The following is a 57,671-nucleotide window of genomic DNA, read 5'->3' on the forward strand; positions in this document are numbered from 1 at the left end:
CCATTTCTCTTCGATCCCTTCTGGGGCTCGGAGTGAGGTGGACAAGGTATCACCGAGTTGAATAAAATAGACTTGGTGAAGCGAACCCGGGGAACTGAAACATCTCAGTACCCGGAGGAAAAGACATCAACCGAGATTCCCGTAGTAGTGGCGAGCGAACCGGGACCAGGCCAGTGCCTTGGATTTAACTAGCGGAACAGTTTGGAAAGACTGGCCATAGCGGGTGACAGCCCCGTACGCGAAAGTGATTTTCAAGGACTTGAGTAGGGCGGGACACGTGTAATCCTGTCTGAATATGGGGGGACCACCCTCCAAGCCTAAATACTCGTATACGACCGATAGCGAACACAGTACCGTGAGGGAAAGGTGAAAAGCACCCCGATTAGGGGAGTGAAACAGTACCTGAAACCGGATGCTTACAAGCAGTTGGAGCCCCATAGGGGGTGACAGCGTACCTCTTGCATAATGGGTCAGTGACTTAATGTATCATGCAAGCTTAAGCCGTTAGGTGTAGGCGTAGCGAAAGCGAGTCTGAATAGGGCGACAGAGTATGATGTATTAGACCCGAACCCCGGCGATCTAGGCATGGCCAGGTTGAAGGTGCGGTAACACGCACTGGAGGACCGAACCGGTGAATGTTGAAAAATTCTCGGATGAGCTGTGTTTAGGGGTGAAAGGCCAATCAAGCCGGGAAATAGCTGGTTCTCCGCGAAATCTATTGAGGTAGAGCGTCAGATGTATGCCGATGGGGGTAGAGCACTGGATGGGCTAGGGCTGCGCGAGCGGTACCAAACCTAACCAAACTCCGAATACCATCGAGTCTTGTCTGGCAGACAGACGGCGGGTGCTAAGGTCCGTCGTCAAAAGGGAAACAGCCCTAACCTACAGCTAAGGTCCCCAAGTCATCACTAAGTGGGAAAGCATGTGGGAATCCCAAAACAACCAGGAGGTTGGCTTAGAAGCAGCCATCCTTTAAAGAAAGCGTAACAGCTCACTGGTCTAAATAAGGGTTCCTGCGGCGAAGATGTAACGGGGCTAAAGTGATGCACCGAAGCTTAGGGTGTACAGTTTACTGTACGCGGTAGCGGAGCGTTCCGTAAGCGAGTGAAGCCGAAGGGTAACCGACGGTGGACGTATCGGAAGTGCGAATGCTGACATGAGTAGCGATAAAAAGGGTGAGATGCCCTTTCGCCGAAAGACCAAGGGTTCCTGCGCAACGCTAATCGGCGCAGGGTGAGCCGGCCCCTAAGACGAGCCCGAAGGGGGTAGTCGATGGGAACCACGTTAATATTCGTGGGCCTGAAGATGTGTGACGGATAGCGGAAGTTGTGTGTTCTTATTGGATTGAGCATGCAGCCAAGTTGTCCCAGGAAATAGCCTCTTCATATAGACCGTACCCGAAACCGACACAGGTGGTCAGGTAGAGTATACCAAGGCGCTTGAGAGAAGTATCCTGAAGGAACTCGGCAAATTGCCTCCGTACCTTCGGAAGAAGGAGGCCCTGGATCGAGGCAACTCTTTTCAGGGGGCACAGGCCAGGGGGTAGCGACTGTTTAGCAAAAACACAGGACTCTGCTAAGTCGGCTTCAAGACGACGTATAGGGTCTGACGCCTGCCCGGTGCTGGAAGGTTAAGAGGAGGAGTGCAAGCTCCGAATTGAAGCCCCAGTAAACGGCGGCCGTAACTATAACGGTCCTAAGGTAGCGAAATTCCTTGTCGGGTAAGTTCCGACCTGCACGAATGGCGTAACGACTTCCCCACTGTCTCCAGGATATGCTCAGCGAAATTGAATTCTCCGTGAAGATGCGGAGTACCCGCGGTTAGACGGAAAGACCCCGTGCACCTTTACTGCAGTTTCAGAGTGGCATTAGGAAAGAGTTGTGTAGCATAGGTGGGAGGCTTTGAAGCATTGGCGCCAGCCGATGTGGAGCCATAGGTGAAATACCACCCTGCTGTTTTCTGATGTCTAACCTCGCACCGTTATCCGGTGTAGGGACCCTCTGTGACGGGTAGTTTGACTGGGGCGGTCGCCTCCTAAAGAGTAACGGAGGCGCGCGATGGTAGGCTCAGGACGGTTGGAAACCGTCTGCGAGAGTGCAATGGCATAAGCCTGCCTGACTGCGAGACTGACGAGTCGAGCAGAGACGAAAGTCGGTCATAGTGATCCGGTGGTCCCTCGTGGAAGGGCCATCGCTCAACGGATAAAAGGTACGCCGGGGATAACAGGCTGATGATTCCCAAGAGCTCATATCGACGGAATCGTTTGGCACCTCGATGTCGGCTCATCACATCCTGGGGCTGGAGCAGGTCCCAAGGGTTTGGCTGTTCGCCAATTAAAGTGGTACGTGAGCTGGGTTCAGAACGTCGCGAGACAGTTTGGTCCCTATCTGCCGTGGGCGTCGATACTTGAAAGGAGTTGCCCCTAGTACGAGAGGACCGGGGTGAACGTACCTCTGGTGTACCTGTCATCCTGCCAAGGGTGCCGCAGGGTAGCTATGTACGGACGGGATAACCGCTGAAAGCATCTAAGCGGGAAGCCTCCCTTGAGATTAGGTATCTTCGAACCGTCGTAGACCACGACGTTGATAGGCCGGGTGTGGAAGTGCAGTAATGCATGGAGCTAACCGGTCCTAATAGTTCTGATCATGCTTGAGAATTTGCACCATCAACGACAGTCCTGCTGGGCTTCGTCGATCGGAAAGAATGCTCGAAGCCAGATAGACGCCTCGAATACCAGCCAGTCTTCGGATTGGCGCATCGATTATAGCCCACCCGCAAGCTTCATTGCTTCGTGGTCATAGCGCCTGTGACCCACCCGATCCCATCTCGAACTCGGCCGTGAAACCAGGCAGCGCCGATGGTACTAGTGCTCAAGCACTGGAAGAGTAGGTCGCCGCGAGGCATTGTAGCTTGCGGGGTGTGGTATAAACCCATTCACAAAGTCGAAGGGCTGACCCGCAAGGGCGGCCCTTTTGGCGTCTTTCGCGACGTCGTGCCGAGCGGAGCTATCATTTGCGATGCATGGCACTGGTTGCGGATGCAACCGCTGGCCTTGGGCCAGCCACATGGTGACGCGGGATGGAGCAGTCCGGTAGCTCGTCAGGCTCATAACCTGAAGGTCGTTGGTTCAAATCCAACTCCCGCAACCACCGAACCCCTGAAATCGCTAACGTTTCTCGCCTCGCTGTTCCCAGCGGGGCTTTTTGTGTTGAGTTCTGTAAGCACATAGTAAGCAGTTGTTGGACGGCTGCCCGTATGCAGCCGGCCAAGCTGAACTATGCACTGCCTTGTGACGTGACCCCAGTTTTCCCTAGCTTTGATTAGAGTCGGGCCGTTGTTTTGCGCATGGGAGCATCTTGCTTTTGAACGTTCGCGATGTCGCCCTCGAGTTACTAAGCGAGCGATACGCCGTAGTCATATGCTCTTCAGAAGGCTACCAGGGCAGTGACACTCATCTTCCGCTGCCGAATATCAAGTTGATGGAATTCCACCAATCGGTGCGGAGTATCCAGCAACCCGGGGCCTATGGCTGGACCCGCTCCGGCGGCGTCTGCCCGCTGGGGGGGGAGGATCTCATCTTCAGGATGAGCGGTGCTCCTGCAATACCTGATCGACCCGGAGGATCGGCGCGAGGTCGAACTGCACTTCGAAGATATCGCTGCGATCTTTCCCGAACTAGGAGATCGCGGTGTTTTCACGATATCGAGCGATCGCTTCCCGAAGCGCTTCGATTTCGGACTTGAGCTGGTCATTGCCGAAGCCGGCGTACGATCCTTCCTCTAATCGTGACGGGGTATGGACGGTCTCGGCCGTACGGAAAATTGCCCACCTTTGTGGTTTTCGCTTGATCTGACATCGCCGCTTCGAAAACATGCTGGCCGAGAAATCCGTTTGGCGCTGGCGGCCTTGGCAGACATATTCATCAGCTATTCGCGCAAGGACCGCCACACCGCATCTCGCCTTGCTGAATTGCTCGTACAGAGCAACTACACGGTCTGGTGGGATCAGAACTTGAAGCGGGGCTCTCGCTTTCGCGAAGTGATCGAAGCGGAACTTGACCAGGCTCGGGCGGTCATCGTCCTTTGGAGCCTCAGTTCGACGCATTCTCGCTGGGTACTCGACGAAGCCGATCATGCAGCCGATGACAACAAATTGTTGCCGGTCAGGCTAGATTCCAGCCAACCACCGATGGGTTTTCGGCAGCTCCATACTACCGAGATGGAAAGTCGCGCCCTCTCCTCCAAAGCGGCAGCCTTCGTTCAACTGCTCAAAGATCTAGAGGCGCTTGTCGCGACGACAACTGGGGAGCAGGCAGCCCCATCCCCCCCACCCGACATCGTCCGCATCGCCCTGTCGCCACTCTTCGTCATCCACGCCATAACCAGCGCCTGGGAGGTGGAGCGGCATCTCGGAATGGCGGGCGGGCTCGTCGCGACGACATCATACCCGTGGAACGATCAGATACTCGAACATCTCGAAGACGGGCAGCTCGATCTCGCGATCTACAATTTCAACCGCGCGAAGGGATATTCCGATCGTCGAGCGTCGCCTGGCTATTCGATAATAGGTCAGGCCGGACGCTCCATGGGAGGCCATAATTTTTCCATCCTCGCGAAGACCGACAGTACCTGGAGCGAAATTGGTCAGGATGGCTTCGCGAAGGCGATCGCCGGCGCAACCGTGGGCCTGCCGGTAAAGAGCGATATGGCTGAGGTATTCTACCGCGTCGTTGGCGGAAAGGAGGCGGTCACCGAGCATGGGATCAAGGTGGTCGACGTTCCCATCACCACGGGTATGGAGTTTTTCTCGCTGATCCCCGATGCGCTCCTGAATACCGGTCAGAACGTCAGGCAATGCGCGATCGCTGCCGGAGAGGTTCGGGAAATTTTGCCCAGATCGGCACTTGACGAAGCGATCAGAGCGGAACTGCTTTCGGCCTCGCGCAATTGCATCATCGCGAGCGATCGGCTCGTTTCATTGCTCGGCGGCCAAGAGGCAGCGAAGGCGTTTGCAAACGCCCTTTGGATAAGCTTCAACACCAATTGGGCGAATGCGGAACGTCATCAGATCCTGCTCGAAGAACTGGTTTCGGGCTCGTATAACTGGAGTTTTTCGGATAGTATCGTGCGTCAAGCTGTCGAAAAGATACTTTACGAAAGCTATAGGATTGGTTTCGACTAGTGGCTTTCATCGTGATCGGCGGATTGAATTTCGATATCGTTCTCAAGACGGATCGCTTCCCCGTGCCGCACGAGAAAATGAGCGCATTCGAACGTTACGAAGGCCCGGGCGGCTCGGCCCCAAATACCGCCTACTGGCTGGGCAAACTGGGCTGCGAAACGATCTTCCATGGCGAACTGGCCGACGATCACTTCGCCAGCCTGTCTATCGAGAGCTTGCGCAGTGCGTCGGTCGGGACTTCTCATCTCAAGGTGTCTGCGGGCACGGACAGCCGCCTGGCCGTCATCATTTCGACTGGCGAGAGCAAGATGATGATCTCCTCGGGTGGGCCCCGGCGTCCCGACCAAGCGATACGCGAGTGCCTGGGGTCGGCGGATGCGCCGGAGCCAGGAGATATCGTGCACATCACGTCGCGCCATTTCGCCGGAGCAGAAGACTATATCGCCGGAGCGCAGGCTCAAGGAGCGATTATAAGCGTCGAGTTGAATGGCGCCCATCCAGAGAGATTCGCCGCGCTGTGCGATTTCATGTTTTGCAACGAGGACGAACTGCAACGGGCGCTCGGGACCGATGATGTGATCGAATGCGTTCAGGGTCTGATGGATCGATCCGATGCCACACTGGTCGTGACCCGCGGCGCGAGCGGAGCCTGCGTCATCGGCGGGAAGCACGCACCGATCCACATCCCTACCGCAGCGGTTCGACCTATAGACCGGACGGGTGGCGGCGATGCCTTCAATGCCGGCTTCCTGAGCGCCCTCGCCCGGAATGCACAGGTGGAGGAGGCCGCTGCAAAAGGGTTGGAGCTTGCAGCGAAAGTCATCCTCCACAACGGCGCCCGGCCCGCTTTGAAAGGTTAATTTAGTGCAGCCAAAAGAACTCGGAATTGCGCTCGTCTTCAATGACGACGACAGCCGCAGGATGCTGCAACGTCAGCAGGTACTGGTGGATGAATTCGGCCTCCAGCCCGATTTTGGCCTCGCCGAAGATATCCCGCATCTCACGCTCATGCAGCTCAATAGTGTCAATTGGGACGTGATCGACGACTATTGGCAGAATATTGTTCGGATATTAGAGACCCAACATGTCCCGCCGCTTATATTCGATAGGGTCATCTACAAGCCGACGGGTTGGTACTTCTGGCTAGCGCAAAAGAACGATGCGCTGCAGGCACTCCACGAGGAAATCGTTGCCGCTTCCGGATCGCAGACTGCTCCGGGCGAACCCGATACAAAGACCGATCGCTTCACCCAGGCTGAGAAGGAGGCATATGAAACCTACGGATATCGCTATGCCGGATCGACATTTCTCCCGCACGTAACTCTGGGAAAGCTGGATGATGAAAATCCGGACGTTGTGCGGCGCGCGACCGAGTTGTTTTCCGAGATTGACGGCGAATACCGGCCCGCCGCTTGCACACTCTACGAGAAGGGTCCCTTCGGCTCACACCGGCATGCGCAACGATCGCATGCGCTCGACACGCGCTCTGCCGTCTTCGGCTCCGGTCAGTCGGACCATGGACCTCCCGGTCTTGCAAGCGGGCCGGATCCGGCGTGCGTAGAAAGGCCGGACGGCGATGGTCGCGCGCGGCGCGGGGGTTTCTTCTCGCGCCTGTTTGGCAGGAAGTAAGATTGGATAGCGGGATCCATCGATCGGAGGGCGTGAGATGAACCAGAAGCAGCCGACAAGCGCCGGGCGCTATCGGATCGACAGCCTGTAGGAGGATCCCTTCGCCTCCGGCAATGCGCTAGATGTGCGACTAGGCCGACAGGTCTTCATCAAGATCGGGGATGCCTCTGCCGCCGCCGCCCTGGCCGCCACCTGGCGGACCTTCGCCGCACACGCCATTCCCGGGATGCTCGCCATTCTCGATTTGGGAGAGCACGAGGGCCGGCCTTACGCCGTGTTCGAATGGCTCGACGGTATCGCGCTTGCGAACCTGCCCGCTGAATTCCAGCGCACTGGAAGAAGCCCGGCCTCCGCGATCGACACGATCGCTTCTCAGACGCTGGAGACGCTCGAAGCACTACGCCATCATGGACTGGTGCACGGCGACATCTCGCCTCTCAATATTATGGTCTCGTCTCTTGCGAGCCGGACATGGCTGATCGATAACGCACCCGACTTAGTCGGCGGTCCCGTTCACGCAACCATGCGCTGGCTCGCCGCCCACGGCAGCGATCGGCTGGCTTCGATGTACGCGCATCTTGGCAGCCTCCCTGCCGAGCTGGCCGAAACCACCGAGCAAGGCGGCCGCCTGCCGCCCGATGCGCTGCCGAAAGTGGTAGCGATCATCGTGATGGCGGCGCTGAGCGCGACGCTGATCGGGCCGGGAACATTGTCGGCGCTGGGCTTGCCTGAGGACTTCTCGCGCGAGCGCGCGAGCGAGTATCTCATCCGCTGGCGGCATTCGGGCGACAGCGCGGATCATCCAGTGGAGAGCTGACCTCCCCAAGGTCGAACGCAGCCTTATCCTGCCCCTCGCGCCGGGCCGAATGGTTGCCGGGGCCGGGCGCCGCGATCCCAGTCGGAACAGGCGTTTCCCTCGGAACCTGCCTGTTCGAGATCGACCTATTGGCGGATATCGGCCCAGGTGAGGTCATAGCGCGCAAGGTATTTTCGAAGGCGGTCGGCATCGTTCGTCGACCTACGGTGCTGGCGGGATACGCAAAACAGCTCTCTCCCCGCCGCCGACAGGTTGGGATTGCGGCGGCAGACCCGGATCACTTCGGCCAGTTGGGGCAGGTCGAAGGGGTCGAGCCGGCTCAGCCTCTCTTCTCCCAGAACAGCGAGCAAGCGCCCTTTATCGGAAGAACCCGCCTCGGTCGTCCAAGATCGCTGGAGGCGAGCGACCTCGAGGTCCACCGTTTCGCGGTTGATCCGGCCATCGGCGCTCAGCGTGGCCATGCGCGTGATGCTGGCAGAAAGATTCCGAAAATTGCCGCTCCATGCCGCAGCCGGGCTGGTTGCGAACGCGACATAGCGTTCTCGCGCCTCCTTGTTGAAGGTAACGCGTGTGTCTTCGGCGAAGGCGAACCGTTCCAACTCGAAGTCGATGTTCGGCTCGATATCCTCGCTGCGTTCGGCGAGGCCGGGCAGGTGGAAGGTCCACAGGTTGAGCCGCGCGAACAGGTCGTCGCGGAAGGTGCCCTTTGCTGCCGCGTCGATCAGATCGAGGTTGGTTCCTGCAATCAGCTGGAACTGACTTGCCACCTCCCTGTCCGATCCCATCGGCAGGAAGCGCTTTTCCTCGATCGCGCGCAGGATCATCGCCTGTTCGTCGAGCCCCAGTTCGCCAATCTCGTCGAGGAACAGCATGCCGCCGTCGGCGCTGCGCAGCAGGCCCGCGCGGTCGGCGACCGCCCCGGTGAAGGCGCCCTTCTGGTGGCCGAAGAGGGCGGACATCGCGTTGTCACCCTTCAGCGTCGCGCAGTTGACCTCCACGAAGGGGCCGGCCAGCCGGTGCCGGTCGGCCTTGAGCTCATAAATGCGGCGCGCCAGCAGGCTTTTGCCAGCGCCGGTCGGCCCCATCAGCAATAGCGGAGCCGACGACCGCGTGGCGACCTGCTCGATCTCGTCGATCATCGCATTGAAGGCGGCGTTGCGCGTCTCGATCCCGCCCTTGAGGAATGAGGTGCTCTCGCGGCTGCTGGCGGCAAAGCGCTGGGCGATGCTGTCGTAGCGCGACAGGTCGAGGTCGATCGCGTTCCAGCTGCCGGTCGGGTCGGGCTTGCTCCGGACAGGCTGGGTCTGGAGCAGCTTGCCCGGGATGAAGCGCGCTTCGGTCAGCAAGAACAGGCAGATCTGCGCGACGTGGGTGCCGGTGGTGATATGGACCAGATAGTCCTCGTTCTCCGGCTCGAATGCGAACCCTTGCGCAAAATCGAGCAGCTGGGTGTAGACCTCTTCGAAATCCCATGCGTCCTCGAAATTGATGACGTGGGGCACGACTTCGGTCTCGGGCGAGACATCGCGGATATCCTGCGTGACGTACTCGGCAAGGCGGCGATGGTAATCGCCGTGGAGCAGTACGAAGCGATCTACGCGCAGATCGGGCTGCATGCACAGGCCGACTGTGGGCCGCCACTTGTTCCAGCGCGATGGCCCGAACTTCGACGCGTCGAGGGTCGAGCCTAGAAATCCGATGACGGTCGTTGACTTCATGCCAGAAGCTATAAAATTTTATCGTACGCGATACAAGGAGATAAGAAAGGAGGACTTCCACGATCGACGACGTCAGCGCACGGAAATGCTAAAATCTATTTATATCAGATGTTTGAGCTTAATTTGCATTCGTCACGACGAAACTGGCACGCCTCATGCAAATCATCCGGCACCGGGTTGGTCGAACGCCCGGTGAGACGCGGTGAAATGGGCGGTCGGAATCGGCCGGCCGCCCAAAGCCCGTTAGATGGAGTTGGACGATGGCCAACAAGAACCTGTTTTCCTCGGCGCTGGCGAAGGTGCTCCCGCGCACCGATGCGGTCAACGAGGCTGGCGGCGACGCCTATGCCTACGGGCCGCAGGCCCTGCTCGCGCAAATTGCCGCGACGGGCACCCTGTCGGACGGCTTTTATGCCGACGCGCAAGACCAGCTTGCCAAGGCGCTTGATGCCGCGCAGGCGGTCGATCCCGAATGGGTCGCCAAGTGCGCCGTCTATGCCCGCACCTCGGGTTCGATGAAGGATATGCCCGCGCTGCTTACCGCCGTGCTTTCGACGGCTGATCCGGACCTGATGGTCCCGGTGTTCCGCCGCGTGATCGACAACGGGCGGATGCTGCGCAATTTCGTGCAGATCATGCGGTCGGGGCAGACGGGGCGGACCTCGCTCGGCTCGCGGCCCAAGCGGCTGGTGCGCGAATGGCTGGAGAATGCCTCCACCCGCCAGCTGATGCGGGCGGCGACGGGCAAGGACCCGAGCCTGGCGGACATCGTGAAGATGGTCCATCCGGCTCCGGCTTCTGCCGAGCGGCGCGCGTTCTATGGCTGGCTGATCGGCAAACCCTACGATGTCGCGGCGCTGCCGAAGGAGATCGCGCAGTTCGAAGCATGGAAGGCGGGCCGCCAGAATAATGTTTCTGGGCCGCTGCCGGATGTGCCCTTCGAATGGCTGACCTCGTTCGAGCTGACCGCGAAGCAGTGGGGCGTGCTGGCCGAACGCATGGGCTGGCAGGCGCTGCGGATGAACCTCAACACGCTGGCCCGCAAGGGCGCGTTCCAGGTGAAGGGTGTGACCGAGATGGTTGCGGCTCGCCTGTCGGACGAGGATGCGCTGTCGAAGGTTCGTCCTGCTCCCTACCAGCTGATGACGGCGCTGACGCAGGTCGGCGACGGCGTACCGCTGGCGGTGCAGGCTGCGCTGGAGCACGCTTTGGAGCGTTCGCTGGTCAATGTGCCCGCGCTGGAAGGCAATGTCGTGGTGTGTCCGGACGTGTCGGGCTCAATGGGCTCGCCGGCGACCGGATGGCGCAAGGGTGCGACCTCGGTCGTGCGCTGCATCGATGTTGCCGCGCTGGTCTCGGCCGCGATGCTGCGGAGCAATCCGCATACCCGTGTGATGCCGTTCGAAGTGGGCGTGGTGAACCTGACGCTTGACCCTATGGCCCGCGTTGCGGTGAACGCCGCGAAGCTGGCCGGGGTCGGCGGGGGTGGAACCAATGTCTCGGCTCCGCTTGCACGGCTCAACCGCGAGCGGGCGAAAGTGGACACTATCATGATCGTTTCGGACAACCAGTCCTGGATCGATGATCGACGGCATGGGGCAACGGCGACGATGAACGAGTGGGCGAAGCTGAAGCGTCGCAATCCGGGTGCAAAGCTGATCTGCATCGACATCCAGCCTTACGGCTCGACGCAGACCTGGGATGACCGGAAGGACATCATGAATGTCGGTGGCTTCACCGATGCAGTGTTCGACGCGATGGCGCGCTTCGCCGACAATGGGGCGCGCGACTGGGTCGAGATCGTCAACGAGGTGGAGTTGTAAGAACGGAGCAAAAGGTCGCGGCGGATGCCGGGAGGACTACATCGTGTCGCAGGTTCAAGTCCTGCCTGCCGGGCAACCGGCAGTAGCTCAGCTGGTTAGAGCAGAAGGCCCCTAGGGGTTCGTCTTTCCAAATCCTCGCCGCCGCGACCTCGCTATTGAAGATACTTTTTGGACAGGGTCGGGGCAAATGCCGGTGGGACTACATCCTGCAAAGATAGGCCCGACGAGTAAAGCGCCCGTACCCGGGCAACCGGGTGCAGGAGATGCGGGTTCGAACCCCGCCGCCGCAACGTAGCTTAAGGGCCGCATGTCTCGCCAAGACTCGTTGCCCCGACCCTGTCTGCAAGTGACAAAGCGGTAACGCGAACAAGAACTTATCGCTGGCGGATGCCGGTGGGACTACATCGGGAACCAGGCGGTTCGAACCCGCCCCCGGAGCGATCCGGAGAAGTCTCGCCAATCCTCGCCGCCAGCACTCGAATTTGAACGTCGGCGAATGCCGGTGGGACTACATACAGGGACCGGGGAGGCGGGGCACGGCCTGCGCACCCGGAGAATGTCTCGCCAACCTTCGTCGCCGACACATAGTGATAGAAAACCAGGGAGGTCGCGATGACCCAAACGACTTACGAGTTTCAACAGGTCGACGGCGGGGCACCGATCAAGATGTGGACTCGCGGCGTGCCGGTGGACGACAAGGCGCGCGACCAGCTTTCGCGCGCAGCGAAGATGCCGTTCATCTTCAAGCATGTGGCCGCGATGCCCGACGTCCATGTCGGGATCGGCGCGACCGTGGGCTCGGTAATCCCGACCAAGGGCGCGGTGATCCCGGCGGCGGTCGGCGTGGATATCGGCTGCGGCATGATGGCCGCGCGCACCTCGCTCGTGGCGAGCGACCTTCCGGATAACCTTGAAGGCATCCGCTCCGCGATCGAGAAGGCCGTGCCGCATGGCCGGTCATCGGGCCGCGGCGGGCGCGACAAGGGGGCCTGGGGCGATCCGCCGACCGAAACGATCGAGGCGTGGGCAACTCTCGTCCACCGGTTCGACCGGATCGTGGCGAAGTACCCGAAGCTGGAACGGGCGAACCATCTCGTCCACCTCGGCACGCTGGGCACGGGCAACCACTTCATCGAGCTGTGCCTCGATCAGGACCAGCGCGTGTGGGTGATGCTCCATTCGGGCAGCCGCGGGGTCGGCAATGCGATCGGCCGCTACTTCATCGAACTGGCGAAGCAGGACATGCGCAAGTGGCATATCAATCTGCCCGACGAGGATCTCGCCTATTTCCCGGAAGGGACCGATCATTTCGACGATTACGTCGAGGCGGTCGAGTGGGCGCAGGACTTCGCCAAGCTCAACCGGCGCGTGATGATGACGCATGTCATCGCCGCGCTGCGCGGGCAGATCGCCAAGCCCTTCAAGGCCGAACTCGAAGCGGTGAACTGCCATCACAACTACGTGACGCGTGAGAACCACTTCGGCGAGAACGTGCTGGTGACTCGCAAGGGCGCGGTGCGTGCGGCCAAGGGTACGATGGGCATCATCCCGGGCTCGATGGGCGCCAAGAGCTTCATCGTGCGCGGGCTGGGCAATGCCGACAGTTTCGACAGCTGTTCGCACGGCGCAGGCCGGATCATGTCGCGGACGCAGGCGAAGAAGGCGGTGACGCTCGACGAGCACATTGCCGACACCGCCGGGGTCGAATGCCGCAAGGACATCGGCGTGATCGACGAGACGCCCAAGGCCTACAAGCCGATCGACAAGGTCATGGCCGCGCAGGCCGATCTGGTCGAGATCGTGCATACGCTCAAGCAGGTGGTGTGTGTGAAGGGGTGATTGTGTCGCCCTTCGGCCCAGGCTGGCCTGCAAATCGCGTGGTGGCGCGCTTCCGATGCTCACGACCCGAAAGGTCGCTGCGCTTCGGGTCGCGCCACCCCACAATTTTCGACTCACCCTGAACCGAAGCTCGACACAATCGGCGCGCCGGGTCAGGTGAGAAACCGACAATAGGAAAGAACAATGATCACCATCGACGGCTCCGAAGGGGAAGGGGGCGGGCAGATCCTGCGCAATGCTTGCGCGCTGTCGCTCGTCACCGGCGAGCCTTTCGTCATCGAGAAAATCCGGGCCGGGCGCGACCAGCCTGGGCTGATGCGCCAGCACCTCACCGCGATCGAGGCTGCGTGCACTATTGGCGCAGCCGAGTGCGAGGGTCTGGAACTTGGATCGAACCGGATCGCCTTTACGCCGGGTCGCGTGACGCCGGGCGAGTATCGCTTTGCCGTGGGCACGGCGGGGTCGACCGCGCTGGTGCTCCAGACGGTGCTCATCCCGCTCGCGCTGGCGGACGCACCGTCGCGCCTCGTGATCGAGGGAGGCACGCATGCCAGCATGGCACCTCCGTTCGACTTTATCGAGAATTGCTTCCTTCCCGTTTTCGAACGGATGGGCCCGCGCGTCTCGGCGCGGATCAAGCGGCACGGCTTCTTCCCGCGCGGTGGCGGGCGGATCGAGATCGATATCGAGCCCGCGCCGCTGCGCCGGATCGAGTGTTTCGAGCGTGGCGAGCCGCAGGGGCGTGAGGGAACGGTGCTGTTCGCCTCGCTAAAGAGTGACATCGCCGAACGGATTCGCAAGGCTGCGCTCAAGGCCTTGCCAGATTGGGAGGAGGCGCAGATTGCGATCCGCGAACTGCCTGCGGACCAGGGGCCGGGCATCGCGCTGATGCTCGACGCGCAGTTCGAGAATGTGACCGAAGTCGTGTCCGGTTTTGGCAAGCTTGGCCTCTCGGCGGAGAAGATCGGTACGACGGCTGGCAAGCGGATGGCGGGCTACGAAGCGTCGCGCGCTTTTGCGGGCCCCTACCTTCAGGACCAGCTGCTGCTGCCGATGGCGCTGGCAGGCGGCGGGGCCTTCAGCAGCGTGAAGATCAGCGACCATACGCGCACGGCTGCCGAGATCATCGCCCGGTTCACCGGACGCGCAACGCAGTTCGAGGATGCAGGCGAGCAGGGAACCCTCGTTCGGATCGCCTGATAGAGGGCGCCGCCAGCCCTATTCCGGCTGGCGGCACGACCCGCCCCTATCTTCGTTCGGTGACCGGCAGCTCGATCACGAAGACTGCGCCTTGCTCGCTGGCTTCGAGATGCAGCGAACCGCCCGTCGCTTCGACCAGCGACCGGATGATCGGCAGGCCGAGGCCGCTGCCACCGGTGGCGCGCCGGGTGGTGAAGAAGGGTTCGAAGATACGCTCGCGATCGGCGGAAGGGATGCCGGGGCCATTGTCTTGGGCACGGATGGTCACTGTTCCGTCGCTGTCCTGCGCGGTGAAGGCGATGCGCGTGGCCCCTGCCTGTCGGCTATTCTCGATCAGCGCGCTCGCAATCGCGTCGAGCGAGGCTTCGGGAATGGCAAGGGCCGCCATGTTGTTCGCGATGCGCGTCGTCACGTCGAATTCGGGGCTGCGGGCAGCATCGGCAAGGCGGTTGAGCACGGCTGCCAGGTTGGCCCGCTCCCCCTCGTTGCCGGCACCCAAGTCCGCCCGCGCGAGATCGAGCAGGCGTGTGGAGAGCAGCGTCAGGCGGCTGACATCCGCATCGGCATTGGCGAGGAAGCGACCGCGTTCCTGCGCCGACATCGTGTCGCCATGGTCGGCGAGGATTTCCAGCGCGCCGCGAATGCCCGAAAGCGGCGTCTTGAATTCGTGGCTGACCGCATGCGCGAAATCGCGCAGGTAGCGCGAGCGCCGGTCGATCGCCGCCTCCATGCGAGCGAAATCCTCGTATAGGCCCTGAATCTCGATCGCTGCGGTGCGGGGCGGTTCGGGCACGCCGCCTCGTCCGCTCGCGAGCGTGCGGGTCGCGCGACCCAGCGCTTCGATCGGGCGCACGACGCCGCGTGAGAGGAGCCCGCTCAGTACGATCAGCAGCAAAAAGATGGCAGCAATGCCCAGCGCGATCTTGCCCCGGTCGGCATAGAGGCCCTTGAACAGGCTGCGCGCGGAACGCGACAGCAGCAACACGCCGACGATTTCGCCGTCGACGGTAATCGGGCGCGCATGATGCACCCGCACCGCCGCCGCGCGCGACAGCCATTCGAACCGATAGGTCGCGCGGTAGGAGCCATTGCGGCGCAACACGGTGGCCGGCCGCCCGGCGAGCGCGGATCGAATTTCGGGCAGGGTTGCCAGACTCTCGCCAGCCCCGGGCTGCGCGATCCGCCCCCTTCCGTCCAGTATCATGATCGACGAAAGCGTCACCTGCCGCGTTCGGGCGACAACAGGTGCGATATCCTGCGCCAGTCTCACCGCGCGCGGATCTGCGGCGTCGGCCACCCGACGAGGTATGGGCCGCTCGCTCAGGATAGCGCTGCTGCTCAGATCGATGGTCGGCGGTTCGGGCCGCCAGTCGGTCGCGTCCGGGACGGTAGGTCGCGCGCCGGGCCATTGAGCGGCGGAGGCGGCTGCGATCGCCGCCCCCTGCGCCACCAGCTCGGCCTCGGTCTGGCGGACCAGCGTGTTCTCGTAGACCCGCAGGAACATCGCCGCGATGCCGGGCAGGGCGGCGACCACGAACAGCGTGGCGAAGATGATCGTACGCAGACGCATGCGCGGCCAGCGGGCCTTGATCCATTCCTTCACTGCGCGAAGCATTTCGGACCGCGTCAGCCGTTCTGCTCGGTCGCGCGCGCGGGCAAGCAGGAGCCCAGCGCGTAACCCATGCCCGGCCGCGTCTCGATCAGCGTCTCGCCGCCCACTTTTGCGAATTTCGCCCTCAGGTTGCGGATGTGGCTGTCCACCGTGCGGTCGGTCACCGCGAAGTTGGGACCATGCAGCCGGTCGATTATGGCATCGCGACTGAACACCTTGCCCGGCCACGAAGCGAGCGTGCGCAAGGTGGTGAACTCGGTCACGGTCAGTTGGATGGCTGTGCCATCCCACGTCGCCCGCCAGCTTTCCAGATCGAGCGTCAGGCAATTATGCGCGATCTGCCCGCCGGAATGCTCGACATCGGGCGGCCTTGCGGAGACGCGCCTCAGGATCGCCTGCGTCCGCGCCACGACTTCGCGCGGGGAGAACGGCTTCACCACGTAGTCGTCCGCGCCGAGTTCGATCCCGAGCACCCGGTCAATCTCGTCATCGCGCGAGGAGAGGAACAGGATGGGCACCTCGCTGCTGGCCCTGATCCGCCGGCAGGCCTCCAACCCGTCCATCCGCGGCATGTTGATGTCGAGAATGACGAGATGGGGTTCGCGGGTTTCGATGCTCGCGAGGGCGGCTTCGCCATCGGCAGCCTCGATCGTGTCGAGCCCGGCTTTCCCGAGCGCGAACACTAGCAGCTGGCGGATATGTGGATCGTCGTCGACGACCAGGATCGTGCGGGGCATGGGGCACAGGATCACGGGTTTTCTCCCTGCGTCAATGGCGCGGGTGCGGCTGGTACGGATTCGGGCGGTGTCGATGGCTGCGTGGGCACCAGCTCGGGCGAACTCGGTGGCATTGTCGCGGGCGCAGGCTCGGCCAGCGCAGGCGATGGAGGAGGGGGCGGGCGCAATGCTCCATCGCAGTGCCTCCCATGAGGTGCTGGCAAAGGCTGGCGGGTGTCGCCGTCGAGCAGCGCCTCCGCCACTGCGAGCCGACGCTCACCGCGCCAGGTCCAGGCCTGCCAATTCGCCTGCCGACGTGCCAGATCGGCGTATTCCTCGGCGCTCAGGTAAACTGCCCGATCGCGCATGGCGGCGCTCACGGGCGCATCGCGCAATTCGATGAGCGGGATGAGAGCGGAGCTGCCCTGCCGCGAGAGGTAGCACAGGTCCAACTGCGCAGGACCGTGCAGATGGTCGACGTTCCACCGCGCCGCTACTGCGCCAAGATCGACGATGCTCGCCCCGGTGAGCACGAGTGCCGCAGCAATCGCATTGGCGTTGATGAGCCAGGCTGCGGATCGCCGGGTCATGAAGCGCCAGCAGATCAGCACGAGCCCGGTCGCGACCAGTCCCATCCACATGAGCGCGGCAATGCGCAGCACGGTCAGCGAGTAGGCGTCGATATAATCGAACAGCCGCAGTACGCTCGATGCGACGAGGAAAACGTTCTGCACGATCCATAAAAGCACCAGCCGCCGCACGGTTGGATTTCGCGCGGCTGCGGACCCGGGCTGCAGGGCGACGAGGACGAACAACCCCGCCATTAGCGCAGTGGCGATCAGCGTATAGGCGCCGCGATGGGCATAATCGGCCAGCGTGACGCCCTCGGGCAGAGCCGCGCCGCTCCACAAGAAGGCAATGTCGAGCGCATTCTCCAGCGCGAACACCGCGTTGAAGGCCACCAACGTGAGCAGCATCGTCGTGACCGAAAGATCGGGCAGCCGCGCATTCACCGCCTCGTGGTCGCTCGCGAACCGCATGGCCCGCGGGCGCAGGGTCGGCCACACCAGCACCAGCGTGAACGCGATCAGCACGGCATGCGGGAACAGCGTGCCAAGGCCCGGCAAGCGGATGGTGCCGAGCGCCGACCCAAGCACGGGGTTGGCGTGCGCGAAGAGCGCCAGGAATATCCCGCCGCCGATCAGCGGCAGCGCCAGCTGGAGCAGAATCGCCAGCGCGCTCCACCCACGGCGGCCCGGCAGCCTGCTGACACGCAGCAGGTCGTCAACCGGACCGACCGGGGCTCTCAGGCCGAGCGCGCCGAGCCGCAGGCCCCACCGACCGGCATGGTCGAAGCTGTGGCGGGGGAGAAGCGCCACTGTGCCGATGGCGACAAAGAACAGGGCGACGCCCAGCAGGCTGGGATCGTGGATCAGGGTCAGTGCGAACAGCAGCGCCGTAAAGATTGCGACGCACCCGCCCAGGCCTCGTCGAACCGCGGGGCGCACCAGCACGAGCGCCACCAGCCACGCCAGCGCGAACAGGCCGATCAGCGATCCGCCTTGATATCCGTAGAAAAGCACATCGGATAGCGCGAGCAGGCCGAGGCACGCGGCACCCTTGGCAAGAAAGGCAAACCGGGCCTTGGCGGGAATGGCATGTGTGGCGAGCATCGTTCTTCTCCGTCTGATCGACGGGATGATGGCGCGCGCCTGTGTCACCATGATCTGTCAGATGGTTTGGATGTCGACCGCAAATTGTGCAGATTCCGTGCAGAGGGAAATCCGCAGCTTTTCTCGACCCTGAGTGACGGGTTGGAGACCTGCAAGCCGATCCGCTCCCCCACACGCAAACAAGGCGGCTGGTGCGCGCAGCCGCTGGTCCCGATTTCTTTGATGGGACCAGTGGGGCTATTCCCGATCGCCGTTATCAATCCGCGTTGGACGGCTGGCCGATGGGTCTTTGAGTAAGCGCGGCCAAGCTATTCGAAGGCCTCGTCGAGAGTGGCCTGCGCATATTCCAGATGTGCGCGATATGTCGGATGGGCGGTCCCCTGGTGGAAATGCCTGCCGTTGGTGGAAAAGTGGTACTGCATCAGGATGCTGTCGTTGGGTATGCGGAACCACCGACCGTTCTCTACGCGGGCATAGGGATCGAAGTTTTCCGGGGTCTTTTCGGTAATCCATCGGCCATCGCGTGCCAGCGGCAACACGAGGTCCGGTCCATCGCCGATATCCGTAAGGCCATGTCCCCGGATCTTTCCAAGGTGACCGGTGATTTGCCGAAAGCCGCTATCCGCAACCGCGCGGTTGAGGCGATAGTGTACCCACATCGCCTGACACACTTCGCTATCGGTCTTCTCGGGCGTGTCGTCGCATTGGGTAAGCGGCAACTCGGGATAGAGCAGATCGGTATCGTCACCTTCGGGGAGGTAGTGGATTTCGAACCCCCATGGATCGTACCGCCACCCCCTGAAGAATTTGGGAATGATCCCCATCAGCGCATCGAACCCGTGCGTGCCTTCGTATTGTCCCGAAGGAGGCTGATCGTTGGCCGGGTTGTTGTCGCAAGGGTTCCCGCCGCTGCAAATCAGCGGGTTGGGATATTGCGCATGAAAGACCTTCGACTTCGCGATTCCGATCGCCGCCAGTGCTTCAGTCAGCTTGCTATAGGAGGACGGGAGGTCGGCCAGCTCCGTTTGAGCGGAATCCTTGCTTTCGCAAAGTCGCGCCAGCGGAATTCCGCTGCGGTCGTATGGACAAACGGCACCGGCGGACTTGCCGACAAGTCGCGGAAAAAGAAAGTCGATCAAATATCCGTTCGGCGGCAAGGCGAGCGTGGCAAGCACATCTGCAAAGGCCACGTCGTTGCCGCCCAGCGACAACAGGACCTTGTCGATCTCGCGCCGATCCGAACCTTCGGGCTGCGCATCCAGCAGCGTCCTCAGCTGAGCAAGCTGGCTTTCCGGCTCGCTTCCGCCGCCGGGCAGCTTCGGTGTCTCTTTGTCGATCACTTCGTCCGACACTGCGCCCGAGCAGCCCAGGTGGACGAGCGTTATGGCCTGCCTGTCATCGCGGGCGGCGAACGCTAGGCTCGAAAGGACGGGCCAGGAAAGCAGCGACCGGTGGCATGAACGATCCCACCAGATCGCCTCCTGCGCCAGATGTTCCGGCTTGATTGCGCTGCCCCAGCTGGCTCTCGACATGAATCGCTTGTTCAGCGGTGCATCGATGCGGCTGGGGACATCGGGGTTGCCTTCGCCGGATATGTAGCTGTCGCCAAGCGCAACAACCGCGAGATCCTTGAAGTCATATTGGACCTGCGCGTTCCAGCCAGTGTCCCGCGAGACGGTGACTAGGCCTCTTGCACCAGCGAAGCTTCGCCGTCCGTCGCCGGCCGGAACCGAAATCGCGGTCCAGTCATCGCAGCGCCCACTGACACTGGCGAGCGCGGTCGTATAGCTGCACTGCTCGTCACCCGCGGCGGCGACAGTCAGCTCGATCTGGTAGGACTGCGGGTAAAGATAGTCAGGGTCATACCTGCCCGGCCCATCCTTGTTCGACGGATTGGGCCCGAAGTTGGAGTTGCGCAGAATTTCCGAACGCCTGTATCCGGTTTCGCGATCGCTGAGCACCGCGAGATAATCGTCGTAGAACGTCTCCAGCGGGGCGTCGGGATTTGCCGCAAGCTTGTCCATCAGCGTATCGACCGCTGCAGCGGCCTCAGCGTCGGCGCCTGCAAACAGCCTGAAGCGATCCTTTACGCGCCATTCGACCTCGCTTGGCTGATCCACCTCTGACGCTTCCGCCAATTCTTGCGCCTGAGCGCTTTCCAGCGCTTCATCCGACTGTTGCGCCATTGCCGAAGCCGCTTGCAGTGGCCAGGCGACCATCAGGCAGGCGATTGCTGTATAAGACGATTTCATCATGTCGCTCCTTGGCATTCCGAGTCAGTCTGATCTTGGTCGGAGCGTCGCGTCGGGAGGGGCGCGACAAGGCCGTATTCCTCGACCGCCCGATTGCGGAACAGGATCCGTTCCTCGGGGCCCAGCAGAAAGTCGCGTGTCCGCCGCCACTCTGCGATGGTCTCCTCGCCATAGTCTTCCAGCACTTTTGGTGCCTTGAGATTGCCGAGCTTCGCCCAGTGCATCGAATAGTCGATGCCGGCGGCCTCCAGCGCCCGGCGGACGGACATTGCCCCTCGTTCGAGCGTGGTCGACAATTGGGAGAACGCGGCCACCATGTGCACGTCGCGCTCGCTCGTGGTGCGCAGATACTGGTTCTGCGCGAGCGCTATGGCCAGCGCCGATAGACCGTCGATTTCGATCACGGTGCAGTCGGCAAAGCGGGTGAAGCGGAGTGTACCTGCGGCATCGTGCACGAACCTGAGCGTGAAGACGAAGCTGGGCTCATGCTCCGAGCCGATCGGTTCGAGCGCCCTCATGGCGGCAGAGGTGTTGGCGCGATCAATCGCGAAAGAGGCGTTGTAGAGCCCCCCGGGAATCCCGCCGGTTATCTCGTCGCCGTGAATCTCGCCCCAGCTCCCGCTGTCAACGTAATCCCGATCGGGATCGACCTGGCCGGAGAACACCTTGAAACCGGCTTTCCAGAGATAGTGTCCAAAGGCGGAGGTGGTCTGTGATTCCCTGAAGAGCGCGCGCAGGATCATGTCGACCGCGGGATCGACCGGTCCTATCACCGGACTGGCTGGCGCGGCATCCGGCTGTGCGACAGAGAATGAGATTTGGGAGAGAGCGTCGCCGGGAACCGGCCGCACGCCTTTCACACCAGGTGCCAGGCTTGCGTCCCTGAGCGTGTAGACGAGATGCCCGGCCACCGGGCCGAAAATGTTGTGCGGATCCACCGTCAGTTCGTAGAACTGAGGCTCGCGGTCGGTGATGCCGAGATCCCTGGCTATCTCATCGAACTTACCCTGGTCGATTTTCTCGAACCAGCTCTGGGTAACGGCGTGTCGGAGCGCCAGCACATTGAACTGTTCGATCGGGCGCAGTTCGACGACCATCGCGTTCACGATGCCCATTGCGCCAAGATGGATCAGGGCATTATCGAAATGATCGTCATCGCTGATCAATGTGCAGCAAACCGATTTCTTCCGCGCCGGGATATCGGCGACGAGTTGCTCCATGTCGGCTTCTTCGAGCACCGGGGAGCAGGCCGGTTGCAGCCAGACATGGCTGTCGGGGCCGGTGACGATATGGAGTGCCCTGACCATGTTCTGGAGGCCGCCTTTGCGGAGCCGCGAGCCGTGTGTCCCGGTGCCGCAACTGCCGGCAAGGCTTTGGCCAAGATGGTTTCCCCCGGTTTCGAGCGAGAGATTGTTGGCCTCAGCAACGCTGACCAGTTCGCGCAGCCGCGTGCCGCCGCCCGCGATCATCAGATGATCCCGGTTTCCCTTGAAACGTTTGCTTACGGCGGGAGCCAGCGCGGTACTGTTCCAGGAAAGCCCTTCGGAGAGCAGCTGTGCGACCGGGGTGCCCGTCAGCCGCGCAAAGCTCCAGCCCTGTCCCACGGTGCAGGCAGCGAATTTACCCTGCGGGGAACCGAGCGTGCCACCGCCGTCCGCCAGATCCCGCAGCTCGGCAATATACTCGCACAACACTGCGGCGGTTGACCTTGCGGCGGCCAGCGGGTGCGCAGGATCGACATCGGAGCAATGCAGGCCGAACAGGTTCTCGACCGTCATTCCCAGTCCCCCGAGCGGCTCGCGTGGCTCGCCGGCGGTCAGGTTGTAGTTCGACCATTGAGCGAACATTCGCTTACTCTTGGCAGGCATATCGCGGGTCCTTCCCGGGCTTCGAATGAGACGAAAACAGTCGGCTGGCGATGTCAGCGTGCAGGCAGATATTTCTCCGCGCGCTTGAGGGCGGCTTCGCTCGGCAGGACTGGCCCTTCTTCCGCCAAACCTTGGGGTTCATCGATCAACGGTGCGAGCTGTTGCCAGCCATTATTGTCCGCGTCGTAGTTGGCTTTGCGCCAATGACCGAACGCAATGAGGCACTCCATGAAGGCCTTGTCGAAATAGACACCCTCGTCACGTTCGGGGCAGGGGAACGTGTGTGAGACGCCCCAGGTCACCTGCTGCCCGCTCATCCAGTTGTACCCATCGGCGCTGACCACATTCAGGCTGTCATACGGATATCGCGCCTGCATTTCGCCGATCGAAGCGACCTCGTTCTGGTTCACCAGGATCGCGTAGCCGCGCATCGCCGTGACATAGGCATCGGGGTCCGTATCAATATGCGCGTCGAGCGAGCTTTTGGGGACGACCGTTGGCCCGTTGCGGACCACATAGATGCTCGGCGGCGTGGCTTCGATCAGGCCGCTCTTTTCTGCTTTCTTCAGGTTCTCCAAGGTGCACTCGTTGGCCGCGCCCAGCGGGCTGCAGAGTTGCATAAGATAGATGTCCTCGGAGAGCTGAGCGAACTGTCGATCGATAATCGACAGGCGCACCCCGCCATCCATGAAGGTGCGGAAGTCGCCCTTCAAGCCGTTCTCATCGCCGATATCGATCTGCACCGGCGTGAGGCGCAGCGGTATTGCGCTGGACGCGAGAACCAGTCCGGTCACGCAATCACCGACATCTTTCTCCGAAAGGCCCGATCGGTCGGTGCCCAAGGGATGCTTCGCACGGATATATCCGCTGAGATCGACGATCATGAGGTTGTTTGAACGCCCCTCGACCATCGCAATGCGGATATTGCGTGCTCCCTTTCCATCCAGGATCGCGGTGAGCAGGCTATCCTTGCCGCGTCCGTAGAGTTCGTCGCGAAGCATCTTGCGCAGTGCACTCAGATCATGCTGCGATCCCTTGGATATCAATCCGATCATGCCATTCGCGCTCGCCGGATTCCCCTCCGGTAACCCATAGAGGTACTGCATACGCTCATACTGGTTCGCGCCCACGAACAGGGCCTGGATCGCACCCGTGCTGACTCCGGTGACAACGTCGAAGTTGCGATCGGCAGGTGCCTGCGCGTTGAGGAAGCCTGCGCCGAACGCTCCCCATTGCCCGCCACCGGAAAGGATGAGCATCTTGACGGGAGCTGCCGCTTGCGCAGCAACCCTCTCGACCGTCGCCGTGTCATTGCCGGAGAGAAGCAGGTCTTCGCCAAATTGACCGACAGAGTTTGTTGGCGGCCCTTCGGCGTATTTCTGGATGTCAGCAAATGACCGATGATCGTATTCTGTGATGTAATCCGCGAATTGAGGGCAGGGGAACTGCATCGGGTGCGACGCAAGAACGCTTTGCGGACCACTACATCCGCTCACGAGAATACCTGCAGCAATCAGGCATAAGATCCGAATTAGCATTTTGATCCCCCTGGTAAACCGAGATGCCGGAGCAATCTCTGTGGTCGCGAATCACTATTGCAAACCCCGCGTCCGAGAATCGTGATTCCGCTTTCACGCAATAGCCGGGTGGGTTAATCTGCGCGTAACTGGTCGTTTGAAGTAAGGGGCGTGCGATCAAGTTCCGTTTGCAGCTAATCGGGTCTTTCGGGCTTTATACGCCCGATAGTCGCCGCATCCCCATTACCAGCCAGAAAGGCATGGCTCTTATCGCCTTCGTCGCTCTCGGCCCGCATGGCGTCCGGGCGAGGCGCAAGCTCGAAGCGACATTCTGGGGTGAACGCGAGGATAAGCAGGCGAAGGACAGCCTGCGCCGCGAACTGTCTAATTGCCGCAAAGCCTTGCGTAATTTCAGTGCCGAATCCTTGCTCGAGATCGATATGCAGCGCGTCGCGCTCGATCTCGATATCGTCCAGGTCGATGCGCTGACACTGGCCGACAGCGATGCCAGGTCGCGGGCCCTGCCAGCGGTTCGAGGAGAATTGCTCGAAGGGATGGACCTGCGCGATTGCGACGCGTTCGAAGATTGGCTCCGTTCCGAGCGCGAGCGAATTCAAACGTTGTTGGACGAAGTTGCCGAAACCCCTGCATCGACCTTACTGGCCCTGCCGCCTGACCCCGAACCGGGCAGACCGCCTACGCATCCTTCACTACCGCCGAAGCCGAGGCTGGCGGTCCTTCCTTTTGCGATGATGGACGCTCGCCTGAACGAATGGTGCGGCGTGGCAATCTCCGAAGCGCTGGCCCTGTGTCTGAGCGAAGTGCCGCAGTTGCTGGTGATCTCGCACAGCACAACGGCTGAGGCCGCCCGGGGAGAGGTCAGCCGCATCGAGATCGCCAAGAGCGTAGGCGCGCGTTATCTGATCGATGGATCCTGCTTTCCGCACGAGGAGGGACTGCGCGTAATCGTCAAGATCGTCGACGGTGAAACCAGCGAGCAGATCTGGACGGGCGAGTTCGTGAACACGCAGGCCGACGTTGTCTCTCGCGAACGGGCTATCGCCGCTTCGGTCGCCCCGCAGATCTGGACGGTCATCGACACCAGCGAACGCCGTCGCTTTCTGAGCCGCGTCACGCCCGTCCGATCGAACTACGAGAAATACTGGAAGGCAAATGCCCTGTACCGCACCTGGCAAAAGGACGACGTTGCCACGGCCGCGCAAATGGCTGCCGAACTTGTTGAACTCGATCCCGCCTGCCCTTGGGCGCTCTCGCTTGCCGCGCTTACCCACGCACTCGCCCATGTCTTGGGCGCATTGCCTGCCGAAGCACGCGACCGCGCACTCGGCTATTGTGAAACGGGCATCAGGGTGGGCGGCGATAATGTCGAAACCCTTGGCTATTGCGCAGGTGCCCTCCTGCTGGCCGGAGGCGATCTGGAGAGAGCGGGGCGTATCGTGGATGGCGCGCTGCTGATCCTGCCGGACCACCAGCCGACGCTGTTCTGGGGAGGGTGGGGCGACCTGCTGCGAGGAGAGCCCGCACGGGCCCGGCAACGGTTCGAAACAGCATTGCGGATCAACCCGGCAAGCGGCGCGCGCGGCCAGATGCTTTGCGGCATCGGCTATGCGCGCATGATGGAAGGGCAATTTGTGGAGGCTGCCGCAGACTTCGCCCGATCGCTGCTGATTGCTCCCAATTTCCCGCTGGCCGAACTTGGCAGCAAGCTTGCCACTGCTGAGGAAACGGACCCTCCGCGCGAACCGGTTTCGGCCGCCTTTCTCAGGACGGCGCTGGAGAACCTGCCGGCAATCCTGCAGGCGCGATCCTAGTCCACGGGGGCCATACCCAGCTGCGCTCACGTGACGTTTTCACGTTTCCCAGACTGCCGCTTCACGCAAGCCGAACGTGGCTTGCTGCATCCCAGAGCGACCACACTGGCTCGCAATGGGAGACTTCAATGCTCATACCAACCGGACACGGCAGGATCGTCGCAATTGATCGCGACGGGATCACGCGCAGCAAATCGAACGGCGAATACGAGATCATGCCGCCCAAGCTCGACCAAGGATTCGTTGCACCGGGCCCAGCGAGCGAGTTCGGCTATATGTTCCGCGGTAGCGGGCTGGCCGAAGACCCGGATGCGTTCGACAAGCTTGAGCGGCTGGGCGCGGCGATGATCAGCGATAGCGGGCAGATGATGGGGCCCAGCGGCCAGCCCGCCATTCTCACCTACTTCGGTCAATTTATCGATCACGACATTACGCTCAATACCGATACCGATCCGGCGAGCCTTCCCGATTTTTCGGTCGCTCCCGACGATGGGAAGCTCGTTCTCAACGATCGCGCGCACGTAAAGGCGAACATCAGGAACGGGCGGAACCCGACCCTCAGCCTCGACAGTGTCTATGGCGACCAGTCGGATCGCGAAGAGCTGCTGCGCGACGGCGCGCGAATGCGGATTGGCGAGACCGATCAGGGCACACCCGAAGACCTGCCACGGTTCAAAGCCGTCGCCCCTGACCGCATCGACGATGTCGATATCTTCGCGTCGACGGCATTTGTCGCGGATGGACGCAACGACGAAAACCTGATTGTGGCGCAGCTGCATCTCGCGTTCCTGCGGTTCCACAATGCGGTGATGGACCATCTGGACGCGGCCGAACCCCATCTCGATCCCGATCAGAAATTCGCACGCGCCCGCGACCTGACGACGCTGCACTACCAATGGCTCGTCGCCAATGTCTATCTGCCCGGAATCTGCGACCGGCAGGCGCTCGAAACCGTCTGGCAAAGCGGTGCAGCGCGGTACCGCGCGTTCGTCGGGTCCGGAGCGGGCCAGATCCCGTTCGAATTCAGCGTCGCCGCGTTCCGCTTCGGGCATTCGATGATCCGGCCGGAATATGTCTTCAACGCCAATTTCGGGCCTGATGGCCGACTGGGACCTGCGACCTTGCGCGAAATGTTCGCCTTCACCGGAGGAGAGAATTCGGCATTCGCAGAAAACGCGAAGTTGCCAAAGGTCTGGGTGATCGACTGGTCGAACTTCCTTGTTGCGGATGACGATGCGCGCACTGCGCGGCCGACGGACACGTCGCTTGCCGATGGGCTGGACCGGCTGGACGTCATGATAGATGCCCTCAGGGTCTTGCCGGTTCGCAACCTGCGGCGATCCTATGTGCTCAACATTCCGACGGCCCAAAGCGTGCAAGCCGAAGTCGATGCGGTACCGCTCTCTGACAAGGAACTGCGCGGGTTCGGAAATGACCTGCTCGCGGATCTCGGCTACCTCGAGGATACGCCCCTGTGGCTATACATCCTGCTGGAGGCGGAATTGCGCGCCGGTGGCAAGACCCTCGGCCCCATGGGCAGCACCTTGGTCGCCGAGGTTCTGATCGGCCTGTTGCTTCAGGACAAGAACTCGATCCTGCATCGTGGAACGGGGAAAGCGGCAAGCTGGGTCCCGTCCGATGCGGGCCTTGGTGGCAGCCCGATCGACAGTTTCGAGAAGTTTCTTCGTTTTGCCGGTGTGATGTGAGGAGGATCGAGATGCGATCTGATTGTTCGAAGGTGCCAACGGGCACCAAGCTGCTCGCCTCGGTCGCGATGCTCAGTGTGCTGGCCGGATGTGGAGGGGGAAGGCAGCTGACCGCACCTTTCGTCCTCACGCCGCCCAGCGCCGAGCCCGCTTATATCGAAGTTCAATCGGCTAGCTTTCGATGTGCGAAAGGACCCAAATCGCACGCCGCCGTCCCAGCGGTAATTCCGGGCGTTGCGGCAGACTTCGTCATCAGCTTGGGCAAGAAACTCCTGAAGCAGATGCAGGAAGACCGAAGCGCGGTTTACGCTGCGACAGGGGAGGTCGAGGCTGGTTGCGGACTAGATGACGGCGTGACCGAAGGGATATTCACGGTAGAACGCAGTGCCACGAGCGGATCGGGAGCCCCGTACGCAACGCCCGCGTTCAAGCTTGAGGGGAACATGACGCTAGAAGTCCTCGAGTCTTCGGCGCAGCCTGCTCAGGGATCGGACGGTTCGAAGTCCCTTCATATTGCCTTCAAGGCCACGAAGGTGACTTATGGCCGCGCGGCCCCGAAGGCGGGAAGTGGCCGCAAAAGGGTCGTCTTGCTGGTCCAGTTCGCGGACCAGTCGGTCGTGGGCGCGGGCGAGCCCGATGCCAATATTTCGCTGACCTCGCCCTTGCGGATCGATCTTGGCAATCTGCAGGAAGGCTACGTCTATAACGAGAATATGCTGCGCCATATCTCGACGAGCGTGACGATCCCCTTTCCCAAGAACCCCACTCCGGTGATCACGGCGGTTGTCTTCGAAACCGAACGGGAATCGGTTGCGCTGGAAGCGCTCAGCGGAGCCTACGATTCCAATAGCGATGCGCTTGCAGACGTGCTGGTCAGGCTATTGGGTGGCGGCAGTAGCGCCGATCAATGAGGCCTTCGGCTGGGCGAGTTGGCTACCGAACATGGGACTATGCCCTTGCTATAAGCCGGAGTCCGTTCTCCGGCGAGTGAACTTTCCCATAGATCCGGCAATACGCTCAGGTTTATGTGTCTGTCGCAAAGAAGATGTCGCGAAGGTAAGCACCGATCTTCTCCCGGTGCTTGTGTGCAACATCCAGCTCGCCGAAGCACAGAAACGCATGGATCGTTTGCTCACCCTCCAGATGCGTACTTCGGGCACCGGCGCCGCCAGCGGCGAGATATCCTGATCCGAGCGGAGCGCAGCATGGTTCGCGGTATATGCGATCGCCGCGGCCTGAATCGCGGCTTTTTCGAGGAACAGATCGCCGCCGCCATAATCGACGCGCGAGACAAAGCGCTGGGCCGGGCAGACCACGTCCGTCATCGGATCGAGCAGCACCTGACAAGCGAGCTCGTGGCGACACGAAATCGCTGAACGCCGTGCCAGTACGGCGGCGAGATTGCCGCCCGCGCTGTCACCCATCACCGCCAGCTTGCCCGGGGCAAGCCGCAGTGCTTCAGCCTGCCCCGAGAGCCACGAAAGCGCGTCCTCGGCCTGTTCGATCGCGATCGGAAGGGGCGATTCAGGTGCGAGACGATAGTCCAGGCTGAGAAGATCGATGCCCGACAGCGCAGCGAGGTTCATTTCCAATAATGGTCTGGAGGGGGCCGTTCTGTGGGCCAGATCTCGACGATCTGCGCCTCATCGGCCGCTCATACTGGCTGCCCCGACTGGTGAATGAACTGCCGTTTGCGCAAGCATGCACAATGGGGTTGTCGCCCTGCGAAGGAATCTCCCCCGTTTAATCGCGGGCGCGAGCGAGTAAGAAGCGGCAGTGTCACACTCTGGCGAATCTCAAGACGGACTGGAGGCCGTTTTCCTGGCCAACCGGGAGACTCTTCTGCGCTTTCTTCGTGCGCGTGGAGCGGGGGAGGATGCAGAGGACGTGCTGCAAGACGTCTGGCTGAAAATATCGCGGGCGCGTACCGGACCGGTCGCCTCCCCGCTCGCCTACCTTTACCGTGCCGCCAACGCGTCGATGATCGACCGCTATCGCGCCGCACGGCAGGCACAATTGCGCGACGCGGCCTGGAGTGAAGGTCATGCCGGCACCGCGATCGGGGTTTCCGACAGTCCCTCGGCCGAGCGGGTGGTGGCAGGCAGGCAGCTCGCCCAGCGGGTGGAAGAGGCGCTCGCCCAGCTGCCTCCCAGAGCGACGAGCATCTTCCGTCGAAGCAGGATCGACGGTGTCGCCCAGCGTGTCATCGCCGAGGAGTTCGGGGTCAGCATCAGTACGGTCGAGAGCGATCTGAGGCAGGTCTACAAGGCTCTGATCGAACTCAGGGAGCAGCTGGATGAGGAATAGTGGCGAGGACTCCGTCATGCTGCCAGGAGCATTCTCGAATGACGCTTGATCAGCAATCCATGGAAGAAGCCGCGATGTGGGCGGTGCGAACGGCGGAGCCCGACTTCGACGACTGGTCAGCGTTTACCGACTGGCTCGAAGCATCGCCCGGCAATGCCGAGGCTTACGACCGTGCCCTGAGCGCTGCGGAAGCGGGGGCAGCCGTGCTCGGTTCAATGCCCGCCAATGACGAGGACCGGTTGGACGAGGAGGATGGACCTTCGCTCCGCCGCTGGTTCGCGCCGGCCTTCGCCGCATGTCTCGTTGCGGTGGCGGCACTGTGGCTATGGCCGGGCGCCACTGCCGATCTCACCTATGACATCGCGCCGGGAGAGACCCGAACGATTGCGCTCGGCGAAGGGAGCACCATCACCCTGTCGGGCGGTACCAAACTCGTCGTCGATGGCGACGACCCGAGGCAGGCTCGCCTTGAAGGCGGGCGTGCCCTGTTCGACATTCGTCACGACGAAGCCGATCCTTTCCGTCTTGCGGTGGGCGATGCCACGCTCGTCGACGCGGGCACCGTGTTCGACGTGAATATCCGTGCAGCAAGCGTCGACGTCGGCGTCGCCGAAGGGGCGGTGATCTATAACCCGGATGGTCCAGCCGCACGCATCGATCCGGGACAAGTGCTAAGCTTCGATCGGAGCGCGGGGACCTACCGGATGAAGAGCGTACCGATCGAGCAGGTTGGTGAGTGGCGCGAGGGCCGATTGACGTTCCGCGACGCCCCGCTGGCCGATGTGGCTGGCGATCTTTCGCGAGCGACGGGTATCGACTATCGCGTCGCCCGGACCGGTGGTGGCGATCGCTCGATCTCCGGCAGTGTGACCACGGAGCCACTGCGGCAGGATCCGGGAGCGATCGGCCCGCTGCTTGGAATCGCGGTGCGCCGCGATGGTGAGATCTGGGTTCTCGACGGAAGCTGACGATGCGGGCGTTGACTTTCTTGGTTATGGCCCCGGTGGCAGCAGTCGTAGCAGGCGCGTCCTATCCTGCGAGCGCGCAGGATCGGCGCATCGATGTGCCTGCCGGAACACTCGGCGATTCCGCCATCGCGCTTGCCCGCCAGACCGGAGCGAGCATCGTCGTCAACGGCTCCGCTCTCGCGACACGACGGGTTGCTCGCATTCAGGGCACCATGTCCGCAGCGGAAGCGGTTCGACGGCTGGCCCGCCAAGCAAATGCCCGCGCGGTTCGTGTGAGTTCGACCGCGTGGCGGCTCGATCCGCTGCCCGCGCGCGCAGTCCGTTCACGTCGATCCACGAGGTCTGCGACGCCTGCGAGCAAACCGGCCCCCGCACCTGCGCCGAGTCCATTGCCCGCGGCCCCTCCGCCTGTGATCGTCGTAACCGCGAGCAAGCGCGATCTGCCGCTGAAGGATCTGCCCGCCCAGGTTTCGATGATCGATGGCGACGAGCTTTCGCTTGGCGGCGTCGGAGGGACCGAGAAGATCACCCAGCGGCTCGCGACGGTCTCCTCGACGTACCTCGGGAGCGGCCGCAACAAACTGTTTATCAGGGGTATCGCGGATTCCAGTTTCACCGGGCCTACGCAGGCGACGGTGGGGCAATATCTTGGCGACATCAGGCTGAGCTATAATGCGCCCGATCCGGACCTGCGGCTGTCCGACCTTGAACGCGTGGAGGTTCTGGAAGGACCGCAAGGCACGCTGTACGGGGCAGGTTCGCTCGGTGGGATCATCAGGCTGGTGCCGAACAAGCCCGAGCTCGACAGCACCTTTGCCAATGGCGCTCTGGGCGGGGGGCTGACCCAGCATGGCGAAGGCAGCGTCGATCTCGGGCTGATTGCCAACCTCCCACTGGTGACGGACACGGCTGCGCTGCGCGTGAGCTTCGATGCAGCGAGCGAGGGCGGCTATATCGACAAGCCGTTTCTCGACCGGACCGACGTTAACCGAACGTCGATCCTGTCGGGCAGGGCGACCCTTCGCGTCCGTGTCGCACCTGACTGGACCATCGATCTCGTCGGACTTGGCCAGACCACCAATGCGCAGGACAGCCAATACGCGGCGCGCAATCAAGCGGGCTATGACAGCGCGGCGCGGGTTCGCGAAGGATCGGTGGCGGACTACGTGCACGGCCAGTTCGTCGTCGATGGCCACATCGGTTCGGTACGCCTGCGCTCGTCCACCGCCGTCGCCAGCCAGACCCTCGAAGAACGTTACGATGCCACGACCGATGCGCTCAGCGACCGGGTTTTCGTACAGCGCAACCGGACACGCATGATCGCTCACGAAACGCGTTTGTGGCAGCCGATCGGGGAGAGGTTCGGATGGGTCGCGGGGGTGAGTCTGGTGGACAACAGGACCGAACTGAACCGGAGCCTGCAATCGTCCTCGCTGCGCTCTGCCACCACCGGAGTGCTCAACACCGTGGCGGAGGGCACGGTCTATGCCGAAGGCTCCTACCGGTTGCGCGACAATCTGATCGCCACGCTGGGGGGGCGTTACTCGCTGGTGCGGCTGGGGGGCGCGGGTGAGGATGTCTCGCTCGCCCTCGCGATCGAGAGGGCGGCGGTTACCGTCAGTAGGCACCAGTCCGCTTTCTTGCCTTCGGCATCGCTCGTGGCTGAGTTGGCACCGCGAACCAGCTTTTATCTGCGCTATCAGGAAGGCTTCCGACCGGGCGGCCTTGCGATCGAGGGCAACTTCGTCCGCCGCTTCGATCGCGACGATGCGCAGGCCTTCGAAGTGGGGCTTCGGCACGGGCTGCCCGGGCGCGATCCATTCGACCTGGCGCTCAACCTGTCGTACACGCGGTGGAACGACATCCAGGCCGATTTCATCGACACCTTCGGCCTGCCGACCACCGCGAATATCGGCGATGGCCGGGTCTGGACGCTCAGTGCGGGCGGGGGCGTGCTTCTCTCTCCCGATCTTCGCCTGACCGGGGGGCTCAGCGTCAATCGCAGCACGATCGACGAGCCCCCGCTTTCGAGCATTCTGCTTTCGGGGCGCGCGTCGCACGTTCCCAATATTGCCGAGGTTTCGGGGCGGCTCGGGCTCGAGTATTCCCGGCCGATCAACCATGATCTTGAACTCGATGCCCGCCTTTGGGGAAGTTACATCGGCAAGTCGCGCCTAGGCATCGGCCCCGAACTGGGCGACCTGCAGGGCGATTACCTCGACAGCGGCCTGACCGTCCGTATCGGCAACGAGCGGCTGGGCGGCACGCTTTCCCTGACGAACCTTGCCGATGTGAAGGGCAATCGTTTCGCCCTGGGTACACCCTTTGCGGTGGCCCGCGCGCAAGAAACTCCGCTGCGCCCGCGCACTATCCGGGTAGGCGTCGACTTCGCATTCTAGCGACCGGGCAAAACGCCCTGCGAATTTTTTGCTTCCCGGCGTCAAGGCATTCGCGCGGCGGCTCCGTCCTCCCGTCAAACCCAAGACGGAGGAATGCATGTATCGCTATCTGCTCGCCGGCACCGCACTGGCAGCTCTCGCATCGCCGCTCGCGGCGCAGACCACCATCGAAGCAAAGCGCACCCAGCCGGTTCGCACCTCGCAGCTGAACAACGGCGCGGGCGACGATGTGAAAGTGACGGAGAACGGTTCGATCGAACTGACGAGCGGTTCGGGAATCGTGGTCGACTCCAATCATGATGCGACCAACGAAGGCGCAATCGTCGTCTCCAACGCCGATGGGGCCAGTGGGATCGAGACCATCGGCGACCGCCAGTCGGACATCGTCAACAGCGGGACGATCACGATCGACGAAACCTATACGCCGACCGACGTGGACAACGACGGGGATATCGACGGCCCCTTCGCGGTGGGCACCGATCGCGCCGGTATCAGGATTCGCGGAAACCTGACTGGCGATATCGTCAATTCGGGCAAGATCGTCGTCGAAGGCAATGACTCGGCAGGCATTATGGTGGCCGGGACCCTGAACGGCAGTTTCGTCCACAATGGCGAGACGAGCGTTGTGGGCGATGGAAGTGTGGGTGTCGAACTGCATGACGTCACTGGCGATGTGCGGCTTGCGGGAACGGTAGCTGCGGCGGGCGAGGATACGGTCGCCGCGCGTTTTGCAGGCGATCTGGACGGCACGCTGGTGGTGCAGGGTACGATCGCGTCGACCGGTTATCGCCTTGTCACTCCGCCCGCCGATACGAGCAAGCTCGATGCGGACGATCTGCTCCAGGGTGGGAGCGCGATCCTGATCGAAGGCGACGTGACCGGCGGCATCCGGTTCGCCACTGCACCGGCAGATGCGGACAAGGACGATCCGGACGAGGACAAGGACGGGATCGAGGACGCCAAGGAAGGCAATGCCAAGATCACCTCCTATGGTGCCGCGCCTGCGGTCGTCATCGGCGCAGCCAACCGGGATATCGCGGTAGGCGCGCTTCCGGCGACCGGAACGGGCTTCGGCATCATCGTCGACGGATCGATTTCGGGTCAGGGCGTGTATGCCGGCGTAGACGGCAACGGCATGGTCATCGGCGGTCGCGGTGGCGATGTCGCGATCGCGGGCGGCATGGCGATCAACGGATCGGTCACGGCCACGTCGAAGGACAGCAATGCCACCGCAATTCGCTTCGGCGCAGGCGCCACGACGCCTGAATTGCGCAATGCAGGCACGATCTCGGCAACGGGCGGCGGCAGCGAGACGACAGGTGCGGTCGCAGTGGTGATCGATGCAGGGGCGAACCTCCCTTACGTGCGCAACAGCGGTGAGATAAAGGCCGTCGCGCTCAAGGACGCAGGCTCGGCGACCGCGATCCTCGATCGCAGCGGAACGCTCCAACTGGTCGAGAACAGCGGAAAGATCAGTGCAAGCGGCGCCGAGGCCAGCTCGGGACGCAATATCGCGATCGACCTGTCGAGTGTGAGCGCCGGAGCCACCGTTCGCCAGACGGTCGTCGGTAGCGGCGTTGCAGCGCCGTCGATCAAGGGGGATATCCTGTTCGGCAGCGGAGCCGACCGGCTCGAGCTGCTCGACGGGACCGCTGCCGGGGACGTTTCCTTCGGTGCGGGCGTCGACCGTTTCGTGCTCTCCGGGGACGCGGGCTTCAGCGGCAAGGCGAGCTTCGGCGGCCAGGCCGATGAACTCGACCTGTCTGGCACCTCGAGCTTCGCCGGCACCGCCGATTTTGCGGGCGGGGCGGGCAACCTTTCCCTCAGCGACAACGCACTGTTCAAGGGGCGGCTGCTCGGTAGCGAGAACGTCGCCGTCGCGCTCGATGGCGGGACTCTCGATCTGGGTGCGCCCACCACCATCTCTTCTCTCGCGGTTGGGTCGACCGGCGTGGTTGTCGCCACGCTCAGCAAAGACCCTGCGGCGGGCAGCGCAATCACGGTAACCGGGCAGGCCAGCTTCGCCGAAGGGGCCAAGCTGAAGCTGCGGCTGACCGACATCGCGCAGGCGGAAGGAACCTACAACGTTCTCGATGCCGGGACTCTGACTGGCGCCGATGACCTTGAATCCGACATGACACTCGTTCCGTTCATGTACGACGCGCTGCTGGCCGTGGATCAGGCGGCCGGTCTCGTTAACGTTGATATCGAGCGTAAGGCGACCTCCGAACTCGGCCTGAACCGCGCGCAGGCGGGTGCCTACGACGCACTCTACACCGCCCTTGCCGAAGACGATGACGTCGCTGGCGTATTCCTCGACATTACCGGGGCAGACGCGTTTCGCGCGGTGGTCGCGCAGACGCTGCCGGACCACGCAGGGGGCGCGTTCGACGGGCTTAGCCTGGGCATCCGGACCTTTGCCCGCAGGCTTGCCGACCCGAAGGGCCCGGTTGAAGGCGACGAGAGACTCAGGATCGTAGCGGATTTCGCTGGCTGGGACTCATCCAAGGACGAGGGCGAAACCGCCCAATACGACCTCGACGGCCTGGGCTTTTCGGGCGGGGCCGAACTTTCCACGGTCGCAGGCACGATCGGTGCCACCGCCACCTGGCTGTGGAACCGGCACGATACGCTGACCGACAACAGCGTCGTTGCCAATGCCTATGAAGGGGCGCTCTACTGGCGTGGAAACTGGGGCGCGCTCTCCGGCTTTGCGCGCGGATCCTACAGCATCGTGGACTTCGACGGCGGGCGCTATTTCAATGCGATGAGCGGCGAGGAAGCCGTTACGCGCACTATCGATGGCGAATGGTCGGGCAATGCCACCAGCTTCATCGCCGGCGCGTCGATCGAAACCGGCTCGCAGTTCTTCTTCTTCCGGCCGTCCGTGACGCTCGATTACATCCGTCTCAGCGAGGATGGATATGCCGAGACAGGCGGTGGGGACGCGCTCGACCTGACGGTCGAAGATCGGACCAGCGACGAACTTGCGGTCAATCTCGGCAGTGCCGTGGGCTTCGACCTGCTCGGCATGCGCAGGGGCGACAAGAACTGGTTACGCGTCGAAGCCGAAGGCGGGTGGCGCGAAATCCTCTCGGGCGAACTGGGCGCGACGAGGGCCCGGTTTGGTGAAGGCGACAGCTTCGTCCTGACGCCTGAAGAGCGGACCAGCGGCTGGTTCGCGCGGCTGCGCGGCGTCGGCGGGGATGAATACTATACCGTTGCCGGCGAAATCTCCGCCGAGGAACACAACGATCAGATCGGTTACGCGCTGCGGGCCTCGGTAAGGTTCGCGATGTAGCCGGGTCGACGGTCCCCCTGGGCTGTGGACCTGTCGTCGCTTCTCGAAGTCGCAGGCCAAAGCCTACATCCGTCTTCCCGTTGATCCGGGCGGGGACATCCAATGGCCATACGCCAACGGATGCTCCCGCCCGGACTTCATTTTTAGTATCGGAACGCTATCGAAACGATTGCCTGCCGCCCGGTGGCAGGCACCGCGAAGTGGGGCCGGCGCAGTTTCTGAACGTAACGTTCGTCGGTCACGTTCTTCACGTTGAGCCGCAAGCCGACATAGTCGTTGAATGCGAACGCCGCGAACAGGTCTCCCCGCACATAGCCATCGGCCGAAATCAGGTTGTCCGCATCGGCGAAGCGGCCGGACTGGTGATAGATCCCGCCGCCGAAGCTGAACCGCTCGCTCATTTCGACATTGGCCGTCAGCGTCAGGTTGTGCTCGGGCGTGTTGGGCAGCGTGTTGCCGACTGTCGAGGTGGCATCGTCGGTCGGGTCGTCGTTTTCGGACGCCTCGTCCTGACGCACCTGACTGTCGATGTAGGTATAGCCACCGAAGAGCGACACAGGGCCCGCGCGGCCTGTCACACCTAGCTCGAAGCCCTGAATCCGGCCTGCAGCGATGATGTCCTCATCACCTGTGTCGAACGAATCGATTGGCAGGATGTTGCCCCGATCGACCTGGAAGGCAGCCGCCGAAATCTGCATTGCGCCGCCGAACAGCTCTGCCTTGGCACCGATTTCGTAATTCTCGGTTTCCTGCGGCTTGTAGCCATCATCCCGGATGGAAACATTGTCCGATCCGAGGCCCACGTCGGTGCCCGGAGGGTTCTTCGCATTCGCGTAGGAGGCATAGATGCTGACCGATGGCACCGGCTTGTAGATCGCGCCCGCCTGCCAGCTGACGAAGTCGGTTTCGGTCGCGCCGGCATAGCTACCGCCACGCCCTGCGCCCGAGCCGGTGGCCCGGTAATCGGTATAGCGCACGCCGCCGTTCAGGATCAGCTGCGGGATAAGCGTGATCGAATCGAACAGGTAGACGCTGATGTCTTCCGCATTGGCCAGCGTGGGTGTGGTCGCCCGCGTGATCGAGCCGCTCCACGGGTCGCTGGGGTCCGGGTTTTGCAGATCGGTGCAATTGAACGCCGCGATTTCGTTTGCCGGGCAATTGCGGTCGCCGGTGTCGACGCTGTAATTGAGGTTATAAGTGTCGGCCCAGCTGTATTCGGCACCGATTGAAAGGCTATGTTCGATGCTGCCGGTTGCAAACTCGCCGGAGATATTCGCGTTCGCGGCCATCGTCTCGGTGTTCGAATTGCGGCTCTTGATCGCGCGCCACACGAGACCGTCGGCGACATTGCCGGCGCTGTCGTCCGGGTTGGTGACGATGTAGTCCATGTCGCTGTCGGAATAGCGCATCAGCGCCGACGCGCTCCAGCCATTGCCCAGATCGTGGTCGAACTTGAAGGTCGTGGTGTCGACCCGTGTCTTCTGGAAATCGCGCGCCAGCAGGCCATAGAAGTTGTCGTAATCGACATCGGCCGGAACGCGCCGTCCATCGGGCAACTGGCCACGCGAGGTCAGCGGAATACCGTAGTCGGGCAGCCCGTCGCTCTCGAAGTGATAATGCGTCAGGCTGGCAACGGTGTCGGTGCCCACGCCGAAGGCGATCGAGGGTGAAATGCCCCACTTATCATTGAAGACAGCGTCCCGGCCCGGGGTGTTCGAATCGTGGAACAGGCCGACCAGTCGCACAGCGAACTTGTCGCCTAGCTGCCGGTTCACGTCGGCGGTTACCCGGTAGAGGTCCGATGTGCCGATGGACCCTGTTGCCGAAACGAAATTGCCTTCGCGTGCGGTCTTGCTGACGATGTTGATTCCGCCAGCAGCCGCGCCGCGCCCGCCAAATGCGCCGCTCGGGCCCTTGAAGACTTCGATCCGCTCCACAGCGAAGGTCTCGCGCGTCTGCGATCCGATGTCGCGCGCGCCATCGACGAAGATGTCGGCGGTTGCATCGACGCCGCGGATCAGCGGAATGTCGGCAGCCGAGGTGCCGCCTTCACCCGCGCCGAGCGTGATCCCGGGGACGTTTTGCAGTGCATCCTCGAAGGAGTAGGACGCGGTCTGCTCCAGCGTCTCTTCGGTGAGGACGTTCACGATCCGAGGCGTGTCGAGGATCGAAGCGGTGCTTTCCTGCAGCTCAAGCTCGTCTGCGCGCTCGCCGGAGACAATGATATCGGTGCCGGGCTGCGCGCTGGCTTCCACCGCGCTTTCCTCTGCGAGGGCAGGCGCGCTTGCGATGAAGCCGACACATCCCAGAGCGAGATAGGTGGCCGGTTTGCGGGCGGCGTTGGTGCGTTTCATGATCGGATGCTTTTTCCCTGTCCGTGTGATGAACGGTGCCTATGAAAGGGCAGGGCGGCCGAGTCAATGAAAATGCGAACTATTCTCATTCGCAATGATATATCGCGGGAATCCAGGCTTTGAAAGCGTCAGGAGTCCGCCCAGCTACGCATCAGATTGTGGTAGAGGTTGGTCAGCTCAAGTACGGCCTCGTCCTGCGGACCACGATCTGCCGAGAGAACCCTGACCGTCCGATCGAGACGGTAGAGTTGCTCGCGCTGGACCGGATCGCGCACCATGCTTTGCAGCCAGAAAAAGCTCGCGACGCGCGCGCCGCTCGTCACTGGCGTGACTCGGTGGACGCTCGATGCAGGGTAAAGCACCATGTCGCCTGCGGGCAGTTTGACCCGCTGTTCGCCGAACAGGTCTTCCACAACCAGTTCGCCGCCCTCGTAACTCTCGGGATCGCACAGGAAGAGCGTCGCCGACAGGTCGCTGCGAATCCGAAAATCGGTGCCATCGAGCCGACGGATCGAGTTGTCGACATGGTTGCCGAACGTCTCGCCGCCCTCGTATCGGTTGAAGAGCGGCGGAAAGACCTTGAGGGGGAGGGCGGCAGCGACGAATTCGGGCGCCTTGCCGAGCGCGTCGAGCACGATCCGGCCCGCTTTTTGCGCGACCTCGCTGCTCTTGGATAATTGGCGGTTGCGCTTGGCGCCACGCGACTGATGGCCCGAGGTTTCGTTGCCATCGACCCACTCGGCCGCGTCGATCATCGTGCGCAGGTTCGCCACCTGCTCGGCACTCAACACGTTTTCGATCCGAACCATCATAGCGGCTCTCCTATTGTTTCCATGCGCGCCATGCGGCGCTTTCGGCCACGCGCTGCGGCCCTACGATCCGCGCGGGCAGGCTGTGCCGGTCCGCGAAGGCGATGCCTTCATCCATTCCCAATACGATCAGCGCGGTCGCCAGCGCATCGGCTTGCATACAGCCGGGATGGAGCACGCTGGCCGAGAGTGCGTCGTTTGTTGGCGTGCCGCCGACGGGATCGAGCGTGTGCGACCATGAACGCCCACCCAGGGCGCGCCGCCGCTCCCAGTGCCCGGATGTGGCGAGGGCCCAGCCCGTCAGGCCGATCCGCGTGCGACCTGCTGCCGATCCGGGCGGCGCTGCAAGGTCGATCCACCAGGGCAGGGCATCGGCCCGCAGGCCGATTGCTTTCGATTCTCCGCCGATGTCGAGCAGCATGTGTTCGATCCCGAGCCGCATCAGCGCGGCCACTCCCATATCGACCGCAAAGCCCTTGGCGATGCCCGACAGGTCCAGCGTCGCTCCGCCCGGCTGGACGATCGTATCGCGCGCCTCGCCTTGGATCGACGAAGCGTCGAAATGCGGGGCGCGCTCGCCCGATGGATCCGCGTCGCCGATGGCCTGAGGCCCAAAACCCCAGGCGTTGCTCTGCGCTCCCAGCAGCGGATCGAACGCGCCACGGCTGGCGCGCTGGATCGCGAACGCACAGTCGAGAACCTGTCGAAATTGCGGGCCAATCGCGTGGCGGCTGCCCGCCGCGCCCGCATTGAAGCGGCTGATCTGCGAATCCTCGCGCCACTGGCTCATCTGCGCGATTACGCTCTCGAAGCATCGCCCGAGAGCAGCCTCGATCCTCCCGACCTCCAAAGCCTCCGGGGCGAGCGCATGAAGCGACCATCCGGTCCCCATCGTGGAGCCCGACAGTGTGACCGTGCGCGCATCCGCCGGCGCGAGGGTGCAAACCGGCTCGCCCGGCGGCAACAGTAAATCGAGTGTCGCGTCCGCTTCGTTTCGTGCAGCCTCAGAGTTCAAAGCGGCATGAATTCGAGCACGGCGGTGTAGGACATGCGGCGTGCGTTGCCCGCTTCGTATTCGCCGCGACCTGCCGAGGCTTCGAGGTAGTACATCCCCGGCTCGTCCGCGTTCAGCGTCACCATGCCATCGGCATCGGTGGTCAGGGTCTGGATGCCCGGCTCGTCGCGATAGCGCGTGCCGCCGGCGACGAATTCCAGCTCGAGCCCTGCGGCCGGTTCGCCATCCAGCAGGAACTTCATCTGCGCCGCCTCGCCCGCGACAAGATCGTTCGGGTGGGTGACCGGGATCATCTCAATGCCGACATTGGTCGGGGCCAGCGCGGTGTCGTTCGGCGCGCCCAGCGTCACGAAGGTTTCGGTGCGCGAGCTGACTTCGCTCATGCGGACATTGGTCGCGCCTTCGGGAATGGCGGTGGCCGCTTCCTCACGCGAACCACGCCAGCGCCGCCGTTCGCCGTCGAACTCGTAGAAACCCATCATGCCATCGCTGGCCAGCGCGACGCGATAGGTGCCCTGCTGTTTGAGCGCGACATCGAAGACGCTGCGATAGGCACCGCTGCCAATGATGTTAGCTTCGACCGGCTGGCCATCGGGCCCGGTGACGACCAGATCGTCGAGCCCCAGAGGGCGATGTTCGAAGATGAACAGGCCGTTCGATGCAGCCGCGTCGACGGTGATCGTTTCTTCCTCGCCCGCCATCACCGTGGAGGAAGGCAGCAGCCAGCGACGATGCGCTTCGGCCGTGGTAGGCATAAGGGTCGAAAGGCCGAGCGCGAGGGTCGCGGCGATCATGGAAGGCTTGGCAAACATGGCGGATTTCCTGTCTGGTTGGTGTCGGGATCAGGGCTTGATCGAAAGGCGCACGGAGCCGAGCTCTTTCGAGCCGGACTTCGTGCCGGCCATCGGTTTTTTCGGGGGCCACTGGAACGGGATGCTGACCAGTTCGCGTCCGCCAACCTCGCGGGCGGCCTCTACGCGCAAGACATAGGAACCTGCGGCCAGCCGGGGCAGCGGCCGGGTTCCTTCACGAAACCGCAGGGTGTAGTTGCCAGGCGCCTGGGTCGGCCCGCTGATGCCGTTCGCGGGCATCTCGGTGGAGCGGCCCGCGCGGCGCCACCAGGTCCGCATGTCGGGCAGCCACTTGCGCGGATCGTCGCCGCGCAGGTCCGTATCGTACCAGACGTCGAGATTGGCGACCGCCTTGCCATCGGCATTCTCGATCCAGATCGCGACGTATGGGTTGTGGTATTCCGCCACACGAAGCTTCGGAATCTCGATCTGTACCTGCATCTCGCCAGCGAGGGCGGGGGAGCCGGCGACCACGAAAGTGGCGGGTATGGCGAGCCATTTTGTTTTGCGCATGAGCGTATCCTCGGGTCGGAAAATCAGTGCATCAGGAAGACGATGAGGAGCAGCGGGATGATGAACCCCGCCCCCACGATGGGCCACGTCGACGGGCGCTTGCGTGCATGAATTTGCAACAGCAGCAGCCCGGTCACGCAGAAGACGACGCAGGCGCCTGCGAAAATGTCGATGAACCAGGACCACGCCGTGCCGGTGTCGCGGCCCTTGTGGAGATCGTTGAGAAAGGCGATTGCCCCGCGATCCGTGTCTTCCAGTTCCGCCGCGCCGCTATCGAGATCGACCGCGATCCAGCCATCGCCGCCAGCACGGGGCAGTGGCACGTAAAGCTCGCTTTCGGTCCATTCGCTGGCCCGCCCGTCGAGCTCGATATCGAATTCGCGTTCCAGCCAGTCCTTGGGGGCGTCGGCAGGCTCGCCTCGAGGCGCGGCGCGAAGCTGCGACAGAAGATCGGCAGGCAGCGTCGCCTCGTGCGTACGGACGGTCGGGCTCGCCTCGATCGAACCGGCGTGGTTCAGCGTGATGCCGGTGATCGCAAACAGGATCATCCCGACAAGACAGATCGCACTGCTCATCCAGTGCCAGGTATGAAACTGGCGCATCCAGAAGGGCGAGAGCCAGCGGCGCGGTTTGCGCCTCGGGAGTTTCGAGTGTTCGACCACCTGATCCATCGGAAGAGCTGCTTGATGACGTTGAGCAGGCGCATTGGTTGAACTGCGAATGCATGTCAATAACAACTTGATGGGAAGGCAGTCGCCTACCTCCCGGCGGTGCCGTTACCGCTTACGGTCAGGCCGACCGTCATCGTTCACCGCTTCCCATGCCAGATCGCCGACGTAGCGGGATGCAAGCCGGCCGTTCTCGTCCATTGCGAGGAGGTGTAGCCAACGATTATCGAACAAGGCGCGGACTTCCTTGTGACGCGCGAGAACATCCGTCATCGCGTCGCACGGCGCCTCGATACAGACCGAGAGGCGCAGCGGCTCGTGGATATAGTCTTCTCCGTCATGGACCGACTGCCAGGGCAGGCCGCCACGCATGATACCGCCGTTCCCTTCGAGCACACCGACGCCGCCAACCACATTGTGCAGCAGCTTGTTGCCGGAACCGAAGGTCTCGGGCGCGACGGTCGAGCCGTAATATTGCAGGCTGATCCAGCTTGCGACCACGACCGGTGCCGTCATGATCAGTTCGAGCACGCCGAAGCCGCGCTCGCTGTCCTGGTGCCAGTCGTAATCGTGCAGGAAGGCACGTCCCTCGAGGCTGCGTCCCGAGGTGCGGTGGCGCGGTGCGGCGATGAAGGCTTCGCATCCGGCAAGCGCCCATTCGGGGCGAAGCTCCGCCCAGTCGCGTGCGCGCGGCGCCACGTCGCTTTCGCTGTCTGCCCGGGGCAGGCGAAGTGCGCGCTCTCCGCGCGTCACCTTGCCCGCAGCGGCGAGCCACGCGCGGGCCTGCGACAGGTCCGCAAAATGATCGGCAGTGTCGATATCGCGGTCGTACAGTGTGACGCGATCTGTCGCCGTGTCGTGAAGCGCGCCCACGAACACGGTGTCTTCGGGGATCGCGATGTTGCGCTCCGCCAGCCCCGCGCGCACCGTGCGATCATTCAGCAGCTGCGCCAGGAGGCGCGCGTTTACGTCGCCCGAATAGCCGCCGCAGGCACCGCATTGAAGCCCGCTCGCGTGAGGATTGTTGACCACGTGCGCTCCGTGGCCAGCCAGCAGTACCAGCCGCGCAAAGCCATCGGTCAGCGACATGGCGCGAAGGACGGTTTCAGCCGAATCGATACGGGTCTGAAGGTCGAGCTCGGGCACGAAGCGCGGCGCTGGATCGTCAGGCACAGTTGCGGATTGCAGGCCGAGCGCATCGCGCAGCAATTTCCCGACGTACACCGGACCCATTGCCTCGACGAAAGCGAAGGACGAGACGGCAGCCAGCTTGAACCGGCCCCACGCACGTTTCGCGCGTGCGCGGTAGCGCGCCGCGAGATCTGCCGCCGCGTCCTGCGGTCCGCCCGAACACGATGCGATCGTGGGATTCAGCAGCACCGGCAGCCGCAGCTCATCGACATCGGAGGCGAACCGCCGGTGCTTTGCGGAAATGCCGAAGAAGCCCGCGAAGCCCAGAGTGCGGATTGACGGATCGACCGCTTCGAGCGCGCGCCGGAAAACTTCTGATCGCACATCGATGCAGAAGGCCGCCTGAAGCCGGGGGCGTGCATCGCCGCCGCTATTCGGCTGCGGCGTCGCGAGTGTCTCGCCAAGGTCGCGCTGGGCGGCGCGTTCGCTCGCCTCCTGCAGAATTTCATCGACGATTGCGGCGGCGTCGGGCTGCGTCGGTCGCGCGTGGGCGCGCATTGTCGCGCACCATTCCGGGCCTATCGCTCCCTCGTATTGCAGGAAGAGCGCCTCATCCCACACGAGGCGGATCGCCAGCAGGTCGGTGATTGTGGAGTCGGTGCCGTCGGCCAGTTCTGCCCGCCACAATTGGTAACGCGCGAACTGCGCCCAACCGCCAAGCGAGAGCAGCAGCTGGTGGAAGTAGCTTTCGGCACCATCCGGGCCCAAGCCGATCCGTTCGACGGCCCGCGCGATCGCGTCCTCTGCGCACTCGGGCGCTACGTTGACAAACGCGGCATATCCTTTCAGCCCCATGATTTCCGGCGACAGGTCGTGCGTTGCATAGGCTTTCCAGGCAGCCCAGGCCGACCGACCGCGCGGTGCCGCCCACAATGCCTGTCCATTGTCGAAATAGCCGCCTGCCCACGCGCCTATTCTCTCGGCGATCAGCCCCGGCCAATCGATGGAGCTTGCCCCGCGCGCATGATCGGCGAGGGTTGAGAGGGGCGCATTCGCCACTCTCTCCTGCGTAATTGCCGCCTTGAGCGCCGCGAGGCTTGGCGGGCGTTCCGCATGGGGCGACGCATGAAGTGCAGCGGTGAGATCCGGATCGGTGATCTCGCCCGCCTCGATCCGGGCGCGGTAGTACTCGCGGGACATCGTCACCGGAATGTCGCCGAAGCGGGCAAGCCTTGCCCCCGTCGCCGCTAGGGTGGCTTCGGCCTGGCCCAGGAAAGGATTGACCGCGACAGAGGATGCGAGCGGCCACATCGGCGGGATCTGCCGTGCCGCCGCGCTTGCGGCGTGGCTCAGCGCTGCGGCGCTGACGGGCGCGTTTTCGATGATCGAGAGCATGAAATTACCTTTGCAAAATCGGAAAATCTGGAAGGTCAGGACGGGCGCCGGGTGGACCAGTTGCCGATCAGTCGGTCGAACACCGCATTCGCGTAGAGGCCGTTCGCGAGGTGCACGCGCAGACCCGCAGCCGCCGGATGGCTCGACCACAGCGGGAACATCGACTGGGCGAAGGCGACGATGCCGAAGCTGAGTACCGCCAGAACCAGAAACGCCCATTCGAGCGGGCCCGGAGCGGGAGTTTGCGGCAGCGTGTCGGCTGTCATCCACTCCACGGCGGTTTGCAGGCCGAAATAGCTGACCGATGCGGCAACGGCGTAGAGCGCAGTGTAGCGAGTCAGCATCCGCGGAGCCGCGTCGGCGAGGCCTTGCGTCAGGAGATAGGCAACGCCGAGGATCAGGATCGCGCCAAGCACGATCGCCTGCGGCGATTTCGTCTCGAACCCGAAACCCAGCCCGATGGCCGCGTAAATCGCGAGCGCCAACGCAAAGGCGCGCAGCACCGCCCATCCGTCGGGGATTGCGATTGGCCCTGGACGCTTGATCGACGCCACCAGGTCGACCGCGGTTCCCGACGCCAGGAAGGCGTGCGCCTTGTACAGCGAGTGGGCTACGATGTGCAGCAGCGCCAGTGGGAAGAGGGCCAGCCCGCACTGCATGATCATGAAGCCCATCTGCCCGATGGTGGACCAGGCGAGCGAATTCTTCACCGCCGATTGCGCAAGCATCGCCAGCCCTGCGAACAAAGCGGTAAACCCTCCGATCACGACCAATGCAGCCAGCACGCCCGGGTTGAGCAGCATGACGTCGGCAAAGCGAACGAGCAGAAAGCCCCCGCCGTTGATGACGCCTGCATGCAGGAGGGCCGAAACTGGCGTCGGGGTCTCCATGACCTCGGTAAGCCAGCCATGGATCGGGAATTGCGCCGATTTCACAATGGCAGCGATGGCGAGCAGCCCGCTGGCCCAGAGCGCGCCGCCGGGCGTCATTTCGTTGCGCGCCGCGCTCAGGATGGTTGCGATGTCGAGCGTGCCGAAGCTTGCGAACAGCAGCACCGCGGCGCCAATCAGCGCTGCATCGCCCACCCGCGCCACGATGAACTTCTTGCGCGCTGCACGGATGGCTTGCGGACGGCTGCCGAAGAACAGCAGCAGCCGATGAAGGCAGAGGCTGGTCGCAATCCACGCGAGGACGAAATGAGCGAGATTGCCGGCCTGCACCAGCAGAAGTACCGCGCCGAGTGTCGCCGCCATCCAGCCAAGGAAGGCTCCCTGCCGGGCTTCGCCGTCGAGGTAGGAGCGTGAATAGCGCAATACGATCCAGCCGACGAATGCGACCAGCACCAGCATCGTCACGCTCACCACATCGATCCGCGTCGAGAGGCCGAAGCCCTCCACGCCGATCAGCGGCGAGGTATGCGCACCCTTTGCGATCAGCACGGCCGCCGATCCGAGGGACAGTGTGAAGGCCGTGAACCCAGCGCCTTCGACAAGCCGTGGGATTCCTCGGGGCCGAGGTCCGGGCGAGAGAAACGCTGCCACCGAAGCTGTCAAAAGAACCGCAGGCGCGAGCAGGGGCAAGAGATCGTTGGGCAAAGACGGTTCCTCCGAGACCGTTTCAAGCTGCCGAGGCGCTTACGAGTCCTACTGCGTGAGGAAAAATACATTGTTCAGCAGATTTCGTTCTGTTTAGAAGAACGATATGGCCGACTTGAACTATCACCACCTTCGCTATTTTCATGTCGTGGCGCACGAGGGAAACCTGACCCGCGCGTCCGAACGGCTGAACGTGTCGCAGTCGGCTGTGTCGACCCAGATCCGCCAGCTGGAGCAGCGGCTCGGGCAGCCCTTGTTCGAGCGGAGGGGGCGGTCGCTGTTCCTGACCGAGGCGGGGCGCATCGCACTCGACCATGCGGACGCGATTTTCGCGACGGGCGAAGAACTGGTGAACACGCTGGGCGAACAGGCGAGCGGGCGTCGACAAATTCTGCGCGTCGGATCGCAGGCCACGCTTTCGCGGAACTTCCAGATCGCGCTCCTGCGCCCGTTGCTTGGCCGCGAGGATGTCGAGGTTATCATCCGCTCGGGTGCGCTCGGCGATCTGCTACAAAGCCTCGAAGCGCACCGGCTGGATCTCGTACTCTCCAATATTTCGCCGCCGCGCGACGCCGCGACACCGTGGATCTCGCATGCAATCGCGGAGCAGCCGGTCAGCCTGATAGGCACGCCCGACCGGATCGGACGCGACGCGGATGTCGAGCAATTGTTCGTGCGCGAGCCGCTTATCCTGCCAACCATCGAGAGCAGTATCCGTTCGGGGATCGACGCGCTGTTCGCGCGGCTTGCGATCCGCCCGCGGATCGCGGCGGAGGTTGATGATATGGCGATGATCCGCCTGCTCGCTCGCGAGGGGGCCGGGCTCGCGGTCGTCCCGCCGATCGTGGTGAAGGACGAATTGCAGAGCGGGCGCTTGGTCGAGGTCGAGCAGTTTCCCCGCCTCAGCGAAACCTTCTTCGCGGTAACGCTGGCGCGGCGTTTTCCGAACCCGCTGCTGCATGCGCTTCTGGATGCCCCGCTTTAGGCCAAGGCTGGCCCTGCGTGCGTGTGCTACCCGCGCCAAAGCCCGCTAGTGATTGCCCATGCCGCACCGGTGACGCTGATCATCGCGGTCCTTTCGCGGCACATCGTAGCAAGCGGGGCGTGCGCACGGTTCCGGGCTTCAGGTTACTGCGATGTTGCTCTTGGGTAATCCCAGAAAACGCTCGGTATGGATCTTGGCTTCGGGGAAATAGCCCTGAAATTCGCGGTAAGGAAGCAGCTGGGTCTCGTCGAAATACCTGAGCGCATGCGATTTGCTGAGCATCGCACCGAAAGGCGAAAGCGGCGCCAGCTTGCGGCCCATGGGACGCGGCAGCCAGTGCATGAAGGGCAAGCCGAAATGCAGTTCGAGCGGGAATGATTTCGCTGGTGTCTGCACCACGTAGTGACGCCCGATACGTTTGATCTCCTGCGCCAGACCCTCCCTTTGATCGGGCGGCACATGCTCGATCACCGAATTGCACAGGACGAAGTCCGCACTGCCGTCCTCCATCGGTACTCGCTTCCCGTCGTAGAGATGCGCCTCGATATTGTCGTCCGTATGCGTCAGGCCCGTATTCACCGCGTTCGGGGAGATGTTATAGATAATCACCTTCCCCGGCTTCAGAATCTCTTTCACCTCGGCCCAAAAGCTCAGGCTTCCCCCCAGATCGACGACCAGCGCCCCTTCGATCTCCGGGTGGAGCTGCTTGATGAGTTCAGCTCGCGAACGGCGAAAGCGCCGCTGGGCCGGTCTGATAAATTCGGACCAAGTCATGATCGTTCCTTTTCCGTCATATCTCATAGAACCAGCGGGATACTGAATTTCCTTCAGGCGAGTGCGTTCGCAATATCGCCGACCAATTCGCCCATGAAAGGATATTCATCCTCGCGGACATAGTCGGGATTGGGCTCGCCAGTCGGATCGCTCGCCCGGGACGCTTCGCAGGCCGCGGCAATTGCGGCGGCCAGCGATGTGGCGTCGAGCGAATTCACCGCGATGATATTGGGGTGGTATCCCTTCCAGTCCTTGCACAGGTAGGTGTTGGTCACCGTGCGCAGCCCCATATGCGCCATCTCCAGCGGGGGATAGCTGGGGTGGGGCGAGGCCATCAGGCTGACCCCGACCGATGCGCCGAGCAGCGTGTCGGCATAGGCATCGAGCGACAGCTTGCCGAGCGAACGGACTTCGCGCCCGTCTCCAAGGGCAAAGGCACTGTGCGCCTTGCCTGCCGAAACGACGTCCCAGTCCCGATATTGCGGATAAGACCGAGCCCATTCGCGCAGGCCCCGTTGCAACGCGGGAAAGCAGTTTCGCGAGATCGCCGGCCGGCCATAAATCAGAATGCGCTGTCGACGGGCACTCGATCCGACCCAGTCGAGATAGGGCCGCAGCGAGCCATTGACGACGGGTTCGAAGGTATAGTTGCGTTCGACCTGATGTCCGCTGAGCCGGAAAAACTCGTACAGGTTGGAGGAGTTGAAGATCCCCCACAGCTTTTGCGGCGTGTCGTAGGCGCTTCTCGCCAGCATGTGCGCCGACGAGAACGGGAAAAGATGGGGCTCGTATTCCTGAATCAGGTAGATCAGAGGCAGTCGCGCGCGGGAGAACGCGCTTGCCTGCGCATCGAGCAGCGGTTCGATGTTCAGCGTAGTCCAGAAATTGAATGTGACGAATACGTCGTCGCGCCGAACCGCGATGTCGTGATCCCGCTGCGGGATCGCCAGCGTTTCGATCGACGCCGGGTCGAAGCCCCGCTTTTCGGCTGCCTTCAGGAAGACCCCGAAATCCGTCGTCGCGTTCGCGTCGGTGGCGATGACACGCACGTCTACCGTCCGGCTTTCGGCAATTCCTCGAACCATGGTCAGGAAAATGTCGATACCGGTCAGCACGCCGCCGAATGTCGAGCCAGGCGAGAGGTTCGGAACGACCAGGGTCAGCCGCGCCCGGTCCGTATCGTCGCGCTGCAGCGTGTAGGTCGAGCCTACGTGATTGTCGATCGGCGGTGGCGCCATGGCAGCCCGAACACGCTCGACAACACCGCGCATCGGTGCGGGGGCGTAGGCTTTGACGGCGCTGCGCAATTTCGCATTCAGGTCAGCGGCCATTGGACTCTCTGATCTCATCCCACAGTTTCACGTCGGTCGACATGTGCCGCCGCACGAACTCCCTGACCGGTTCGCTCGTCGCCAAACTCGCAAAGCGGGACTGGCGCGTGACATAAACCAGTTCGCGCCAGGCTGCCCTTTTCTGCTGCGGCACGAGGCGCCCTATCACGCGAATAATGGGCCTATTGAATTCGATCAATCTGCGCAGGATTTCACTGCGGTGGACGAGGGACACGTTCGAGGTGCCGACGCCAAAGCCCTCAGGGGTCTCGCCAAAAAGCTGGAATTGCTCGCGCACCTTCGCTTCGAAACCGCTCATATCGGATATCGGGAATACATTGCCGATCACGCGTTCGCCGTTCAGTTCGATATAATCGATCTGCGGCTGGAAATGGATAAACTCGTACGGCAACAGCGGCGATTGGTCGAATGCGGCACTGACCTGTGCGAGGATCTTGACGAGCCAATGCTCGACTTCGTCCATCGACAGGTTCTGCAAGGGTGTATCGCGATAGCGCTTCATGTGTTCCGCAAAAGCCGAGACCAGCCTGTCATGCGGTTCCCTTGCGATTGTCACGGCTTCGTATCGCCGCAACTTATCGATCTGTTCGGGAAATTTTGCCGACAGCGCCTGCAATGGCAGGTGATGAAAATCGACGAAGCCCAGATCGGGAAGCTCGACAATATTCTCGTGGGTCGGATGAGGCGCGAGATTCAAAGTATGCGCATCCGGTGCCTCGTTATAAGGTTCGAGCAACGCGCGGACCGAGGTCCCTGCACATTTGGGGATATGGACGAAAGCAAATTGATAAGTGTCGCTTATGATCATTGGTAACCTGAGGGGGGCAAGCAGCTGGTAGAGAAACGGATCAATCGGAAACCTGGATTTCGGGAATGGATACCGCCGCGTAACGCGCGCTGGTGGCAGCAGGTGTTAGGGGTGCCCCAGCAAGAAGTCGACGAAGCAATGGTGCATCCGGTGCATGATCTTCTCGTTTGATGAAGTGCTGGTGCATCAGGGAAACAGGAGAAGCCCCGGCTCTGATCGCTCATTTGATGAAGTAGGTGAATCCGGGTCGTAAACCCATTTTTTTATAGAGAAGATAGACCAGTATGGAATTCCATGTGATCTGCGCAGCTAATGTAGCCATGGCTGCACCGTGCATGCCGTAAAGTGGTATGAGGAAGAAGTTGAAGCAGATGTTGAGCACGGCCGAAAAAACCATTGTGTAGAGAGTTAGCCGCTCAAGACCTGCCTGGTTGAGGAAGGTGCCCGCCGGGCCGGCGAGCAGGTTGAAGGCGTTGCCGATGCCTAGGATAAGAAACACAGACGCAAGGCCGGTGAAATCGTCCCCGAAGATCGCGGTCGAAAAATAGGTCAGCAGCAACCAGCAGAGCCCGATGCCCATGATTCCGGTGAAGGATGCCAGCGTCGACTGGCGCAGAAGATTGGGCAGAAGTTTGTATTCCTCACTACGGATCAAGCGGGCGATACGAGGGCCCAGGACGCGGTTCATGATCTGTTGCGGGAAGACCGTGAGCAACGCGAATTGTGCAGCTACCTGATAACGGCCCACATCTTCGGGCTCGCCCAGCGCGCCAAGCATGAGAATATCGGTCCGCTGGTTGAGATAAAATACCGAGGTAATAAGCGCGAAGGGTAACGCCCGGCGGTAAAGGGTGCCGGGGCCGCTGCGCCAATGATCGGCCATGGGCTCTTCGGTAGGGCTTTTTGCCCGGAGGTAGAAGGCGCCGACGAGACACGCCGCGGCAATGCTGATCGCGTAGATGGTGAGCGCCAGCATCGGATCTTTTACCGGGACCACCAGTAACACGGACGCGAGCACAAGGGCTGGCACGAATTCCTTGATTTGCGCCGCCGCTCGCACGCGGCTGGAACCACGCAGAAAACCTTCTTCAAGCGCAAGCATTGCCAGCAGCGGCACGGCGATCACCAGAACGACCAGTGGATCGGCCAAAGTCTCCTTCATGCTGCCGCCGTTTCCGGCGGCCAGCGCCAGGAAGAACGCGGTGACTGTCAGGAAGGTGATTAACCCTTGGAACAGGTGTATGCGTCGCCGCAGGCCGGCCGCAAAACCGCGCAGGTTCTCGTCTCTCTCACGGGGCAGCTCGCGCGCGATAAACTCTGGAATACCGAGATTGGCGGGTATGCAAAGCAACGTGAGCAAGGTGAGGCCGAGCGCATAGATGCCATAGAATTCGCTGCCCAGCTGGTTGGTTAGCAGAATGGTGCTGAGCAAATTCAGGCCGCGCCCGGCGATGGCAAACCCACCGGCGCCCAGAAAGTCTCCGAAGACGGAGCGTCCTCGAAGCGCGTCAAAGAATCTGGATCGACCCGCCAAAACTGCCCCCAAGCTGCCGACAGTCGGTGGAACGAGGTAAAGCGAGTTGCTCAATTGCTCGCCACCGGAGTCGGGGCCGGTTAGCCAAGGCTATAATGCACTGCAACGTGAAAATGGGTTGTCGCACAGGCTGCAGCGGGCTTTGCTTGAAGACCGAAGTTCCAAGGTATGGCCCCACGGCGTTTCCGGGCATCGAAAAGGGACGCCCTCACCGCGCAGGCTGTCCGCCGAATTGTCCCGCGCGGGTCCCGAAGACAAGCATTTCGGTCATGCGTAGCACCCCGCTGCCTGGGCGCCGGTCCCGCGAGGTTGGCCTTGCATATCGAATGCGAGGACCGGCTGGGCGAGCAAGGCGCGCGCGGGGCTCTCCCCGGCGAGACGGTAGTCGCCGTCGCCTGCGCCAGCATCGTAGACACCGCCCGTTCCGCTGACACTGCGGTCGTCGATGAACAGGGGATCGCCCCCTTCCTCCACGCTCCCGAGCCCTGGATCCGCAAAGCCGCAGGCCAGGCCCCCGCCGCCGGCATTCGGGTAGATCGTGTAATTGCCCGCGCAGCCTGCGCCATGGTGGAACGCGAAGTTTCCGGTCCGTTCGCTGGCATCGGCGAGTGCGAGTGAGGCGCCTGCGAAGATGTCACCTTTTGTGTTGAGCTGGCTCAGCAGGTTCGCCTTGAAGGTCACGTACCCGTGCGCCCGCCGTGTCCCGCTCGTGTCGTCGTTAGCGACGTTCCAGCGGCCTATGCCGTCAGCGCCGGGGTTCGTGTTGTGGAGCACGACACAATGGGTCAGATCGCCGCGCGCGTTGTCGGCCGAGAGACTGCAATTGACCAAACTGGTGGTGTCGGTTGTCTCGAACAGGTTCTGGACCACCGCAATGCTGCCAAGCTCTCCCGTGCCCGCCGCGCTTCTATTGAATAGGATCGGCGTCGTGCCCGCTGCCGGCGAGAGAAACGCGTTGTTGTAGATGATGCGACCATCTTCGTAGGTATTCGAGAGAGAGGCATTCCCGGCGTTTGTCAGAGTGCATCCGATGGTGACCCACTGTTCCAGTTCGCGCCCATCGAGGTCGCCCGTCACGCCCCGACAGATGCGCAATTCGCCCGAGGTCGTCGTGGAAAACGAAGTCCTGCCGACAATATCGAGGCCGAATGCCGAGAAATGCGAACTCGCCCGCCGCACCTGGCTCTGCCCGTTCGTATCGAGAGCGATGTTCCAGAAGGTCACATGCAGGTTCGAAGCGGTTTCGCCGGAGAACGCGAACGAACCGCCGAGGCGCAGCGTCACATCCACAAGCATCAGGGCATTTTCGCCCAGTGAGGAAGTGCTGAAGAAGGGGCGGAAGCTCTTGTCCAGAACCGCCACTGCGGTGGTGCGGGAGACGCCCGGCGCACGCTCGATCACTACGCCTGCAATATCTTGCGCATAGGACCCAAAGCTGGGCGTGCCGATATTCACCATGTCGAGAATGCGGATGCGCAGCCCGTCGAGCGCCCCTGCGGAGCTGCCGAGAACGGCGTGTGCCCGTTCCATGGCACCCCCTACCGTCAGGCAGGGCGCGGCCAGCGCGGTCGCGGCGTCGGTGGAAACCGCTCCGGTTTCGTTGTTGCCTGTCGAAGCCACATAGACCAGCGGCGGGGTGGCTGCCTTGGCCGCATCCTTGCAGTAATACCGTCGCGAAAAACCACGCCGCGAGGACACATCCTCGCTTCGCAACACCGACGCTTCGACACCGACCCACGGATAGACTTCGGCTTCCAGCCACACTGCGCCTTCACCAAGGGTGGAAATGTCGAGCGTGCCCGCGAACACCTCGCTCGGCTGGTCTTCTTGGACCACACCTGATGATAAGGAAGTGACCGCGACAAGCTGCCAGTCGGTCCGGTTGACGCCATCGCTGCCGCGCACCTTGACGCAGGCCACCTGCCGCCCGATGCCAGTGCCCGGATCGGCGCGACCATCGCGGTGGAAGGCGACAATTTCCCACGATATCGTATCGTCCACGATCAGGTTTGAGGGCATGACCCACGCCGCTATCGGTTTGGGGCTTTCACGCAATGACCCGTTGACCGTTCCCGAGATCCGATCGCTCGCGAAGATATGGTCCGACATTGCCAAGTCGGTGGGCGAGGGCAGGGCATGGTCCGGCCATGGCATGCGCACCCGCGTCGAGATCGGCAGATGCTGTCGGTGTGTTGTCGGCGAGCCGCCGCTATCGAAGCCGGTGCGGTCGACCTGTACGCTGTCGGGCAGCGCATCATTGCCAGACCGTCGCATGCGCCAGCCATCGTCGAGAATCTCCCCCGAAACCGGCCTGCGCGCAAGAGCCAGGTGACGTCTGTGCCGCGCTCTGCCGGCGAAGCCGAAGGCACTCATCAAGCCAGCCCCACCAGAGCGGCTGCCGTGGTGCCGGTCGCTTTGACGGCGCGTGCGCGAACATCGAGGATCGCGCCGGCGGGCAGGTTGGCGAAGGTGATTTCCGCCGTGCCGCTCAGCGGTACCAGCACGATATTGCCAGCCTCGCCGATATAGATGGCCTTGGTAGCAGTCGGGAGTTCGGCAGCGTCATCGGGGGAAATGGCGAAGCAGGCCTGCGCCGGACCGGCCGGACTGTCTTGAAAGGATGCAAAGCGATCAATCATGAAATCACCTATATGGTTCGTTTGGTCCAGCGCCACTATCAAAAGAGGATAGCTGTAGGAAAGGCCTTTGCGGCGCGGGGCCCTCAGCCTGTGCGAGGAGCCCCGAAGGCGGTGCATGTAAGGCGTTGCAAAGCCCGCGCGTTTCGTGGCATTGCGAGCCCGGTTCGCCAGCGGTTGCCTGGCCGGGAATCCTTCGCGCCGATTTCGGTCCAGCACGCAGCATCATAGGAACGCAAATGAGTGATTCTATCGTCACATCGCGCGCTAATGATGGTGCGGGCGCTGCCGAAGTGACCGTGATCATGGTCAGCTACAACACTCGCGAACTGACCCTCAAAGCGATTGAGACGCTGCTGCGCAATGCGGGCGACGTGTCGTTCAAGCTGGTGGTGTGGGACAATGCCTCGGCAGACGGATCGGCGGATGCGATTGCGGAGCGTTTTCCTGAAATCGAGCTGATCCGCAGCGCGGAAAACGTCGGCTTTGCCATGGCGAACAATATTGTCGCCGAGGCCGCCGAAACCGAGTGGCTGCTGCTTCTCAACCCCGATACCGAAACCCATCCCGCAGCGGTCGAGAACCTCCTTGCCTTCGCAAAGGCCAATCCGCAGGCCGGGATCGTTGGCGGGCGTACCGTCTTTCCCGACGGATCGCTCAATATTGCATCGTGCTGGTCGAAAATGACGCCGTGGAGCCTGTTTTGTTCGGCGACCGGCCTGACCAGTGCGTTTCCCCGTTCGGCATTCTTCAATCCAGAGGCGATGGGCAACTGGCAGCGCGATACGGTGCGCGAAGTCGATATCGTGGTCGGCTGCTTCTTCCTGATCCGTACGCAGCTGTGGTGTGAACTGGACGGTTTCAGCCCCCGCTATTTCATGTATGGCGAAGAGGCCGATATGTGCCTGCGAGCCGCACAGCGAGGCTACAAGCCGATGATCACGCCCGATGCGCAGATCATGCATCTGGTCGGCGCTGCAACCAGCAAGCGGGAAGACAAACTGCGGCGATTGCTCAAGGCCAAGGTCACGCTGGTGCGCGACCACTGGAGCCCCGCGATGGCACCGATCGGGGTTGGGCTGTTGCTGATGGGAGCCGGCGCGCGGCGCGTGGCAACCGGACTACGGGCCAGGGCCGGCAAGAGTGAAGGACGCGAAGAGACTTGGAAATCGGTCTGGGAAAACCGCAAGGACTGGCTCGAGGGCTATTGATGGATAACGGATCGATCATCGAGGCCAACCGCAAGAGGGCTTTGTCATGACCGCCCGGTCCGCGCGTTTTCACGGCGCTGCGTCCGCGCGTCGGCGCTTGGGCGCGGCAAGTGCGCGCCGGATTACAGAGCGGCTGCACCTGCAAAAATCTGAAATCATGCATGTTTTGCCGTTAGTTATCCTCGGCTATGCCACCCTCATTCCGCCGGAAGTGCACGTCACGATCAGCGGGCTCAGCTTTTACGTCTATCGCGTGCTGCTATATGCGCTGGCGCCGATTATTCTGCGGCGCGTGTATCTCAACCTTCACCGGTTCAACTGGTGGGACCTCGCCATCCTCGCGAGTGCGCTGATGCTGCCGGTTTCCATATGGGTGAACAATTCGTTCGCCGAAGCGCTGGAATCGGGCATGTCGGTCACGATAGACTTGGCGCTGACCTATCTTCTAGCACGCTCGACCATCCGAACGACGCGCGATTTCCAGGCCTTTCTCATCATGATGGCGCCCGGGCTTGCTCTGGCCGGATTGACGCTGATGGTTGAAAGTCTGTCCAGGGAGTTCATCGTGCGGCCCGTGATGGCCAGCATTTTCGGCTCGAGCGAGATCGTCGGCGTCAAATACTACTATCGCCTCGGCTTGCTGCGCGCATACGGTCCGTTCTCCCACCCCATTCTTGCAGGGCTACATCTGGGCGTGTTCCTGTCCATGTTCTGGTTCGCGGTGAAGAATCCTACCTACCGCTTCCTCGGCCTTGCCGCAGGCGCCATGGGCTTCTTCACTCTCAGTTCCGGGGCGCTGATCGCGATCGCCATTTCTGCAGGACTGATCGCCTATCATCGCGTGCAGCAACTGGTCGTAGGCCTGAACTGGAAGCACTTCTTCATCCTCGCGATTGTCGGCCTCATCATCCTTCAATTCGGATCGCAGAACGGCGCCGTTTCGGTTGTTTCCCGTTATCTGACGTTCGATTCCGCCACCGCTTCGTACCGGATCGGGATCTGGGATTACGGTACTATCAGCGTCCAGAACCATCCATTGTTCGGTGTTGGCCTCAATGAGTGGGAGCGGGCGCAATGGATGATGGTTCACGATACTATCGATGCACATTTTCTCTGGATGGCGGTCCGCTTCGGTCTTCCGGCGTCGCTACTCTTGTTCGTTTCCTCGATCGCGATCATGTTCAAGCTTGGCCAACGCGTTTCGGAGCTGCCGCTTTCGGTCGAGCGCGAAACGCGCGTCGGTATCATCATCGCGCTTTTCGCGATCGTGCTGATGATGTTTACAGTGACTTTATTCGGATCGACTCAGATCATCTTCTACATCACGCTCGGCGGCGCTGCTTCGCTGGCGTCGGCAAACATCGTAGTCAGACGCGCATCGGTAGAACGAACCGAGCCAGCCGAGCCGGCACCGCAGACGGCTAGCTTCTCCGGTAAGCCTCCTTACGTGCCGAGTGGGGCCTAGGGCGGACCGACTGGCGTGCTCGTCCACCTGACTGCCGATCTCCCCGATGCCGTCGACCCCGGCAAATCCAGAGTGGTGGCAACGCATATTGCATCGCTTGAGGGCGAGTGGCCGCAGCATACCTATTCGCTGAACCGCCTATCCCCGACCGGTGGCCAGTTCGCCGCGGCCCTGGCGCGCAACCCGCTTGCACCGGCGCTGCCCATCGCGGCGGTCG

Annotated in this window: 42 protein-coding genes, 1 tRNA gene and 2 rRNA genes (2 of these 45 running past the window's edge); 22 read left to right on the forward strand and 23 right to left on the reverse strand. The window is 62.3% G+C overall.

The window, feature by feature from the left end; genetic code table 11:
• The 8 genes from AAG612_RS00925 to AAG612_RS00960 form a co-directional block, all read left to right on the forward strand.
• Positions 1 to 2,654, forward strand: a 23S ribosomal RNA gene (locus tag AAG612_RS00925) (it extends 136 nt beyond the left edge of the window).
• Positions 2,655 to 2,787: 133 nt separating this feature from the next.
• A 5S ribosomal RNA gene (gene rrf / locus AAG612_RS00930) occupies positions 2,788 to 2,902 on the forward strand.
• 170 nt (positions 2,903 to 3,072) lie between these two features.
• Positions 3,073 to 3,149: transfer RNA gene (locus tag AAG612_RS00935), tRNA-Met, on the forward strand.
• Between the two features lie 442 nt (positions 3,150 to 3,591).
• A complete protein-coding gene (locus AAG612_RS00940) occupies positions 3,592 to 3,783 on the forward strand; it encodes a hypothetical protein (RefSeq protein ID WP_342506318.1) in 192 nt (63 codons plus the stop codon).
• Positions 3,784 to 3,891: 108 nt separating this feature from the next.
• Complete coding sequence (locus tag AAG612_RS00945; protein WP_342506320.1) at positions 3,892 to 5,181, forward strand: toll/interleukin-1 receptor domain-containing protein; 1,290 nt, start codon at positions 3,892 to 3,894, stop codon at positions 5,179 to 5,181.
• The gene (locus AAG612_RS00950; protein WP_342506322.1) at positions 5,181 to 6,041 is read left to right on the forward strand and encodes a carbohydrate kinase family protein; all 861 of its coding nucleotides are present in this window, start codon (positions 5,181 to 5,183) and stop codon (positions 6,039 to 6,041) included. Before AAG612_RS00945 ends, AAG612_RS00950 begins: the two co-directional genes overlap by 1 nt.
• A 4-nt stretch (positions 6,042 to 6,045) precedes the next feature.
• Positions 6,046 to 6,810 (forward strand): 2'-5' RNA ligase family protein, encoded by a 765-nt coding sequence (locus AAG612_RS00955; RefSeq protein ID WP_342506324.1) that lies wholly within the window; start codon positions 6,046 to 6,048, stop codon positions 6,808 to 6,810.
• A 124-nt stretch (positions 6,811 to 6,934) separates the two neighbouring features.
• Positions 6,935 to 7,627, forward strand: a complete 693-nt coding sequence (locus AAG612_RS00960) for a protein kinase family protein (protein ID WP_342506326.1) — start codon at positions 6,935 to 6,937, stop codon at positions 7,625 to 7,627.
• Positions 7,628 to 7,752: 125 nt separating this feature from the next.
• On the opposite strand, the gene rtcR is transcribed toward AAG612_RS00960, so the two are convergent.
• Positions 7,753 to 9,345: an RNA repair transcriptional activator RtcR gene (gene rtcR, locus AAG612_RS00965; protein WP_342506328.1), complete on the reverse strand. Its 1,593-nt coding sequence runs from the start codon at positions 9,343 to 9,345 to the stop codon at positions 7,753 to 7,755.
• Between the two features lie 260 nt (positions 9,346 to 9,605).
• Between rtcR and AAG612_RS00970 the strand changes: the two genes are divergently transcribed.
• The 3 genes from AAG612_RS00970 (at position 9,606) to rtcA (ending at position 14,207) form a co-directional block, all read left to right on the forward strand.
• Positions 9,606 to 11,168, forward strand: coding sequence for a vWA domain-containing protein (locus AAG612_RS00970; RefSeq protein WP_342506330.1), 1,563 nt, complete (start codon positions 9,606 to 9,608; stop codon positions 11,166 to 11,168).
• A gap of 612 nt (positions 11,169 to 11,780) precedes the next feature.
• A complete protein-coding gene (locus AAG612_RS00975) occupies positions 11,781 to 13,007 on the forward strand; it encodes an RtcB family protein (protein WP_342506332.1) in 1,227 nt (408 codons plus the stop codon).
• Between the two features lie 183 nt (positions 13,008 to 13,190).
• Positions 13,191 to 14,207 (forward strand): RNA 3'-terminal phosphate cyclase, encoded by a 1,017-nt coding sequence (gene rtcA, locus AAG612_RS00980; protein WP_342506333.1) that lies wholly within the window; start codon positions 13,191 to 13,193, stop codon positions 14,205 to 14,207.
• Between the two features lie 46 nt (positions 14,208 to 14,253).
• On the opposite strand, the gene AAG612_RS00985 is transcribed toward rtcA, so the two are convergent.
• The 7 genes from AAG612_RS00985 to AAG612_RS01015 all read right to left on the reverse strand — a co-directional run bounded on the left by AAG612_RS00985 (position 14,254) and on the right by AAG612_RS01015 (position 24,462).
• On the reverse strand, positions 14,254 to 15,822 hold the full coding sequence (locus tag AAG612_RS00985; protein ID WP_342506336.1) for an ATP-binding protein: 1,569 nt from the start codon (positions 15,820 to 15,822) through the stop codon (positions 14,254 to 14,256).
• Between the two features lie 11 nt (positions 15,823 to 15,833).
• Entirely contained in the window at positions 15,834 to 16,556 is a 723-nt protein-coding gene (locus tag AAG612_RS00990) for a response regulator transcription factor (RefSeq protein WP_342506338.1), read from the reverse strand.
• A gap of 11 nt (positions 16,557 to 16,567) precedes the next feature.
• Entirely contained in the window at positions 16,568 to 18,208 is a 1,641-nt protein-coding gene (locus AAG612_RS00995) for a DUF4153 domain-containing protein (protein ID WP_342506340.1), read from the reverse strand.
• Between the two features lie 308 nt (positions 18,209 to 18,516).
• Entirely contained in the window at positions 18,517 to 20,460 is a 1,944-nt protein-coding gene (locus AAG612_RS01000; protein WP_342506343.1) for an SGNH/GDSL hydrolase family protein, read from the reverse strand.
• Positions 20,460 to 22,307, reverse strand: a complete 1,848-nt coding sequence (locus tag AAG612_RS01005; protein ID WP_342506344.1) for a hypothetical protein — start codon at positions 22,305 to 22,307, stop codon at positions 20,460 to 20,462. Before AAG612_RS01005 ends, AAG612_RS01000 begins: the two co-directional genes overlap by 1 nt.
• Before the next feature lie 74 nt (positions 22,308 to 22,381).
• Positions 22,382 to 23,866 carry a patatin-like phospholipase family protein gene (locus AAG612_RS01010; protein ID WP_342506346.1) on the reverse strand — a complete coding sequence of 495 codons (1,485 nt, stop codon included), beginning with the start codon at positions 23,864 to 23,866 and terminating at the stop codon, positions 22,382 to 22,384.
• Between the two features lie 173 nt (positions 23,867 to 24,039).
• The gene (locus AAG612_RS01015) at positions 24,040 to 24,462 is read right to left on the reverse strand and encodes a hypothetical protein (RefSeq protein WP_342506348.1); all 423 of its coding nucleotides are present in this window, start codon (positions 24,460 to 24,462) and stop codon (positions 24,040 to 24,042) included.
• A gap of 132 nt (positions 24,463 to 24,594) precedes the next feature.
• Here AAG612_RS01015 and AAG612_RS01020 point away from each other — a divergent pair, with 132 nt between their 5' ends.
• The 3 genes from AAG612_RS01020 (at position 24,595) to AAG612_RS01030 (ending at position 28,294) form a co-directional block, all read left to right on the forward strand.
• Positions 24,595 to 25,677, forward strand: coding sequence for a tetratricopeptide repeat protein (locus AAG612_RS01020; RefSeq protein ID WP_342506349.1), 1,083 nt, complete (start codon positions 24,595 to 24,597; stop codon positions 25,675 to 25,677).
• 128 nt (positions 25,678 to 25,805) lie between these two features.
• Positions 25,806 to 27,383 carry a peroxidase family protein gene (locus AAG612_RS01025; RefSeq protein WP_342506351.1) on the forward strand — a complete coding sequence of 526 codons (1,578 nt, stop codon included), beginning with the start codon at positions 25,806 to 25,808 and terminating at the stop codon, positions 27,381 to 27,383.
• Positions 27,384 to 27,451: 68 nt separating this feature from the next.
• Positions 27,452 to 28,294 (forward strand): hypothetical protein, encoded by an 843-nt coding sequence (locus AAG612_RS01030; RefSeq protein ID WP_342506353.1) that lies wholly within the window; start codon positions 27,452 to 27,454, stop codon positions 28,292 to 28,294.
• 48 nt (positions 28,295 to 28,342) lie between these two features.
• On the opposite strand, the gene AAG612_RS01035 is transcribed toward AAG612_RS01030, so the two are convergent.
• On the reverse strand, positions 28,343 to 28,969 hold the full coding sequence (locus tag AAG612_RS01035; RefSeq protein WP_342506355.1) for an alpha/beta hydrolase: 627 nt from the start codon (positions 28,967 to 28,969) through the stop codon (positions 28,343 to 28,345).
• Between the two features lie 190 nt (positions 28,970 to 29,159).
• Between AAG612_RS01035 and AAG612_RS01040 the strand changes: the two genes are divergently transcribed.
• The 4 genes from AAG612_RS01040 (at position 29,160) to AAG612_RS01055 (ending at position 36,358) form a co-directional block, all read left to right on the forward strand.
• Positions 29,160 to 29,690 carry an RNA polymerase sigma factor gene (locus tag AAG612_RS01040; RefSeq protein WP_342506357.1) on the forward strand — a complete coding sequence of 177 codons (531 nt, stop codon included), beginning with the start codon at positions 29,160 to 29,162 and terminating at the stop codon, positions 29,688 to 29,690.
• Between the two features lie 38 nt (positions 29,691 to 29,728).
• The gene (locus AAG612_RS01045) at positions 29,729 to 30,658 is read left to right on the forward strand and encodes a FecR family protein (RefSeq protein WP_342506359.1); all 930 of its coding nucleotides are present in this window, start codon (positions 29,729 to 29,731) and stop codon (positions 30,656 to 30,658) included.
• 2 nt (positions 30,659 to 30,660) lie between these two features.
• Positions 30,661 to 33,057 carry a TonB-dependent receptor gene (locus AAG612_RS01050; RefSeq protein WP_342506361.1) on the forward strand — a complete coding sequence of 799 codons (2,397 nt, stop codon included), beginning with the start codon at positions 30,661 to 30,663 and terminating at the stop codon, positions 33,055 to 33,057.
• Positions 33,058 to 33,154: 97 nt separating this feature from the next.
• A complete protein-coding gene (locus AAG612_RS01055; RefSeq protein WP_342506363.1) occupies positions 33,155 to 36,358 on the forward strand; it encodes an autotransporter outer membrane beta-barrel domain-containing protein in 3,204 nt (1,067 codons plus the stop codon).
• A 143-nt stretch (positions 36,359 to 36,501) separates the two neighbouring features.
• On the opposite strand, the gene AAG612_RS01060 is transcribed toward AAG612_RS01055, so the two are convergent.
• The 8 genes from AAG612_RS01060 to AAG612_RS01095 form a co-directional block, all read right to left on the reverse strand.
• On the reverse strand, positions 36,502 to 38,712 hold the full coding sequence (locus AAG612_RS01060) for a TonB-dependent receptor (protein WP_342506365.1): 2,211 nt from the start codon (positions 38,710 to 38,712) through the stop codon (positions 36,502 to 36,504).
• Between the two features lie 128 nt (positions 38,713 to 38,840).
• Entirely contained in the window at positions 38,841 to 39,524 is a 684-nt protein-coding gene (locus tag AAG612_RS01065; protein ID WP_342506368.1) for a Fe2+-dependent dioxygenase, read from the reverse strand.
• A gap of 10 nt (positions 39,525 to 39,534) precedes the next feature.
• The gene (locus AAG612_RS01070; protein WP_342506370.1) at positions 39,535 to 40,536 is read right to left on the reverse strand and encodes an FAD:protein FMN transferase; all 1,002 of its coding nucleotides are present in this window, start codon (positions 40,534 to 40,536) and stop codon (positions 39,535 to 39,537) included.
• Positions 40,533 to 41,330 carry a DUF4198 domain-containing protein gene (locus tag AAG612_RS01075; RefSeq protein WP_342506373.1) on the reverse strand — a complete coding sequence of 266 codons (798 nt, stop codon included), beginning with the start codon at positions 41,328 to 41,330 and terminating at the stop codon, positions 40,533 to 40,535. Before AAG612_RS01075 ends, AAG612_RS01070 begins: the two co-directional genes overlap by 4 nt.
• Before the next feature lie 48 nt (positions 41,331 to 41,378).
• On the reverse strand, positions 41,379 to 41,900 hold the full coding sequence (locus tag AAG612_RS01080) for a DUF2271 domain-containing protein (RefSeq protein ID WP_342506374.1): 522 nt from the start codon (positions 41,898 to 41,900) through the stop codon (positions 41,379 to 41,381).
• A 23-nt stretch (positions 41,901 to 41,923) separates the two neighbouring features.
• Positions 41,924 to 42,571 (reverse strand): PepSY-associated TM helix domain-containing protein, encoded by a 648-nt coding sequence (locus tag AAG612_RS01085; RefSeq protein ID WP_342506378.1) that lies wholly within the window; start codon positions 42,569 to 42,571, stop codon positions 41,924 to 41,926.
• 105 nt (positions 42,572 to 42,676) lie between these two features.
• On the reverse strand, positions 42,677 to 45,094 hold the full coding sequence (locus AAG612_RS01090) for a YbcC family protein (protein WP_342506382.1): 2,418 nt from the start codon (positions 45,092 to 45,094) through the stop codon (positions 42,677 to 42,679).
• Between the two features lie 35 nt (positions 45,095 to 45,129).
• Positions 45,130 to 46,533, reverse strand: a complete 1,404-nt coding sequence (locus AAG612_RS01095) for a proton-conducting transporter transmembrane domain-containing protein (RefSeq protein ID WP_342506384.1) — start codon at positions 46,531 to 46,533, stop codon at positions 45,130 to 45,132.
• A 262-nt stretch (positions 46,534 to 46,795) separates the two neighbouring features.
• On the opposite strand from AAG612_RS01095, the gene AAG612_RS01100 reads away from it, so the two are divergent.
• The gene (locus tag AAG612_RS01100; protein WP_342506387.1) at positions 46,796 to 47,674 is read left to right on the forward strand and encodes a LysR family transcriptional regulator; all 879 of its coding nucleotides are present in this window, start codon (positions 46,796 to 46,798) and stop codon (positions 47,672 to 47,674) included.
• Between the two features lie 138 nt (positions 47,675 to 47,812).
• On the opposite strand, the gene AAG612_RS01105 is transcribed toward AAG612_RS01100, so the two are convergent.
• From AAG612_RS01105 to AAG612_RS01130, 6 genes are all read right to left on the reverse strand, one after another.
• Positions 47,813 to 48,448 (reverse strand): class I SAM-dependent methyltransferase, encoded by a 636-nt coding sequence (locus AAG612_RS01105; protein ID WP_342506390.1) that lies wholly within the window; start codon positions 48,446 to 48,448, stop codon positions 47,813 to 47,815.
• Between the two features lie 53 nt (positions 48,449 to 48,501).
• Positions 48,502 to 49,779 (reverse strand): rhamnosyltransferase WsaF family glycosyltransferase, encoded by a 1,278-nt coding sequence (locus AAG612_RS01110; RefSeq protein WP_342506393.1) that lies wholly within the window; start codon positions 49,777 to 49,779, stop codon positions 48,502 to 48,504.
• On the reverse strand, positions 49,769 to 50,608 hold the full coding sequence (locus AAG612_RS01115; RefSeq protein ID WP_342506395.1) for a sulfotransferase family 2 domain-containing protein: 840 nt from the start codon (positions 50,606 to 50,608) through the stop codon (positions 49,769 to 49,771). Before AAG612_RS01115 ends, AAG612_RS01110 begins: the two co-directional genes overlap by 11 nt.
• Before the next feature lie 220 nt (positions 50,609 to 50,828).
• Complete coding sequence (locus AAG612_RS01120; protein ID WP_342506398.1) at positions 50,829 to 52,196, reverse strand: lipopolysaccharide biosynthesis protein; 1,368 nt, start codon at positions 52,194 to 52,196, stop codon at positions 50,829 to 50,831.
• A gap of 213 nt (positions 52,197 to 52,409) precedes the next feature.
• Entirely contained in the window at positions 52,410 to 54,515 is a 2,106-nt protein-coding gene (locus AAG612_RS01125; RefSeq protein ID WP_342506400.1) for a hypothetical protein, read from the reverse strand.
• Entirely contained in the window at positions 54,515 to 54,817 is a 303-nt protein-coding gene (locus AAG612_RS01130) for a spike base protein, RCAP_Rcc01079 family (protein ID WP_342506402.1), read from the reverse strand. Before AAG612_RS01130 ends, AAG612_RS01125 begins: the two co-directional genes overlap by 1 nt.
• 200 nt (positions 54,818 to 55,017) lie before the next feature.
• Between AAG612_RS01130 and AAG612_RS01135 the strand changes: the two genes are divergently transcribed.
• The 3 genes in view from AAG612_RS01135 to AAG612_RS01145 are tightly spaced (at most 46 nt apart) and all read left to right on the forward strand, a layout consistent with a single transcriptional unit that may run on beyond the window.
• Entirely contained in the window at positions 55,018 to 55,989 is a 972-nt protein-coding gene (locus tag AAG612_RS01135) for a glycosyltransferase family 2 protein (protein ID WP_342506404.1), read from the forward strand.
• A gap of 46 nt (positions 55,990 to 56,035) precedes the next feature.
• Positions 56,036 to 57,454, forward strand: coding sequence for an O-antigen ligase family protein (locus AAG612_RS01140; RefSeq protein ID WP_342506406.1), 1,419 nt, complete (start codon positions 56,036 to 56,038; stop codon positions 57,452 to 57,454).
• A 15-nt stretch (positions 57,455 to 57,469) separates the two neighbouring features.
• A protein-coding gene (locus tag AAG612_RS01145) for a glycosyltransferase (protein WP_342506408.1) crosses the window boundary here: on the forward strand, positions 57,470 to 57,671 show its 5' end (the start). It continues 1,001 nt past the right edge of the window; 202 of the gene's 1,203 nt are visible here — the first part of the coding sequence; it begins with the start codon at positions 57,470 to 57,472; its stop codon lies beyond the right edge, outside the window.

The sequence above is a fragment of the Citromicrobium bathyomarinum genome, from assembly GCF_038594605.1.
Lineage (GTDB): Bacteria > Pseudomonadota > Alphaproteobacteria > Sphingomonadales > Sphingomonadaceae > Alteriqipengyuania > Alteriqipengyuania bathyomarina_B.

Excerpts from the sequence above, each read along its gene's own strand:
- rtcR (WP_342506328.1), bottom strand. The coding sequence starts at position 9,345 with ATGAAGTCAACGACCGTCATCGGATTTCTAGGCTCGACCCTCGACGCG.
- AAG612_RS00970 (WP_342506330.1), top strand. The coding sequence starts at position 9,606 with ATGGCCAACAAGAACCTGTTTTCCTCGGCGCTGGCGAAGGTGCTCCCG.
- AAG612_RS00975 (WP_342506332.1), top strand. The coding sequence starts at position 11,781 with ATGACCCAAACGACTTACGAGTTTCAACAGGTCGACGGCGGGGCACCG.
- rtcA (WP_342506333.1), top strand. The coding sequence starts at position 13,191 with ATGATCACCATCGACGGCTCCGAAGGGGAAGGGGGCGGGCAGATCCTG.
- AAG612_RS00985 (WP_342506336.1), bottom strand. The coding sequence starts at position 15,822 with ATGCTTCGCGCAGTGAAGGAATGGATCAAGGCCCGCTGGCCGCGCATG.
- AAG612_RS00990 (WP_342506338.1), bottom strand. The coding sequence starts at position 16,556 with ATGCCCCGCACGATCCTGGTCGTCGACGACGATCCACATATCCGCCAG.
- AAG612_RS00995 (WP_342506340.1), bottom strand. The coding sequence starts at position 18,208 with ATGCTCGCCACACATGCCATTCCCGCCAAGGCCCGGTTTGCCTTTCTT.
- AAG612_RS01000 (WP_342506343.1), bottom strand. The coding sequence starts at position 20,460 with ATGAAATCGTCTTATACAGCAATCGCCTGCCTGATGGTCGCCTGGCCA.
- AAG612_RS01005 (WP_342506344.1), bottom strand. The coding sequence starts at position 22,307 with ATGTTCGCTCAATGGTCGAACTACAACCTGACCGCCGGCGAGCCACGC.
- AAG612_RS01010 (WP_342506346.1), bottom strand. The coding sequence starts at position 23,866 with ATGCTAATTCGGATCTTATGCCTGATTGCTGCAGGTATTCTCGTGAGC.
- AAG612_RS01020 (WP_342506349.1), top strand. The coding sequence starts at position 24,595 with ATGATGGACGCTCGCCTGAACGAATGGTGCGGCGTGGCAATCTCCGAA.
- AAG612_RS01025 (WP_342506351.1), top strand. The coding sequence starts at position 25,806 with ATGCTCATACCAACCGGACACGGCAGGATCGTCGCAATTGATCGCGAC.
- AAG612_RS01030 (WP_342506353.1), top strand. The coding sequence starts at position 27,452 with ATGCTCAGTGTGCTGGCCGGATGTGGAGGGGGAAGGCAGCTGACCGCA.
- AAG612_RS01035 (WP_342506355.1), bottom strand. The coding sequence starts at position 28,969 with ATGAACCTCGCTGCGCTGTCGGGCATCGATCTTCTCAGCCTGGACTAT.
- AAG612_RS01045 (WP_342506359.1), top strand. The coding sequence starts at position 29,729 with ATGACGCTTGATCAGCAATCCATGGAAGAAGCCGCGATGTGGGCGGTG.
- AAG612_RS01050 (WP_342506361.1), top strand. The coding sequence starts at position 30,661 with ATGCGGGCGTTGACTTTCTTGGTTATGGCCCCGGTGGCAGCAGTCGTA.
- AAG612_RS01055 (WP_342506363.1), top strand. The coding sequence starts at position 33,155 with ATGTATCGCTATCTGCTCGCCGGCACCGCACTGGCAGCTCTCGCATCG.
- AAG612_RS01060 (WP_342506365.1), bottom strand. The coding sequence starts at position 38,712 with ATGAAACGCACCAACGCCGCCCGCAAACCGGCCACCTATCTCGCTCTG.
- AAG612_RS01065 (WP_342506368.1), bottom strand. The coding sequence starts at position 39,524 with ATGATGGTTCGGATCGAAAACGTGTTGAGTGCCGAGCAGGTGGCGAAC.
- AAG612_RS01075 (WP_342506373.1), bottom strand. The coding sequence starts at position 41,330 with ATGATCGCCGCGACCCTCGCGCTCGGCCTTTCGACCCTTATGCCTACC.
- AAG612_RS01080 (WP_342506374.1), bottom strand. The coding sequence starts at position 41,900 with ATGCGCAAAACAAAATGGCTCGCCATACCCGCCACTTTCGTGGTCGCC.
- AAG612_RS01085 (WP_342506378.1), bottom strand. The coding sequence starts at position 42,571 with ATGGATCAGGTGGTCGAACACTCGAAACTCCCGAGGCGCAAACCGCGC.
- AAG612_RS01090 (WP_342506382.1), bottom strand. The coding sequence starts at position 45,094 with ATGCTCTCGATCATCGAAAACGCGCCCGTCAGCGCCGCAGCGCTGAGC.
- AAG612_RS01100 (WP_342506387.1), top strand. The coding sequence starts at position 46,796 with ATGGCCGACTTGAACTATCACCACCTTCGCTATTTTCATGTCGTGGCG.
- AAG612_RS01105 (WP_342506390.1), bottom strand. The coding sequence starts at position 48,448 with ATGACTTGGTCCGAATTTATCAGACCGGCCCAGCGGCGCTTTCGCCGT.
- AAG612_RS01110 (WP_342506393.1), bottom strand. The coding sequence starts at position 49,779 with ATGGCCGCTGACCTGAATGCGAAATTGCGCAGCGCCGTCAAAGCCTAC.
- AAG612_RS01115 (WP_342506395.1), bottom strand. The coding sequence starts at position 50,608 with ATGATCATAAGCGACACTTATCAATTTGCTTTCGTCCATATCCCCAAA.
- AAG612_RS01125 (WP_342506400.1), bottom strand. The coding sequence starts at position 54,515 with ATGAGTGCCTTCGGCTTCGCCGGCAGAGCGCGGCACAGACGTCACCTG.
- AAG612_RS01135 (WP_342506404.1), top strand. The coding sequence starts at position 55,018 with ATGAGTGATTCTATCGTCACATCGCGCGCTAATGATGGTGCGGGCGCT.
- AAG612_RS01140 (WP_342506406.1), top strand. The coding sequence starts at position 56,036 with ATGACCGCCCGGTCCGCGCGTTTTCACGGCGCTGCGTCCGCGCGTCGG.